We start from the raw sequence: 57,671 nt of genomic DNA, 5'->3' as shown, positions 1-57,671 counted from the left end.
CTGCCCCCTCCAGTTTGTTGGACAAAGCAAAACGCATCGCATCAAGACCACTCGACAGGATTGAGTCACGTTGAAGAATACCACTTTTTGCCATATTTTCCAACTTCTCAGCCGTTTTTTCGGGAAGTTCCTGCTTCTCTTCGTCCAGAAGCGGCTCGTATCCTTTGTATTTTTTCTCGGAGATCTTGTTGTTTATCTTTTCAATGACCTCATTGTACTTGTCGACAAAACTTTTGATTATATTAAATACAGCATCTTCATCTGTACGAACATCAATGATGATAGGATCAGTCGTTACCTGCTTGAGGTTGATTTCCATACCGTCATACGTAAAGGTATTGCTTGTAATACTATGTGTCACTCCGTTAATTTCCACACTTCCCGGAGTTCCGGGCTGACCGGCTGATGAATTTGTCGTGGTTCCATTTGTACCCATTCCAAGTACGGTGCCGTCTCCGGATGAAACTGTAATATCGAATGTACTTCCGTCACTCGAAGTAAATACCAGTTTATTGTTCAAAAAGGATGCCTTAACCCCTGTTCCAGTCTGATTCACTTTGGCAATTATACTGTCGATGGTATCCGTGGACGAAACCGTAATCGATGCGGAAGAACCTTTGCTGGTATTGATGGAGAAAGAAAAGTCGCTTCCAATTTGTGTTTTGGAATCGGTAATGGACGAGTCTACAGACAATGCTGCGCTTGGCGGAATAGCAGGCTGTGCCAACTGAGTAACTTTAATGGTGTAACTGCTCAGAGAAGGGGTTCCCTTCGTTGTGACAGATACTGCTGCATCATTGTTCGAAACAGCCTTCTTTTTATTGAGATTGCTTGCAAAGCGAAGACTGTCCAGCGACTTCTGAAAGTCGAAGAGAAGTGCATTCATTTCTCGATAACTGTCGCGTTTCCATTCTTCAAGCTGCTTTTTACGTTTCAGTCTGTTGACCGGCTCCCGCTCAGCTTTCATCAGGTCTTTGATGATCTTATCTGTATCAAGTCCTGATGCAATCCCTCCAAGGCGAATAGGACTCACCATGAATAAAACCTCCTATCGTTTCTCATCAATTAACAGACCAATCATTTCGTGCATCTTTGCAACCATATCAAGAATTTTTTTCGACGGTACCTCACGAATGACTTCATTCGTTTGGTCATCAACGATTTGAACATAGTATTCGTTCAGTTTCTCATGGAAGGTAAATTTCAAGTGGGTACTAGTTGTTTGGATAAATTTGTTAAGGCTGTCGATTCCTTTTAAAATCTGTTCCTTGGATACAGCATTCGGCTGTTCGGCTGCAGATGGAGTTCCCACATTCACAGAAATAGGAAAATCTGCACTCCTTTGAATAGGTTTACTGATCTGAGCCTTGGAACTGATCTCCATCACTATTCCCCCTAAACATCCCTATACTGTATGTATCGGCACCTTACCAGTAAAGATTGAGATTCATTTAGGGTACTCTCCTGAATTACATCAGTAATTTCAGGCGGGTCATGGCTGGCTGATAATTGAGTTTTGCTGCCTCTTGATAGTAATGTTTGGCCTTATCCGTCATCCCGAAAATGTCATAAACGACAGCCAAATTATAGGCAGCCAAATAACTTCCCACTCCCACAACACTGTCACTGCGCTCAGATTCTCCCAGTTCAAGACAGGCCAGAAAAGCCTGTTCTACCCAATCGAGCATCTCAAGCCTTCCCTTGATGTCTTTTTGAACATATTCCAAGAAAAACAAGCCTGCCACAAAGTGAAAGTCAGGGAATTTTTCAAGGTGTTCTCTTTCTCTCATGATAATATCCATGCCATCTTCCAGATTCCCATTCGCGATCGTGTTGTACAAGTAATCAACAACCAGCGTGGGATAAAACCCTTCCTCTCGGGTCAACTTCTGATAGGCCTGCGAAAAATACCGATCTGCAGCTTGGTAATTTTTTTTATTTTTGTAGTTAATGGCGATGTGGTACAAAAGATACGGATCAAAGGGCCTCTCTTCCAACTCTTTCAATAAGAGGGGCAGGTTTCGATCCGTTTTGTCTGTTTGATAATATCCGTCATGATGTACCTCAATCCCCGTTCGTACGTGGGGTAACTCTGATACAATCTGTTCATGGATTCTTCCCTGATAAAATACACCTCTTGGGAACAGGCGAGATGCCCACTGCCGCAAATAACGGACTTCAGAGTCATGCACGTATTTACTCACAATCATAATTCGTCCGATTGCCTTTTGCGTGTTGATAAAGTTGTGTATCATCATACGGGAGGTGTTCACCATGTATTCGTCCGCATCCAGGACTAGAATCCAATCACCGCTAGCTTGCCGCAGGGCGTAGTTACGCGCATCTGCGAAACTATCCGTCCAGGCGTAATCAAATACTTTGGCTCCGCATTGCAGCGCAATCTCCTTTGTCTGGTCGGTTGACCCCGTATCGACCACGATCATTTCATCGACCAAGTCTTTCACGCTGTCCAAACATCGTTTTATGTACTTCTCTTCATTCTTAACAATCATCGTGAGACTAAGGGTACCCATCGATCATCAACCTCCGACGCAAATTTGGTACAGTTAGTGATTGATCACGTTAACGGATATAGATCGAAGGTAAGACGATTCGGGGAAATAATTCATCGCTTTGGGGATGACGTTCATCAGCCCGTCCTGATCCTGCATTTTCACATAGAGTTGAATTTGCCGTTCATAAACGCAATACTCGCGGGGATTTGCAGATTCGGCCTCTTGCAAAAGCTGGAGCGCCAGTTCCCAATTCTGTTGGCGCATGGCACAATCGGCCATTTTGATCAGAATGGCGCATAGCGTCTGGGCATCGACTTCCCCATGTTGTTCCAGATAGTATTGATACAATTCAAAAGCGAATCCAAATGCCCCCTGTCGATAACAAATATCAGCCGTTTCCAACAAAACGCTCTGTTCTACAATAAGGTCAGCATATCCAAGTAACTCCTCCCATTTATTCAGCCTGATGAATATGTCCACCAATAAAACCAGGTCGTCTTTTTGGATGGATGCAGACTCTTTCAGCAGGAGAGCCTGTAACGTTTGCGGCAAGGAAGGAAAAAGGTCACGCAATGCCCCTTCACTCCCTGCAGCCAGTGCTGCCGCAATAGCATGAACCGCATCGTGGGTCGCGCCTTCTTTCTTGTACCGTTCACGGTAGAGAGCCAACGCATCCGAATAATGACCTAGTAAAAGGTGCAGCTTGGCAATGTGGGAGGATAGTTGTTCTCTCTGTTCACCCTTGACCAAATTCATGTAATAATCGGCGAGAGCCCCATTGTTGGCTTCAAGGGAGACATTTACAAGCAGCAGCACATCTTTTACATTGCCGTAATCATATATCCTCGACAGGAAAGAAGAAATATTCTCCGGACTTTCATGCATAGAAAAAACGCGCACCAATTCAAGCAGCGCCCGATAGTTGTATTTGTCCAGGCGAAGAGCTTGGACAAGACATTCAACGCATCCCGGCAAATCGTTAACGGCATAAAGAAGTTGACCCATCACCGTCAATACCTTGGTGCTGGTAAAGTAGGCACTGGATTGTGATGTGACCGTGTCCGTCAATCGCTGCATACCGGATGCAAACGCTTCTACAGCATCATGGAATCGGTTCTGCCTCCGATAGACATCTCCCAGGAAAAAATAAAAGTCAGGAAAATTCGGATAGGCATGAATCGCTTCCTGAATGAGTTTCAATCGTTCTTCGATCGGATAATCCAATGCGATCATGCAGTTGATCATATTGACGTAATTTCTTTCATAAAGGCCAAATAACGTTGCATTTTTAAACTGCAGCACTTTATGGGCAAATTGCAATGCTTCCTCATATTTTTGATCAATCAAGTACGACTCCGCTATATAAAAGGCCACATCGCTGCTTCCCGGATTTTGATTCCATTCTTTATACAGCAGGGCAAGATTTCGCTTGCTTTTTTCTTTTTCCGCTACAGTAGAACGAGAATACCCGCTATGATAAACGACAACACGGTCAGTCGCAAACAATACGTTCAAAGGGGCTTTATCACTTACCACTCGCTCATGGATAGCACCTACATAGTGGATATCCGGATCATTGCGAAAAAGGCGTACTTGAGGAGAGGCACTGATAGGCTGGTTGTTGGACAAATCGTAATTGGTTAACATAACGGCAATCAAGTCGTATTGTTCACGTTGTGCTTGTTTTATGACCTGATGGAGTTGGGGGGCACTCTCCGCTGCAAGCTGTTCGTCTGCGTCCAGAAAGATGATCCAATCGCCAGTTGCCTTGGAAAGTGCAAAATTCCGGGCAGCAGAAAAATCATCAATCCATTCAAAATGATAGACAGACGCACCACATTGTCGGGCAATGTCAACCGTCCGGTCTGTCGAGCCGGTATCGACGACGATTATTTCAGATGCAATGTTTTTTACACTCTCGAGGCATGTGGAAAGGCATTTTTCTTCGTTTTTCGCAATGACACAAGCTGACAGCTTCATATTCCCGTTCCTTTCGTCAATTAGGAAAAAAGAGAGCAAGAATTCTTGCTCTCTTTTTTTGATTCTATTAACGCAGCAGTTGCAGAACGCCTTGCGGCAGTTGGTTGGCTTGCGCAAGCATAGCTTGAGCTGCTTGAGTAAGAATGTTGTTCTTCGTGAACGCCATTTGTTCTTTTGCCATATCCAGGTCGCGGATACGGGATTCAGCAGCTTGCAGGTTTTCCGCAGTGATGTTCAGGTTGTTAATGGTGTTTTCCAGACGGTTTTGGTTAGCACCCAGATAAGAACGAGCCGCGCTCACTTTGTTAATCTGATCTTCAATATCTTGAAGTTTGCCGTTTGCTTGAGTTTGGTCAGCAAAGTTGTATCCTTGGATAGCTGTTACAACGGAAGAAATGTTAAAATTCGCTGCAGTCAGGGTCAGTGATTGAGCAGATTCGATACCGATTTGCAGGGTGATGTCTTTGGAACCATCGAGAAGCGTGATTCCGTTGAACTTGGTGTTGGTCTTGATGTTATCCACTTCTTTTGCCAGTTCAGCGATTTCCTCGTTGATACGAGCCAAATCGTTTGTTTGGTCGTAGGTACCATTGGAAGCTTGAACAGTCAGCTCTTTAATGCGCACCAGCATGTTGTTTACAGTTTGCAGCGCGCCTTCCGCAGTTTGAACCAGGGAGATACCGTCTTGCGCGTTGCGCGCAGCTTGCTCCATACCGCGGATTTGGGAGCGCATGCGCTCGGAGATGGAAAGACCGGCAGCGTCGTCAGCGGCGCGGTTGATGCGGTAGCCGGAAGACAGCTTTTCAACGTTCTTCGCCAGATTGCCAGTGTTGATGCCCAGTTGACGATGGGTGTTCATTGCAGACAGGTTGTGGTTGATAATCATCTGCTATTCCTCCTTGATTGTGACAGTCACATCCATGTGACTCTAAATAGACGGGATTTGAAGCAATCGCGCGCTTGCTCATTTCCCCTACACTAGTGTTATCGGCCAGCTTAGCCAAAAGATTTAGAGGTTTTTTCAAAAAATGTTTTACCTCATTCTTCATACATTTTGAACTTAGCGGTTTGTTGATTTTAGCCGATAAAGTACATATGGATGAAGAAGGAGGCCTGCACCATGAAGGATCACAAAAAAGTAACCCTTGTCCCCCAATACTTGCAAAAGTTTTCATGCATCGGCTCCGAGTGTGAGGACACCTGCTGTGTTGGGTGGCGAGTGGATATCGACAAGCGAACCTATCTGAAATACAAGCAGGTAAAAAACGCCTCTTTGAAAAAATTACTGAATGAAAACATCAAAAGAACACGAAAAAATGCTACCGAAAAAAACTATGCCCACATTAAACTCGACAACAACCACTCCTGCCCAATGTTAACCAAAGACAACCTTTGTCACATTCAATTAGAGCTTGGGGAAGAATACTTATCAAACGTTTGTAGTTCCTATCCTCGTGTTGCCAATATTGTAAACGGCACGATTGAAAAGTCCGCGACCTTGTCGTGTCCCGAAGCGGCGCGGCTGGCCCTGTTGAACCCCAATAAAATGGAGTTCGACGAAATAGTGGAGGAAGCAGACAAGAAAATGGCCTTACATGGAGTTCTACAAGTCGGAAATGAGGCTTATAACCTTTCCACCTATTTCTGGAATTTGCGTATCTTTTCGATCAGCCTCATCCAGCAGCGAAGCTACTGTTTGGCTGACCGCCTTATTTTATTGGGCATTTTCTTGACGGATGTCGACCGCCTTGTCGAAAAACAGCAGCACACTGCCATTCCAACTCTGGTCTCCAATTATCATACATTGATCGAACAAGGGAGTCTCCTCGATAGCCTTAACCAAATTCCGATTGAACCCGCCCTTCAGATCAAATTGCTGAAAAAAATCATTGATATACGATTGCTTTTAGGCTTAGACCACAAAAGGTACTTGCAATGTCATTCCGACTTTCTTTCCGGCATTGGTTTTTCTGATGATGCCACGTTGGAGGAAATTGCCAATCGTTATCAATCTGCTTATCACAATTATTACAAGCCTTTCATGGACCAACACGAATACATTCTTGAAAACTATCTTGTCAATTATATCTTTAAAAATCTGTTCCCGCTTGGTTCCAATGAAAGGTGCATGGAGGATTACGTGAAACTCATTCTTCATTACGGTATTATTAAAATGCATTTAATTGGAATGGCCGGTCACTATCGAGATTCCTTCAATGAATCTCACGTCATCACCTGCATCCAATCGATTGCCAGGGTCGTAGAGCATAATAACGGATATCTAAACTATTGTTTGGAACTTCTGAAGACGTTAGACGTGAAATCCCTGGCCGGAATGGCGATTTTCATAAAAAATTGAACGAAAAAAGGAGAGGCTTTCCCCATGTGAAAAGCCTCTCCTTCTTTATTTATCCGTTTTCTCAAGCAATCTTACCATTGCTGACAAATCATGTTTTATGTGTGAGGCTTCCTTGTTCTCCTCCTGAATAGCGGTATAGATTTCCTTCCTGTGAACGTCTATGTCCCGCGGCGCTTTTATTCCAATTCTGACGACATCACCGTCAACTGACACGACCGTAACCTCAATACTGTCACCAATCATAATGGATTCATTCTTCCTCCGTGATAGTACCAACATGAGTTATCTACCTCCCGGAGGATTTTCTTTCCTGGATAGAGGAGCTCGCACCTCATAGTCCTCATCCAGAATAATTTGCTTGGCCATTCGATTATCCAGATTAACGACAATCGGAGCCTTGAGATTGACGGTAATTCCGTTATCACGAGGAGTAACAATGGTAAAGATGGTTACGGAAGATTGGTCTGTAATATGCAGCGCTTGTTTGATCGGATCTTTTAATACAAATTCATAGTTGTCGAAAAACAGAAAGGGATCAATGATCCAAAATCCAACCTTTTCATCTTCCATAGACAAGAGTTGAAGAAAAGGAATTTCGGAGTCTTCCTGGACGATGTGAAAAAATTGCAGGTGCGGAAAACCCGGCACCCCTTCTTCAAAGTATACTTTTCCAATCTCCATCTTCCGGCCTGTTGTCATATGCCTTTCTCCTTTTCACATCAACCGATCAACCTGCAGGCCGACGACTTCAATCTGCAGCCGATTGTACTGCTGCATGTACACCTGCGCTTTTCCCGGCGTGTATTTTAACACGGGTGGTCGAATTTGGGTATGGTTCTCAAAACCTTGTTTTTGGATGCGTATCTCCACAACTCCGTGACGAAACCCAATGTCGACTCCTTCGTCGGGATAGAGCGGTGCCGGCAAGGGGGTGGGGGTAATTCCGATCTTGTCAGCCGCCTGCTCGGGGATGGGATCCTGCGGGTATTCGATCGCCCGCAGTTGGTCCCCCTCCTGACTGATGCGGGCGATCGCCTCCAGCCACTGTTGCTTGCCGAAAGCGGCGTTGTCGTCGCTGAACTGCATCGGCGTTCGCAGCCCGAGGCTGTATCGGGCGCGGCTGGAATCGATCGTGATTTCGCCGGGGTCCTGTCTGATCTGCAGGATGGCCGGCCTTTGTCGAAGCTGGAGATCAGCATGCGGCTGTTGAATCTCCTGCACGGGTTTTTGAACGGAGATACCGATCCGCGCCATCGTGCTCTCCATTCGCAAGGATGCAATGGGCATATGCGTCTACCCCTCAGCCTTATCGCAGGAAGTCAACCAACGACGGCTGGATGATCCTCGCCCCGGCAGAAAGCGCGGCCCGGTGAACATTCTCCTGTGTCTTCAGCTGCGTGATCACTTCGGCTATGTCCGCATCCTCGTTTTTGGACATCAACCCGGTAATGGAGACCTCGCTTTTGGACAGCCTGTCTTCCACCAGTTCCAAACGGTTGACCCGTGCCCCCAGCGCGGCCCGTTCGGTCAATACGAAATCGGCCTGCTGTTTCAATTGGTCACTGTATGCCGTTGCGGCGTTCCCGTTGTTCAACTCATTGACAATGTTGTCCAGCAGGGTAAAAATATTGTTCCCGGCCGGATTGTTAAACACGTTTTGCGCGTTGATGTTGATCGGCACATACGTATTCTCGCTGATTTCCAGTTTGATCAGCGAGCTGTTTTTGTTGGTAAACTGGCCCGATGCGGTATCGTAAGGCGGTTTGGTGGAATCGGTCCCCGCAAAAATGTACCGCCCGTTCACCGTCTGGTTGGCCACATTGCCCAGATGGTTTTTCAGTTCGGTGATTTCCATGGCCATCATTTTCAGGTCGTCTTTGGACAAGGTACCGTTGCCGGAGGCCACTATCAATTCCTGAACGCGCTTGTACACGTTCCCCACTTCATCCAGTGCCTGGTCCGTGGCATCCAGCCAATTGAGCGCTTCCGTAGTATTTTTGGTAAACTGGTCGTTTTCAATCAGCGAAGAGCGGTAAAACATTCCCCTCGTCACGATCACCGGGTCATCGGAAGGCTTGGAGACCTTTTTCCCCGACGACAATTGTTCCTGCAGTTTATCCATGTTGCCCATCGAATTGTACAGATTGCGCAGCATGTTGCGGTTAAGCATGTTTTGCGTTACGCGAACGGCCATGTGTTACCCTCCCAAACGACTTTACAGACCGACTCGGCCCATGCCGTTAATAATCCTGTCCAAGATTTCGTCAACGGCTGTGATGGAACGCGCTGCGGCATTGTAGGCGTGTTGGTACTTGACCAGATTGGCCATCTCTTCGTCAATGGAGACGCCTGACACCGATTCGCGTTGTGCCGCCACCATGTTGACAATGGTTTCCGAATTTTTCTGATTGCGGATGGCTTCCTGCCCTTTTACGCCCAGTTCGCCAATGGTGTACCGGTAATAATCGTCCAGTGTTGTCGCTTCTTTGAAATCAGTGGGACCGGTTCCTGCGGGGATTATCTTGAATTTGATCTGAGCGATGGCAAGCGCGTTTTCGTTATTTCCAGCAACTACGCTGCCGTCCGGCTCCGGTCTGGCTGCGGCGATGGCATCCAGACTGGCCAAAATGGCCGGGTTGATCGCGATGTTGGCAGCTCCGGTCGGGTCCGCAGTGCCGCCCTTTATCTTGTCAACAAAGAACGGGATTTGGGACGAACCTCCACCGCCGTTAATGTCGCTGATGCTGTACCCCAGCTTGTGCACATTGTTGATTTCCTTGGTCAGATTGATGGCAAGGAGGTCAAGACGCTCCATCGTGCCGGGAATCAGCACATCCCGCGCTTCCATAATGGCGGTGATTCCGCCTGCCGTCGGTTTGATGCTGGCCCCTCCAATGGTAAAATCATTCAGACCCGTCTGCGCATTTTTCACCGCTGCCACCGGAACCGAGGTAAACCCGTTTACCAAGTCCCGACCGTCCACCTGAATGTCCACCATGCCGTTTTGCACATAGCTTACTTTCACCGGCACCAGCTTGGACAGCTTGTCAATCAACACATCCCGTTGGTCATACAAGTCGTTTGGCACATACCCGTGCGGCACGACGTCGTTGATCATCTTGTTTACGGCCGCGATTTGCTGTGCCAGCGAATTGACCTCAAGCGCTTTGACGCCAACGACGTGATCCATGTCCTGCTGGACTTCCTGAAGCTGTTTGTACAGATTGGCAAATGTTTCGGCAACCGCAATGGAACGCTCCCGCACGACAGCACGGGTAGACGGATTGATCGGGTCTTTGGACAGTTCCTGCCACGCCTGCCACATTTGGTCCATGACCTTTTGCAGGCCCGTCTCGGAGGGTTCCTGCAAAATCGCCTCAATTTTGGTAAGGGCATCGACTTTCTCGTCCCAATAGCCCAGGTTCTTGTTTTCGTTTCGATACTGGAGATCCAGAAAATCTTCGCGCAGGCGCTGGATATCCGTCACCATTACCCCTGTCCCCAACAAGCCGGCTTCTCTGCTCATATTCAGGCCGACATACGGAATTCCAGGAGTCGCGACCATATTGACGCGCTGCCGGGTGTACCCTTCCGTATTGGCATTGGCAATGTTATGGCTAGTGGTGTTCAATGCGGATTGCTGGGCAAACAGGCCACGTTTTCCCACTTCCAACCCGTGAAATGTCGAACGCATGATAGCACCTCTTTTACGCTTTGGTATTGAAAAAACTGCGATGGCTTCCGCGGAACGCCTCCGCCGCCGGATTTCCGTAGATATAGTCATCCTCAGGCGCATCCGTGATCAGGTTGAGCGTCATGTTGACAAAAGAAAGGGACTGTTCCAACAACTGCTGATTGAGCTCGTTGGCATCCCGCAGTTCAGAGACAATCCGCATCAGTTCGTCGCGGTACGTGGTCAGACGCATCTTCTCTTCCGCGCTGGTCGTCAGCTTGATCAGGTCGGAAATCGTGCCGTTGTCCCGGGTGAAACCCAGGGAAGCGAACAAGTGGGCCACCACGGCCTGGCGGGCCTCCTCGGCGCTGCCGACGGCCTTGATCAGTTTCTGTTCCTGCTTGGTGATGGCCACCAGTTCGTCCACGTTCCCCTTGATCAGCACGTCCTTTTTTTGTACGGCGAGCGTATACAGCGCCTTGTGCAGTTGGATCAAGTTGTCGAGCAGCTCGTAGAGTTCATGCCACTTCGTCATGAGGCCACCTCAGCTTTCCTCTCGAGGTTGTCGCGCTGCATCCCTTACAGCTTGCGCCAGAAGGACAGGATCTTGTCGGCGATCTTGTCGCTGGGAACGCGGTACGTCCCTTCCTCCACCTGCTTTTTCAAGCGCTGTATCTTTTCCCGGCGCGCGGGAGAGTCGGGGTCCTCCACCTGCTTCAGCATCTCCAGGGCTTCCGCCGAAATGTTCACTTCGTCCTTGCCCATGGACACCTTTCGCTCTTTGCCGACTGGCGTCTGACCCGTTTTGCTGTAGGCGTTTATCATTCCCGTGCGGTTCGGTTCCTGTATGCGCATCTGAAAAACCATCCTCTCAATCCAAACAGACATAAAAGACTGGGGAGCAGGATCGCTCCATATCCTCATCTGAACAACAAAACCGATGATACTTCTTAGTAGTATCATCGGCAAAATGTCGGCGATCGATTAGTTTTTTCCGCGAAAACTATTCGTCACGATTCGGCTTTCTTCGATAGGTAGCCTCCGCCAAGCGGATCCTCTTTTCTTCTTCCAGGCGCCGCTCAACGTCAAGATCCTGCACGATGTCCCGCTGCAGATGCTTGGTGCAGTCGTCACAATACTGTCCGCTGCGAATCAAGGACCCGCATCTCTCGCACGGATATCCCATGTTGGGGTTGTTGGCGATGGAGATTCGTCTCTCTCTGATGAATCGGGTAATCTGTTTAACGGAAACCCCGGTTGCTTCACTGAGCTGATAGATCGTCGCCCCCCGGTTTTCCCGCTTCCGCAGATAGGAGGCGCACCGTTCATACTCTTTTTCGATCGTCTGATGACATGTGGGGCAAATATCGCGAACGACCTGCACAAACAGGGCACCACAGCGCGAGCAGTTAGACAGTTTGCCCAGCGACATAAGCACAACTCCTTTTATCTCCCCGTTCTTGCTCTTGATGTTCTTCCCGCTGTACTTCCATCATAGCGTATTTTTTCCAAGATGGCTATCAAGAGAATCTGACAGAGTTGTGAGACGGCCGACCGTTCTACCGAAAGACCGTCAGCGAATAGACGCGGCAGCCATGCCCCACCTGCCCCCTGATTGTCTCCGCGCACGCACGCAGCGTGGAACCGGTGGTGTAGATATCGTCCACGAGCAGGATGGCGTCGGGAGCCATGAGCCGACGCCCAAGAAATGCCGAGCCGATTCTCCGCCACCAGAGCAGCGTGCCCCCACGTTCACGGACATCTGATCCGCCGCCATCCCCAACGATATCCGGCTCGCGTTTACGACAGGATACAGGGCCCACCCACTCAAACGCTCCCCGCATGCTCTCCTGCCGCGCCGTACGCCCTCCCTGCCTGCTCAGTTTCGGGGTATGTCTCGTCCGCGCCAGCAGGGGGACAACCTCCACGCCGATGCGTTTGCCCAGGCCGCTCACCATCAGCTCCACCTGGTTGAAGCCGCGCTCCCGCAAACGGTTGTCATGGAGCGGAACAGCCGCTGCACACCGGAACCGGATTGATCCGTAGTAGCGGTAAAAGGCCAGCGCCAGCAAAGCGGCAAACAAGCCGGCCATGCGTTCGTCTCCCCTGTATTTGAAACGGCTGAGCATGTCTTTTCCCCACTCGTTGTAGACAAGCAGCCCCCGGTTGCCTGCCAACGGTTCATCCCTGACAGACGCGCAGTCCCCGCACTTCTGTCGATCCGACAGCAGGGAAGGCGTCCGGCCGCCCATATCCCGTCCGCACTGGATGCAAATCCGCTCTCCCAAGATCGGCAGGAGCCGAAGACAATCGGCACACAGCCCCAGTCCGTCCAGCAGTCGGTAGACCGCCGGGTAGCGGGCGGAACGCGCTATGGTCAGAGACAAGCGCCGGACCGCCGCCTCCCGCTCCCGCGAGGCCACCCGGCCGCCGCAGCTTACACACGGCTCCCGCAGCATGATGGCGCCTCCTTTTTCCGCAGCCGCTCCGCCAGCCGGTTCATCCTGCGAATCTGCCTGATGGCAGCGTAGGGTGCGGTGGAACGATGAGACTGGATAAACAGTACCGTTCCCTCTGGTGCGTCGGCGGAGCGGCCCACGCGTCCGGCAATCTGGACGAGGGAGGCCTCGTCAAAAACGGGGGCATCCGCCCCGACCACAATTACGTCGCTGTGCGGAATGGTAACGCCCCGCTCCAGAATGGTGGTGGTCACCATCACCGCATGACGCTTGTCCCGAAAGAGGCGCACCTTCTGCTCCCGCTCCGGATCGGCGGCATGGACGCCCGCCATCGCGTTTGCGTGATTCGGCAGGCGGGCCTGCAAATACTGCAGGACCCGGGGAACGTCCTCCACCCGCGGGACAAAGACGAACACCTGACGCCCGGCCGCGAGGGAAGCCTTGACGCCATCGAGAAGCGGCGGCACGGGACGCCCCTGCCGCATCCGCTTGTCCAGGGCAGCCACCGTGCACACCCTGGGCACCGGCAGAGGAAACCCGTGATACCGCCCCGGCAGCAGGACGTGGGTAGCGGAGTGGGCGGGGAACCGGAATGCGGATGGGACCAGCCGCTTCCGCAAATAGCGGGGCGGCGTGGCGCTCAGATACAGGGTTTTCCCACCGGGCTGAACGGCTCGGGAAACCGCCCGGTACAAGACAGGGTTGTTGTGGTACGGAAAAGCGTCAGCCTCATCCAGCACGACTAGGGGAAAGCGCTGATAGTACCGCATCACCTGGTGGGTGGTGGCGACGGTAATGTCGGCGTCCTCCCATTTCTCCCGGCTGGACCCGTGAACGGCGATCACGCGCGCCGCCGGGAAAACGCGCTGCAAACGGGGTGCCAACTCCAGCACCACGTCCTTGCGCGGCGTGGCGATCAACACCGGTCCGCCGTCCGCCAGCGTCTCCCGGATGGCTGGGAACAAGAGCTCGGTTTTCCCCGCTCCGCAGACCGCCCACATCAAAAACGCCGAAGGCCCCGGTTTGCTGGCCGCCACGAAGCGCCTGGCCCGTTCCGCCGCTGCCGCCTGCATCGGTGAATACCGCCCCTCCCACTGGAGAACGGCCGCCGCGCTGTCCTTGCGAAAGCGGGTGCGTTTGCCGGGAACGCAGAGATACGGCGTGCAGCATTTGCTTCTGCCCATGTCCAAACATGTCGTGCAGTATGCGCAGCCCTGCCCGCAGGTGTGGCAGAGCGTGAGCGCGATCCCCCGCTCGCTGCCGCAGCGGCCGCACCGCATCGCCAAACGGCGGCGCCACCAGTCCCATCTCACAAACAGCTCAATGCCCGGCCGCCACTCCGCTTTCCCGTCGAGAACCAGCCACTGCAGACATTCCCTGCGCAGACTTCCCGTCCAGCCGCGCCTGTGCAGAAAGCCGTCCAGCTCTTCCAGCAGCAAAGCGCGTCCCTGCAGCAGCAGATGCAGCCGCTCGCTGTCTGCGCGAAGATCGGGAAGGGCACCAGCGGGGAAAGGGGATCCCGGACCGAACGGTGCCTCCCTCCCGGCATCGGCATCTTCCCCCTCATCAGCCTGTCGGCCATCCGCATCCCCCGCGTCTTCCCCGGCCCTCTCGAACAAAAACCACTCTCCCCTGAGCGGCTGCATGTCCCGCGCTTCCCGGCCGTACAAGGCGTTGGCTTCCCTGACGTGCTCCAGCGCCCATTCCCGCATGGCGGCAATATCCTCTTCCCCGACGTCCCGTCCCTGCAGCCGCGCGTTCAGCACTCCTCTCAGGTAAAAGGCCAGCGCCAGCGACGGGCTTTTGCCGATGACGTGGAGCCTGCAGCCGTCCCGCTCCCGCCAATACGTCTGATCCACCGCAAAACACGGCGTCACATACACGTGCGCCGCCTCGTCCCCCACTTTTACATAGAGCAGGTACTCTCGCACACTACCGCCTCCGTCCCCCTTGTCTCACACGACCAGTGTGCAAAAAGACAGCGGCTGCCCGCAAATATTTCGGGACAACCATCGTCCCGTGAAGCAGGACCACGGCAAAAGAAAAAAGCGCGCTACATCGCGCGCTCCCACTCGCCCGTACGGCGAAGGTCTATGGTCACGGCCGGGACGGCGGCCGCCTCTTCCCCGTCGTCGGCGCAGAGGTGGCCGGCCCGTTTCAAAACAGCCATGATGCCACATGTATCATCAGTCGATCCGTAATCGACATACGATATGCGTATGGGCGTGCCGCTCCAATACGAACGGACCTGCAGCCGCCGGACCGCGTATTCCACCACCTGCTCCGAGTTGCCGAGCAGCAGTCGGTAATGCACGCATGATTGGTCCGCGCGTTCCGCCATCCGGCTGATCCAGCGGTTTGCAAGCGTCACCATCAGAGAGGAGCAGCCATATGCCGCCAACAGCCACACCACCAACTCTTCCATCACGGTCATACCTCCTCCTGCAATCAAGGTATGCGGAATGGCTTGTTCATGGTGCAGCCGCCTTCTTTTTTTACAGTTTTACCCAGCCGTTTTTAATGGAAATGACCACGGCCTGCGTCCGGTCCTGAACGCTCAGTTTTTGCAAAATGCTGCTGACGTGGTTTTTGACCGTCTTCTCACTGATAAACAAAAACTCCCCGATGGCCCGGTTGCTCTTCCCTTCCGCCATCAACTGCAGCACCTCGCGCTCGCGGCGGGTCAGCGACTCGATCACCTTGGGATCGACCGGCTCCGAATCCTCTACCGCAAACGTCCGTTCCGCCGCTCCTTCCTGTTCGCTCAGGCGGCGAAACTCTTCAATCAGCTTGCCTGTTACTTTCGGATGGATATACGCGCCGCCTCCGGCCACCACGCGAACGGCTTCCACCAGATCGTTCGTCCCCATCTCTTTCAGCAGATAGCCGGACGCTCCGGAACGCAGCGTGCGGTACACGTAGCCTTCGTCGTCATGAATGGACAGGATGATCACACGGGTATCCGGGCTTACGGAAATGACGTGTTCCGCGGCGGAGACACCGTTGACATTGGGCATGTTAATGTCCATCAGGACCACATCCGGCTTGTGCTCCTCGGCGAGGCGATACGCCTCTTCCCCGTCGGAACCTTCGCCGATTACCCGAAAATCGCTTTCCATTTCCAAAATCCGCTTTACGCCCTCACGGAACAGTTGATGATCGTCCACTATGACAATCCGGATTTCTTGCTGCCTTTTCTCCATGTTCATCCTCCCTATGCACGATTTCGCACTCAAAATTTAACCGGTATTTGAAACATCACTTTCGTTCCTTCTCCAGGCGACGACTGCAGCTCCATCGTACCTTCGAGCAGCTGCGCCCGCTCCTTCATGCCCAACAGCCCAAAGGACCCTCCTTTGGCTGTGCGCTTGTCTACGTCAAAGCCGACCCCGTCATCTTTGACAACGAGAACCAGCGAATCCTCCAAAAACTCGAGTTTCACCTGGACCGTGCTGGCCCCCGCATGCTTTTCCACGTTGTTCAGGCACTCCTGTACCAGACGGAAGATGGCGGCTTTGACGGAGCTCTTGAGCGGCTGCTCCACGCCAAACACGACCAGGTCGACGGAGACGTGCGTTCGCTCCTCGTAGGTTTGAATGTATTTCTGCAGCGTGGGCACCAGCCCCAAATCGTCCAGCGCCATCGGCCGCAGGTCAAAAATGATCCGCCTAACATCGGCCAAGCTCATGCGGACCATCTCTTTCAATTCGTGCAGTTCCATCTGCGCTTCCAGGATGCGGTCGTTTTTCAGCATCTTCTCCACGATTTCCGAGCGCAGCACCACGTTGGCCATCGATTGGGCCGGACCGTCGTGAATTTCGCGCGCGACGCGCTTCCGTTCTTCCTCCTGGGCCTGAATGATCTTCAACCCCATCATCTGATGCTGCTTGGCCGTCTCCAGCGCTTCGTCGACCTTGCTCAAGTCGCCGGTCAGGTACCCGAGCACAACCCCCATCTGCGTGACCAGCTTTTCCGCCCGCTCGATCGTCTCCTCCAGATTGCGAAGCTGCCGCTCCAGATCATTGCGCCTGCGCTTCAGGTTGTTTTCCCGTTCCCGGAAAATGGACAGCTCCACCTGGATGCGGCTCGCTTCCTCGTACGCGATGCGGATGTCTTCTTCCGTATAGGTGTGGAAGTTGCGGCTCACCAGCACCAGTCGGTTGCGCGACTTGCGGTAGGCGAGCTCCAGCGCGTCCACCTTTTGTATCACTTTGGAAATTTCCTGTCGCAATTCATGCAATTCCAGCTTTAACGCATTGCCCTGCTGGCGTGCATGTTCCGAAATCTCAAAGATTTGCGCCTTGCTTGCCTCCACCGTTTCAATCGTTCGTTTAATCACTCCATCCAACATGCTGATGCTGATTGCCTGATTCATTCCTGCTCTCCTTCAAATCCGTTTTTCGCTTTCGTAAATAGCTGGTGGAGTTGGGCAGTATCCATCTCGCGCAAACCGACGTCAAAGCGCGGGATGGCCAGCGGATTGACGCCGGGTGTCACCACTCCCGGATTGGAGTTGAACACGTAACGGTAGCCGGCTTGTTGGGCTGTCTGCAGAACGATGTCATTGAAAAAGCCGAACGGCAAGGATATGGTATCCACCGGTCGGCCCACCAGATCGCTCAGGCCGACGCGGGACATGGTAAAGTCAACGTACAATCGGTTCCGGTATTCCTGCTCGTTTTCCAGGCGCTGCACATCCTCCATGTATACGGGAGCGGTCTTTGGCCCCCATTCTCCCCATTCGCTGCTGGCGGCCTGTTCATGCAGACTGTAAGTGTGTGAGCCGATATCCACCAGCCCGGAAACGAGCATTTCTTTTATCTGTTGGCGAGTCAACGGTGTCGTCATATTTTCTCGCTTGCGCTCCACGGTGTCCCGCAGCCGACCTGCTATGGCAAAATTGACGGATGGAAACTGGTACCGGCGCAGCACGGGAAACGCATGCGTGTAGTAACTCTCGTATCCATCGTCAAACGTAATCAGCACGGCGTTGTCGGTGGACAGCACGCCGGTGTCGACAAAACGCAAAAACTCCGACAGCGAAATCGGATGCAGGTCATTCTCGCGCAAAAACGCCATATGCCGGGCAAATTGGTCCGGGTCAATCACATAGCGTTGGTTCAATTGGTTCGACACATGGTGGTAGGTCAGCACCACCACCCGATTTCGATACCACTGCCTGGGTACGACGGCTTCGTCCTTTTCGGCCGTTCGTTCCCGCGCTGCAGCGGCTTCCTCCCCGCTTGTGCTTATAGACGTAGGAACCGGGGGAAAATGTTGCACTTTTGGCATGTTCTTATTTGGAAGATACACACCCCCGAGCAGTCCGGCAGTCACGACCAGACCGAACGACACCAGAATGACAAGGAAGAAGGGCCACCTTTTCGGCAACAAAATCCCTCCTTACAGCCTACATAGTGATTCGACACCGGTGAACGGATTCCTTTATGACTGGATTACCATTCCTATCCAAGAAAAAAAGCCTAGTGCGTGCACTAGGCTCTCCCTACTCGGTTGTTATTTCAACAGATTGGCAGCGTCCTGTTTCAGCGCTTCCGCCTTGTCTGTCTTCTCCCACGGCACATTCAGGTCGTTACGCCCAAAGTGACCGTATGCCGCGGTTTGCTTGTAGATCGGACGACGCAGGTCAAGCTGCTTGATGATCCCTGCCGGGCGCAGGTCGAAGTGCTTGCGGACGAGCTTCACCAGCTCCTCCTCGGCGATCTTGCCGGTGCCGAACGTATCCACGCTGATGGACACAGGCTGTGCCACACCGATGGCGTACGCTACCTGCACTTCGCACTTGTCCGCCAGGCCGGCCGCGACGATGTTCTTCGCCACGTAGCGCGCTGCGTATGCGCCGGAGCGGTCCACCTTTGTCGGGTCTTTGCCGGAGAACGCGCCGCCGCCGTGACGAGCGTAGCCGCCGTAAGTGTCCACGATGATTTTGCGTCCGGTCAAACCGGCGTCGCCCTGCGGACCGCCGATCACGAAACGGCCGGTCGGGTTGATGAAGTACTTGGTCTCGTCATCCAGCAGTTCAGCGGGAACGACCGGCTTGATGACGTGTTCCATCAGGTCTTTCTTGATTTGTTCCAGCGTCGCTTCCGGCGCGTGTTGGGTGGAGATGACAATGGTGTCGATGCGCACCGGCTTGTCGCCTTCGTATTCCACGGTCACCTGCGTTTTGCCGTCCGGACGCAGATAGCTGAGCGTGCCGTTTTTGCGCACTTCGGTCAGGCGGCGGGCCAGCTTGTGCGCCATGCTGATCGGCAGCGGCATCAGTTCAGGCGTTTCGTTGCAGGCAAACCCGAACATCAACCCTTGGTCGCCGGCGCCGATCGCTTCGATTTCCTCGTCGGTCATCTTGCCTTCGCGCGCTTCCAGGGCCTGGTCCACACCCAGGGCGATGTCGGCAGACTGCTCGCCGATCGCGGTGATGACGCCGCACGTGTCTGCGTCAAAGCCGAATTTGGCGCGGTCATAGCCGATTTCGCGGATCGTGTCGCGCACCAGCTTTTGAATGTCCACATAGGTGTTGGTGGTGATTTCACCCGCCACGAGCACGAGACCGGTGGTTACGGACGTTTCGCAAGCCACGCGGGCGTTCGGATCCTTTGCCAGGATCGCATCCAGAATGGCGTCGGAAATTTGGTCACAAATCTTATCCGGATGACCTTCGGTGACAGATTCAGAAGTGAACAGACGACGACCTTTTTGCAATGCCATGTGTACGACCTCCTTTGGACTCATACAAATAGTGTGGTAGCCGAAACAGGTTCTTATCAGACGAAGGCACATGCAAAAAAAAACCTTTTCCGTTTGAGGAAAAGGTGCTTGTTTTGATGCGTTCCTTACCTCTTATCGGCCAGAACAGATATCCGTTCTGCTGGTTAGCACCGCTCAAGTCGGTTGCCGGGCTTCATAGGGCCAGTCCCTCCGCCTGCTCTGGATAAGAGTATCCATTACGGATAATAGGATACTGGTTTTTCTCTTCGGTGTCAATATGCACTTAGCGGATTTCGTATTTGCCGCGCACCATGATGTAGGCCACGCCGCCGTAGTTCGGGTCCAGCCGCAATCCGCGGTTGTCGGAGCGGGCGATCAGGAGCAGGTGGTTGTGGGAAACCGGTGCACCGGCACGGAGATCCGCCCCCTCCGTAATGTCGGTCAGACCATCTCCCTTGTCGCCGGCGACAGCCTGCACCTGTCCGGTGCGGACGATGAATTCCGTCCCTTCAAAGCCGTACAGCGTCTGGCCCGGATACAGCTCCACCACGGTCAATCCGCTGGTCCCGCTGCCGCCTCCACTGCCCAGCGCTCGTTGGATCTGCTGATCGACGTAGCTCTTCGTCACGACCGGGTCGTCTGCGGAACCCGGCACGCCGGCGCTTCCGCCGTCAGCCATCGCCTGGGAAGCAAAAATGGCCGTGCCGACTACCGCGGCTGCAAGCAATCCTTTTGTCGCTTTGTTCATCTCGATGTCCTCTCCTTTTCTGAAGATCACAATTGATAGACCCTGGCCAACAGGACGACCACCTCGGCCCGGGTCGCGCGTCCCTGCGGCTTGAAGAGATTCCCGTATCCCTTCAGCCAGCCTCTGGAGGTGAGCGCCTCAATGGCCGGAGACGCCCAGTGGCTGGTCGGTACGTCACGGTACGAAGACCTGCTGTGCTTGTACAAGAGCAGGTTCTGGGCGCGGGCTGCCATCTGGGCCATCTCCGCCCGGGAGATGGGCTGGTTCGGCTTGATCGTCCGGTTGGGGTACCCCTGCAAAATACCCAGTTGATAAGCCTTCAAGAGCGACTGGTACGCCCAATGGGAGCTGGACAGGTCGCCGAACGGATTGCGGCCCGTGTACGACCCCACCGGCAGCCCTTTGGCCCGCATGGCCTGGATCAGCATGGTGGCAAACTGTGCCCGCGTCACCTGCTGGTTGGGCTGGAACGTGGCGTTTTCAAAGCCCTTGACGACCCCTTTTCGGGTCAGCCGGGCGATGTCGGAGCGGGCCCAGTGACCGGCGATGTCGCGGTAGCCGTCCACCAGCTTTTCCTTGTGCAGCGTGAGGCGGTAGGCGTCGTATTTGAACGAAACCGCGCTGCTCAATCGGATGTAGTACCTGCCGGGCTTGAGCTTCAATCCGATGACTTCCTTGCCCTGATCGGACAACTGGGCCACCTGGTCGGTAGCGGCCAGCGCATAATTGAACGTTTGGGACCCGTAGATCTCGATGCGCATCCCCCTGGACACAGGGACAAACGGCGCGCGAACGCTGACGTAGGATTCCGAATCGACGGTAAATTGGAACCAGTCCGAGTCGGTATGGGTCGGCAAGGTGCCCGTCATCAGCGTGCCGTTGGCCAGATGAGACGCCTGGCGATACGTATCGTTGGGTTCGTTGATGTCCTTGCGAACCGGCGTGTAGGTCAAATCCAGCCGGTATTCCCCGTTTACCTGATTGCGCCAGTACTCGCTGATCCGGATGTAGTACTTGCCCGGCGACACCTCTTTTTGTGCCCGCTCGGTCGGGTCGTCCCGGTCCCCGGTGTCGTACTCTTCCCATCCCTGCCCCTGTTTGCCGATGCGCATGTTCAGATCCATCCGCTTGGTGTCAGGGGTAACGGTAATGTTCAGCCGGCCATACTCGCGCACGTAGTAGGAAAACCAGTCCTGGTCGCCTTCTTCGTGAAAATTGCCGGTCACGCTGATCTGATTCCCGACCAGCGGACGCGCCGTATCCATGTTGTTGTTTCGTTCGTAGCGGTCCGGGTTGATCGCAAACGAACTGGTCAGCACGTAGGTAAACGCGTTGACCCCGCCGCTTCGCTCCAGTTTGATCAGCATCCGTCCGGCCTTGGCCGGAACCGTCAGGGTATCGCCGTTGCCGATGTAATACGTGACCGGCGTGCGATTCTCCGAATAAAACGTGGCGGCCATGGGGGACGATATCGATGTGGTGACAGAACCCCTCAACGTCACTTTTCCGTCGTAGGGAATATCCATCTTGTACCAGTCAATCGTGTCGGACGGGTTGAGCCGGCCGCGAATCTGCGACTCGATGGGAAACGGACTGGCTTGTCCCATGCTGTTGTTCGGCTCGTGAAAATCCGTCGAGGGATTGGTTCGGACGGCCCGGTAGACATTGAGCAGGCCGTAGCCCGTTCGCCGGTCCCAGCCGCGCTCGCCGAGATCGGTGGCGGTCTGGTACAGGAGCTGCCGCACATCGAACGGCGACATGCCGGGATGGCGTGCCAGCACAAGCGCAGCGGCCCCGGCCACCTGGGGAGCGGCGGCCGATGTGCCGCTCAACGTGCCGTATTTGCCTCCGGGCTTGGTGGTGTACACGTTCATGCCGGGTGCCACCAGATTCAACTCCGGCCCCGAATTGGACTCGTACAGCGGTTCGTTGTTGCTTTTGACCGCCCCGACGGCGATGACGGTCGGATAAGCAGCCGGATAGGCGACCCGGTCGCTCTCGTTGCCGCTGGCCGCCACCAGCACCGCTCCGCTCGCTTCCGCCCGTTGGACCGCCTCCGTCAAGGCTTTGGAGTACGACATGCTGCTGACCGACATGAGGATCACCTTGGCCCCCCGATCCAGCGCCATGTGTATCCCCTTGGCGACCACGTCAATACTGTCCTGCTGGCCGTATTTGTCCAGCACCTTGATCGGCAGGATGCGGGCGTTCCACAGCACCCCGGACACCCCGATGCCGTTGTTTCCCCTGGCCGCGATGATGCCTGCCACCGCCGTGCCGTGTCCGTTTGCGCTGTCGTCATAGGGAGACTTGCCCGGATTCACCAGGTTGATCCCCGGCAGCACATTCCCTTTCAAATCGGGATGGTTGGCATCCACCCCTGTATCCAAGACGGCGATGATGATGGAATTGTTGCTGTTCACCGTTTTCCACGCCTGGTCCGCCTTGATCTGCTTCAGGTGGGTCTGGTTGTTTATGTACCGGTCCGATGTAATTCCGGCCGCTGCAGCGGCTCTGACGTTCGCGAAAGCGGCTGTCAGTCCGATGGCGACCACAAGCCCCAATATGATAACTCTCCTCATGAAAATGACAGTCCTTCCTCCCCTGTTTCCGCATGCCGGCGAAACACAAGGAATGCAGGTAGTGGCGGGTCACATGCCCTTCTCTCTTCATTCTATCTATCTAGCATAGCGGAATAAATGGACGAAACGCAACCCTGTCAATCCAATTCTTGGAACGCTGACGACATTCCCGGCAAACGGCAGAACCCCCTTCCGCCGCGGCAAAAGGGGGTCTCCCTGAAACGTTCCGTTATTGCAAAAAGCCCTTCGGCTGCGAGGTTTCGGAAGCAGCCTGCTCTTTTTTCTGCTGTTTGGCCTTGGGGATGAAAGCGGTACAATCGGCGGCTTTCACGCCTTCTTTCTTGATCGACGTCGCCGGGATTTCAAACGCCCAGATCCGACTGCCCTTGGCTTCCACTTTCAAGTTTTCCAGCGTGTAGTGAACGCGGGCTACCGCATCTCCTGCCTTGTCGTGCACGATAATCGGCACTTCCGTAAACTCCAGGCGCTTGTTCAGCCCGTTGCGGAACAGCACGACCACCTTCAGGCCGTTGTTGGTTCCCTCCGTAATGTCCAGCACCTGCAGGTCCACCAGGCCTTCTTCAACCGGCAGAGCGGCCGCCTTTTCCCGATACTGCTGCTGCTCCTCTTCGGTCAGCTCTCCGCCCAGCATTTCCGGATGCTCGGCTGTTTTCTCAGGTTTCTTGTACTCCAGCGTGAGCGGCACTTCCTTATCCGGCAGGTCGTCAAACTCGCTCCACGGGAACAGGAACTCGCACGGGCGGCTCGACTTGTCGCCGATCGGCCCAAACTCCAGCAGATGAAACGTTTTGCGGGCGACGACTTTTCCATCCGGCGTCACCAGTCTCAAAGGCAGCCGCTGAAACAGCATGCTGCGGCTGGTGGCATTGCGGATAAAGGTAAGCACGAGATACCCTTCCTGCGTCACCTGGGTAAAAAACGGGAAGATCCCCACTTCATCCCGCACCACAGGCGGCAGCTCGTCGTGGATGTACTGCAGCAACTCCGTTTCCTGCTCCTCCAGCTTATCGCCCCATGGGCCGTGCAGGCTCAGGATCATTTCCTTGGACGGGATGCGATTGGACGACTGCTCCGGATTGTCGATCCCGGACACGCCCAGGTAAAACTCCTTTTGCAGGTGCTTGTGCACCTCTTCGCGCACTTGCTCCAGGCTCTCTTTGGAGCCAAACCAGTTTTCCAGCAACCAACTCATGACAAAACCTCCTCATTTCCCGACCGGCGGATCACACATAGCAGATGCAGGGGCGGTCAGGTAACCTCCAACACCCATCGTTTCAGGCTGGCGTTCGGCTTTTTCACTGCATTTGCCGGGAAGACAAACAGCCACGGACGGCTGGTCCCCGGACGGACCCGAATGCTGCTGCCGTCTATCACCCCGGTTGCGACCAAGTCGCCCTCCGTGTCGGAAACGGTAATCTTCAATTGATCCGGGCGATAGTCTACCGGCAAGCCATTACGGAACAGCACGGCCACCACCAGTTCTCCCTTTTTCGTCCAGCCGATGTCAAATCCGGTAGCCTCTACGGATTCGGCCTCAATCGGCGGCAGCGAATGGATCAAGAGCTCCAGGCGGTCTTTTTGCCGTTCAGTCATGCGTGCTTCCATCTGCGGGTCGAGGTCGAGATGATTGGGCCAGACGTAAGGGTTGGCCTGCGCCTTCATCATCACTTTCCAGCGTGTGAAGCTGAAATTCTCATGCAGGTACGTGCCCTCCGGAAAGAAGACCTCCCACGGACGGCTGCTGCGCGGCGGAATCGATCCCATTCCGCTCAGATCAACCCGCTGACGAGCAAACGGCTTGTCGTCCAGATAGATCGCCAGGGTAATGTCTTTAAACCGCACGGGGCGGTCCAGACCATTGCGGACAAACATCGCCACAGTAAGTCCCTCCGGATTCGGAATCAGACTGAATCCGGTCACGCTGATGCTTCCGGCGGGCACATCCGGCAGTTGTGCCTGCAGAAAACGGAGGGTGTACTTTTTCTCGTTGTCCAACTGCTGCTCCCAGGCCGGGTGAAGGGACAGGTCCGTCCGCACTTTCTGGTTCCGGGCCTCCGCAGCCGGTACGTCCTCTCCAGCTTCAACCTCCGCCTCCTGTTCGCTCAGTTCGGCAAAATCGACAGCCGCATCTTCCTGAATGTCTTTTTTCAACTCTTCCACGGAGCGCGTTTTTCCCTGCTCCTTGTTCAGCCAATTCTTAAAAAAGGAAAACATCTGCATCCTCCTCTCCTGACCGCAGCACAAATGAAGCTTCTCTCTATGATAAGACTTTTCTGCAGGCGGGGTCAAATGGCCGCGGACGATTGAACGCCCGCCTTACCCCTGCGGCACGCCCACCTTCCACCGAGAGAAGTCCGCGCCATCCTTCAACACGCTTTCTTTGGGGTAGATAAACATCCACGGCTTGCTGGTATTGGCGTTGACGGTCAATCCGCCCAGTTCAAACAGCCCTTCCGCCACCTTGTCTCCCGCCGCGTCGTAAAGGGCGAGCGGCAGCTTCTCGATGGACAGTGACTGCGTCGACCCATTGCGGATCAAGAGCATCGCGTGCAGCGCACCGTCCTCCGCCCGGCGAAGCTGAACGCTCTGGATATTGACTTCCCCTTCCTTTAGCGGCGGCAGCCGTTTGGCCAGTTCGATCAGGGACTGTTTCTGCTCGTCCGTCAGTGCCTTGATCCACGACTCTTCCAGTTCCAACTGCTGAGGCAGCACCATCTTTTTCTGCGCCAGCTCAAACGCGATCTTCCAGTTGGTGAGCAGGACGTTCACCTGCAGGAAGTGCTCCCGCTTAAACACAAACGTCCACGGCCTGGCCGCGTACGGCGGAATTTCGCCCAGCTCTCCCAGGTCAAACGTCTGTCGGGTAAACAACTGCTGATCCCCAAACAAAACGACCAGCGGCATCTCTCCCAGGCGCAGGGGCCGGTTGGTGCCGTTGCGCAGGAAAGCCGTCACCTGAACGCCGTCGTCGTGCGGGACAAGCGAAATGCCGGCCAGGGAAATGTTCCCCTCCTCCAGCGGCGGCAGTTCCTGTGCCATAAACGACAACGCGTATTTCTCCTGCATGTTCAGCCGCTTTTCCCACGACTCATGCAGCGACAGGGATGTGGTCACGCCAGCCGCCTTGGACTCCGTCTCTTTCCGCTCCGGTGCCTTCTCGGACACGCCGGTATCGGCTGCCGGCAATACCGACTCCTCCTGCACCTGCTGTTTCACATCTTCCGGCGTCGGCGTCTTCCCCAACATGTTTTTCAAAAAGGATAACATAACGTCTCTCCCAACTTTTCTCTACATCTATATGTAAAGGAATATAGAGATGCTGTTCGTACTCCACTATAGCACAGTGAGCCCTTAATGCAACATCGAAAACTTGGTATCCGTTCAAGGCTTTTGACGGTTTCGCCGAATGGCTTCAGGCGCCGTCCTGGCGGTCACGGAGATCGCGTGCCGATCTTCATCGCGGATCGGCAATCCCTGTTAGAATACCTGTGCGGTTTCGTCCCGTCAAGAAATGGAGCGCGTTGGATGCGGGCATGGTGCCTTCTAAAACAAATAGAGAGGGCAAAACCTGCGTATGGTTCGCCCTCTCGTTTCGACTCAGGTTGTTGTCTTTACGGCGTCGTCACCGTCTGTGTGCCGGAGCCGGCCGATTCGGAAGCCTCGCTGGTTGGTGCCGTTTCCGAGGCAGCGGATTCCGATGTGTTTGACGCTTCGCTCGCGTCTGCTGCCGGTGTGGGCGCTGCTTCTTCCCCTTCTCCGCTTGTTGCCGGTGTCTCCGGTGTGGTGTCGATATCGTCGGTTCCCGTCAGGCTGCCATCCTCGATGATGATCAGATCCCCTTTCTGCTGATAACCGACTTTTGCCTTCAGCGTTTCCCCAATAAAACGGAGCGGCAAAAAGAGGCGGCCCTTTTTGATCACCGGCGGGGTCTCCAGCTTGATCTTCTCCCCATTCACTTCCGCTTCGCCGGAATCGAGATACAGCGTGATCTTGTTGTCGCCGCGCACCACTTCGACGGTGCGGGTCTCCCCGTTCCACTTCACCTCGGCCTTCAGCGCAGCGCCGATGGCACGCACAGGCACCAGAGCGCGTCCCTTTTCCACGAACGGGGCGGTGTCCATCACGACTTCTTTTCCATTGACAAACGTCTTCAGCGACGTGTCGCCCGTTTTCTCGTACAGTTCGCCCAACTTGTCGAACAGTTTCTGATCGCCCGGTTTATAGAAGCGGTTGAGCAGTTCTTTTTGAACGTCCAGCGCCTGCTTCAGTTCGGACTGCTGCTCCAGCATCTTGGTCAGCTCTTCGTATTTCGCTTTCAGTTCTTCCGTTGCCTCTTTGACGTGCTTCAACTGCTGACGCAGTTCGATCAGTTCCTTCTTGGTCTTGACAGCTTGCTGGATGGCTTCATTTTTGGAAGACGGGGCCGTTCCATCCGCGCGTGACTCCGTGGAAGGCGTTTGGGAAGCAGGTGATTCCGTTTGAGAAGGGGCTTCCCGCCCCGGTTTTGCTTGTGGGGAACCGCCTTCCGCGGTCGAACCGGTAGGCTTGTCCTTGTCCGGTTTCTCCTTTTCTTTCCCGTTCTTTTTGTCCTTATCCGGTTTTCCCTTGTCTTTGCCCTTTCCCTTGTCGTCTTTGTCCCCTTGACCGCCACCGTTCCCTTTTTGGGCTTCTTTTACCGGTTTTTCCGCATGGACGGCGGCCAGAGGCGTACAGGCCAGCAGGGTGAGCACCAAACTTGCAGACAGCCATTTTTTCATCGTATGTCCCTCCCGCTTGCACCAGAAGTAATACGTGCTCTGTTTACCATATCGGCAAATCGGTGGGAACTTGATAGGGGAAAAGAGGATCCGGCTATAAAAACAGCAAGCCCCACGGAAATGGAGCTTGCTGAGTGAGGCTGCCGCTATGCAGGTGTGACATGTCCCTTTTTTGTCCAAGTGCCGACCGGCTTCTTCTGGGCGGAAACGCCCGTTTCACACACCCGTTCCGCAGCGGCGCCGGGTAATGGCATCATGCCTGTTCCAGAATCTCGTCGATTGTGGCCAGCGTCTCGTCCGGAATCGTCACCCCGGAGGCTTTCACGTTGTGTTCCACCTGCTCGGGCACGCTCGCTCCGATGATCGCGCTGGAGACGTTCGGTTGGCGCAGCGTCCAGGCCAACGCAAGCTGAGCCAAGGAAAGCCCCAGTTCTTCGGCAATGGGACGCAGACGCTCCACCTTGCGCAGGTTCTCTTCTTTCAACCACGATTTCACTGTCTGATTGCCGTGTTTGTCGGCCGCCCGGCTGACAGCAGGCGCATCATTCACCGTTCGGTACTTGCCGGCAAGCACGCCCTGCGCCAGCGGCGAATAGACGACCTGTCCGATGCCGTTTCGCTCGCACAGCGGAATGATTTCCTTCTCAATCTCTCTTGCAAACATGTTGTACAGCGGTTGATTCGCCACGATCCGGTGCAGCAGGTATTTGTCCATGATCGATACCGCTTCGGCGATTTGCGCCGCTGTCCAGTTGCTGATACCGACATACAGCACCTTGCCCTGCCGGACGAGATCGTCCATCGCCCGCAGCGTCTCTTCCATGGGGGTGTCGTTGTCGAAGGCGTGGCAGTAGTACACGTCGATGTAATCGAGACCGAGCCGCTTCAGGCTCGCTTCGCACTGTTCCATGATGTGCTTGCGGGACAATCCCCGGTCGTTGGGTCGATCGCCCATCGGTCCCCAGACTTTGGTCGCCAACACGTACGACTCGCGGGGATACTTCCGCAGGGCCTCACCGACCACCTTCTCCGCTTCCCCGTTCATGTAAATGTTGGCTGTGTCGAAGAAGTTGATTCCCAGTTCATAGGCCTTGTCGATGGTGGAGATCGCCTCCTCCCTGCCGACATAGCCTCCGTACGTCAGCCAGCTTCCCAGGCTGATTTCGCTCACTTTCAATCCCGAGTTTCCGAGACGACGGTAATTCATCTTCGTTCCCTCCCGAGAAAGTATTCGAAAAGCGGGTAGCTGCCGCGACTCCTTCTCTATTTTATCACGAAGCTGTCCGAGCGCTTCAAGATGTCAAGAGGCAAACTCAACAGAAAGACCTCACCCATAGCGATGAGGTCCTTTTCCAACACGTTTCCCTACACCCGAAAACGCGAAATGAGTTTCTGCAGGTCTTCAGACATTTGAGAGAGAGCCAGGGCCGAAGACGAGATTTCTTCCATGGAGGCCAACTGTTCTTCCGCAGCGGCAGACACATTCTGCGTTCCTGCGGCTGTTTCATTTGCCACTTCCCGGATCAAGGTGATGGATTGCACGATTTCTTCCACAGACGCCGACATCTGCTGCGTGCTGGCGGATACCTCCTGAATCTGAACGGCAACGTCATCCACGGAACGCTGAATGTGCGCGAATGACGTTCCCGCCTGGGTCACGACGTCCATTCCTTCGCTCACTTCGTCCTTTACCTGATCCATGGAAGCGACCGCTTTCTCCATCTGCCCGCGGATCATCGAAATGACGTCGTTGATTTGATTCGCAGACGCCGCCGACTGCTCCGCAAGTTTCCGCACTTCATCGGCAACGACTGCGAATCCCCGGCCGTGCTCACCCGCTCTTGCCGCTTCAATGGCTGCGTTCAGCGCCAACAGATTCGTTTGGGAGGCAATGTCGGTAATCACTTGCACAATGTGACCAATTTCCATGGAACGTTCGCCCAATTCCTTGATGACCGCTGCCAGGTCGTTCACCTTGTCGTGAATCGACCCCATCTGATCGCTGGCGGTTTGGATCGCCCGATTTCCTTCCTCCGCCACCTGGGCTGCCTGTACGGAAGAGGCGGATACCTTCTGGGCGTTGGCCGCAATTTGTTGGATTCCCTGCGCCATCTCCTGAACAATCTGGGCACTTTGGCCTACGCTGGAGGCCTGCTGCTCGGAGCCTGAGGCGACTGCCTGCACGGTGGCAGCGATTTGCTCCGTGGCTTTACTTGTTTGCTCAGCACTGGCTGTCAGCTCTTCAGCGGAGGCTGCCACCTGTTCAGCGTTGATGCGCACTTGCTGAATCAAGCCGCGCAAATTGTTTTTCATGACCGTAAAGGAATGAGCCAGTTCCCCGATCTCATCTCTGTTTGTTACATGAAGATCGTCCTCTGTCAGGTCGCCTGACGCAATTTTTTCGGCCGAGGACGCGAGCTGCACAACGGGTCGCGCAATCAGTCTGGAAACCACATAGCCAATGCAAATCGCCAGGATGACTGCCATCACGCTGATCATCGACACGGTTGTCACCACTCCGTTTACCATCGCGGCGTTTTCCTGGGTGGCCTGGGTCATGAGCTGCTGCTGTCGTTCACTGATCTGGTCCGCGATCGTTCGAATATCCCGTGAAATCGGAAACAAAGAGGTCGTGGCAAAGTTCAGAGCCTGCTCTTTCGCTGCCGAAGCTATCAGATCTTTCGATTTTAGAAACTGCTTGTTCAGTTGTTCGATCTTGCTCAGGGAAACCTTGGTTTCCTGCGTATCGGCCAGTCCCATGGAGGTGGAGACCAATGCCGACAACTGCTTGCTTGCATCCTCCACTTTTTTCATCGCTTCTGCATTTTGGGTCAACAAATAGTCTCGCAAACTGCTGTTCAATTGGGTCGCGTGCACTTGAATGTTCTTCGCGTTCAAGAGGATGATGGCTCTTCGGTTCATGAGATCAGAATACGAGCTGTCCACTTTCTTGAGAAAGTAAAAAGACAGGCCGCTCACCATTACCAAAAGAAAAGCGACTGATAAAAATCCGGCGGTTACTTTTCTGCCAATCGTCCATTTCATGTCTGTACTCCTCCGATTGATAGGGACTTGCGTCTCAGACTGTTCGTTCACGACCTTGTTCGATAGGAAAAAATGCCAAGGATTAGATAGTATCAAACTACCACGAGAACGCATGATGGTCAATGCCCTCCGGCATGCGAGCCGTTTCCTCCTCCATCCGGGTTCCCAGGCAAAGGGCTGTTTCTGCTGCACATTTTTGGTTCCCATGTACGAATGTATAAGAACGTTGGAAACGGTCTCCATAGCATGAAGTAGCACAAGGAAAGGAGGAAGGGTTATGGATCACACTGCGTACCATCGAAGCAGATGGCGGCATCACTTGCGGATGGCGGAACACTTTCGGGCGTTAAAAATGACTCATCAGCACAATCGCATCCTGCATCACCGGTTCGCGGAACGAGAACATTTTCACCGTATGCGGGCACATCACCATCGGAAGATGATGCATCGGCGTTAACCGTCACATGGCTCCCCCTGGGGGGGCTTTATCTTTGTCTCAATCAGTTCCCTCCATTTGTAAAGCGCGAGGGCAAGGAGCCCATCGCGCTTTTTCAGACATCCCGGCTTCGTGTAGCGTGTAACGTCATTGACAACGACAGCATCGGCAAACCTTGCACGTGCACTTGCGACATCTGCAGCAGCCGCAGCGGCGTTTTCTCTTCATGGTGATCACCTCTATCCGCAATCTCTGATACAAGGTATTCAGCTTCTTCCGAAATCGTGTGGACAATCGTGCACAACGGGATGGGGCGTGTTTCCATGCGAGGAGAACGTCCAATTTGTTGGTCGATCCGTATCAGTCCAGTCGGGGGTGATTTTTTGGACATACAGTAATACAGGCCCCATGTTGCCAGCCGCAGGGAGGGAACATATGATAACGGTTCATTTGTTGTTCGTTTTGCTTACGACACTGTATTGCGTCTTCCATGCGTACCGACGTCGGAACAAGATTCGCTGCATGACCGGAATGATGATGGCGATGACGTTGGCCATGGTATCCAGTCTTTCCATTGGGTTGCTGTTGGGGATTTGGCTTTATCCGGATCTGAACCTGCCGACTTTTATCGGCGCTGCCGTTGGAATCGCGGTAGGGTTTTTGACGGGCAAACCGGTAAGCCTGATGGCGGCCATGGACGGAATGCTCGCCGGATTGATGGGGGGCATGATGGGAGCGATGTTTGGCAACATGCTTACGGTCCCCGCACCGATGATCTGGTTTGTGGACATCATCTTTGGTCTCATGGTCCTGCTGTTCTTTTTTCTGATACAGGAAGAAGAAGAGCATTTTGAACAGACGAAGAATGAGGATTCTTCCCATGAACAATAAGGGATTGGCATGGATGTTTGTATCGCTGCTGGTTGTCGTTTCACTGTCCGTGTTCTTCTTCCCGTGGAATCCAAACGGGTCCTCGCCCCATGACGGACAGCAATCGGACACACATGCACACCATCACGGCGATCACAAGATGGAGGTGGCATTCGACACCCGGACGCTCGCGGACGGGGACGTCATCTTGACCGCTCACATTCCTGCAGCCGGAAGCAGCACGAACGTGCGGTTCGAACTCTGGAAAAAAGGAGATGCCACACCCCAACAGGTAGAGGTGACAAACCGCGGCAGCGGTCGTTTTGAGGCGAGAACCACGCTGCAGCCGGGTCATTGGGTGTGCGCGGTTCACGTGGAAGAACATTCTACTTCCTCCCATGTTCATCAGGAATTCGAATTTGTCGTGCCGGCGCATTGATGCACATCGTATCGACGGGAAGACACAAGGAGTACCCACCCGTTTCTCTTTGGGGATCTGCTGTCATGCGTTCGCCCGGATCACAGTTGTCCCGGTTGAAAACAAAAACGCCCTTCGTCGGTGACAGACAAAGGGCGAATGTACGAAGACACGATTTCCTTGTGACGACCGGCGAGGTCTGCCGCTAAAACCGGACGGTCTTGTCCCACACCGGTTCCACGTTCATGCGCCGACGCTTGTACTCCAGGACAGCGGCGCGCACCAGCAGGAACATCCACAACTGCGAATAGGTAAAGTACATGACAAAGGAGACGGCCAGATTGACGGGACTTGCCATGCCGTCCGCCACTTCCGCGCTCAACAGTTGGATCACGTAGATCAGCCACGTCTCGAACCACAGCAGGAGCAGGGGGACCGTGTACGACGTGTGGACAATCCCCAGCACGCCCAACAGGAACCACACATCGGAAATGAACAGGACCGCCGCAAACACGATGTAGATGGACAAAATGTGAGCCGCGTGCAAAACAACGTGCCGCTCGCGCCATGCCGGCTTTTCGAACATTTTTCCGATCAACTGCAGATTTCCCTGCATCCATCTCGTTCGCTGCCTCAGCCACACCGCGAATGTTTGGGGCTCCTGCTCCCATGAGCGCGACTGCGGCACAATCGGCAGCCTCCCTCCCAGGGCCGCGAGCGAGATCGACAGGTCGGCATCCTCAGCCAGGGCGGACGAATCCCAGCCGCCAGCGGCGACAAGCGCCTCGCGCTCCACCACCAGATTGGTTCCGGTCAGCGTTCCCAATCCGAACAAATGCCAGCGCCCACATTGCATCAGCAGTTGGAAGACGGCAAACTCCAGGGCGATCATTCGCGTCAGCCAGTTTTTCTCCGCGTTCAGGGTCTTCACGTAGCCGACGGCCCCTACCGCCCCCGGCGTCTGCACGGCCGCCTCGATCAGCAGGCGCAGGGCGTCCGGTTCCGGCTGGTTGTCGGCGTCATACACGGCGATGTAGTTCTCCCGCGCCAGCGTCAGACCGTAGTTCAGCACCCGCCCCTTTCCCTTCGGCGTTCCCGGGGGGACTTTGACATGCCGGATGTGGGAAAACATCGACGCGTAATAGTCGGCGATGTCCCCGGTGGCGTCGGAGGAATTGTCGTTCAGCACATACACCGTCAGCGGACCGTCATACTTCAGTCTCGCCATGGCATCCAGCGTCTGGGCCAAGACCTTTTCCTCGTTGTAGGCCGCGATCAGGATGGCGACGCTGGGGTATTCGTCAAGCGAAGGGGACGGAGCCGCTTTCGATCGGAACGCGAGACCGGCGACACACAGCACCGAATAATAGAGAAGCAGCAGCCAAAACATGGCCGCAATGACGAGCAGGACAACCGACACGGGTCAGCCTCCTCTCCGCCGCACGGATACGGCGTCATCCGCACCGAATTCTTCCAGCAGGGCCTCCACCGCAGGCCAGCCCTGGAACACGGACAAGTCTTCGACGCACACCCACGACATGACCACGTCCGCGCGAAGCCTTCGCTGCCGGAGCAGCAGCCAGTGAAACCGCCGCAGCGCGCGGTGGGCCCCTTCCCGGTCGCAGCGCTGCAGCACGATCGCGATGGTCGAGGGCGAAATGCGTCCCACGATGTCAAACTGGTCGCGCACGGACGCCAGCGCCGTCTCTCCGACCACCTGCAGCACAGCTTCCGGCGTGTAGCGCCGGCCTCCAAACCCGACAACGTATGAAGGAATGGACACAAAAATGATCACGCCCGGTTCGTTTCGCCGGCGCAGAGAGACCACGATCGCTTTCAAGCGGTCTTTGAATTCATTTGCACTCAGCACAGACACCGCCTCGTCCATTTTGCGGAGAGCGGCAATCTGCCGCTGCGCTTCCTCGTATTGACGCGCCCACCTGCGCAGCTCGGCCGCCTGCGCCCATGACGCAGCCGCAAGCCCCAACACCACAAGCTGAAGAACGATGGACTGAAATTGCGTACCGACGTCCCACCCGAATTTCCATCCCTGTGCCACGGCTGAAAAGGCGTGGAGCAGGATGACGGCGACCAGCAAGGTGAAGGATCGGAGTGGGGACAAGAACAGGAAAAGCCCGTACAGCAGGGCAGCGGCGGCCAAAACAAGCCATGCGACGCCCACAGGCACCAACATGGCAAGCCAAACCGCCAGCATGAGTTGAATCAGCGTTAATACGGCAACACTGACACTTCGTTTCATGATGTGATCTTCCCGATGTTATGACTTCGAACCCATTCTGTTCGTATTATGGCACCACGTCAATTATATTGGCTATCAACAATTTATGCCACCGAGATTCCGGATATGTTTCCGGTCAGGAACACCACAAAAAACATACAGGGACGCTTAAACAGGCATGTCCCGTTAGGCGTTCCTTTCTACCTCTTTGTCAACTAAATGATTGCGCATAAAATAAAAGTATTCACACATTTACCAACAGAGTTATGCACAAAATGTGGATAAGTGATCAGGAACACGAGGATGTTGCGATGACGAAAAAGAAAAAGCCACCCGGTTCCCCGAGTGACTGCTGTCACGTTCGATTCCGCTATTCCCGAACAAATGCCAACAACCGTTTTTCGGCCAATGCGGCGTCCCCTCTGATTTCAAAAAGCAGCTTCAGATGGCTTGCATGCGAGATGGCCAGTCTTGCCGCGTGATACAGCTCGGGCTTCTTCTGTGAAACGAAAATCATCACTTCCGACACCGGCGAAACGACTACCTTTATTCGCAGCAGTTCGTTCAGAATGGAAATGAACTGTTTCACGGTCAATCTATCGGCTGAATTTTTCATCGCCAGGACTTCCTCGATCAAATCCTTGGCGCGTTCCTTCTGCAGCGTTTTGGGATTGGGTATGTGCAGTTCCATGATCTCACCTCTCTCCTGCACATACCCTTATCTCCCGGAGGTTAAACCTGACGAGTGTCCGTTCACCTGCAGGCGGCTTTCCTCTTCACGCCCGGAAGCGAACTAGAAGGGATAGGTCCGGTCCTGGATTTGGACGGAAACCCATTTGACCGTGGTGAATTCGTCAAGCGCCCACTCGCCTCCGTACCTGCCCAGCCCGGAAGATTTTTCGCCGCCGAAGGCAATAATGGGTTCATCGTTGACGCTTTGGTCGTTGACGTGAATCATGCCGGTTTCAATACGTTTGGCCACTTCAACGGCATGTTCAAGACGTCCCCCGTATACCGCGCCGCTTAACCCATAAGGGCTGTCGTTGGCAATGCGGATCGCATCTTCTTCGTCCTTCGCGGCGATCACGGACGCCACCGGCCCGAAGATTTCCTCCTGGGCGATCGTCATCTCGTTGGTAACGTCCCGAAGAACGAACGGGCTCATGACGTTTCCGTTGACGCTCCCTTCCAGCGCCACCTTGGCTCCCTCGCTCTTGCTCTTTTCGATCAGGGCGAGGATTCGGCTCACCTGTTTCGCGTTGATCAAAGGACCGATAATCGTTTCAGGATTTGACTGATCGCCGCACGGGATCGCTTTCGCTTTTCGGACAAACGCCTCCAGGAACGGCTCGTATATCGTTTGATCAACAATCACCCGATTGATGGCCATGCAAATCTGTCCGGCATGCATAAACTTGCCGAATGCCGCCGCTCCCGCCGCCTTTTCCACATCGGCATCCGCCAGGACAATCATGGCGTTGTTGCCGCCCAGTTCAAGCGCGACCCGTTTTAAATTCCGTCCGCACAGCTCTCCGATATGTCTTCCCACCTGCGTAGAACCGGTAAATGAGATAATGCGCGGAATCGGATGTTCCACAAACGCATCCCCGATTTCACCGGTATTGAAGACCACGACGTTTAACAGTCCCTTGGGAATGCCCGCATCTTCAAACAGTTTGCCGATATAGAGACCGCCGGCAATCATCGTTTGGGAATCCGGTTTGAGCACCACGCCGTTCCCTGTCGCCAGGGCAGGGGCGACGGAACGCATGGACAGGTAAAACGGAAAGTTGAACGGGCTGATCACCCCTACCACCCCCGCCGGGTTTCGATAGATTCGATTCTCTTTTCCCGGAATCAGGGACGGCAGGATATGTCCTCTCATCCGTATGGGGAATGTGGCCGCCTCTTTGATGATGGCCATGGCAAAATCAATTTCCACATTGGCTTTCACCACGGAGCTTCCTGTTTCCGTCGTGATGATGTCAATCAATTCCTGACGCCGTTGGGAGAGCAGTTCCGCCGCTCTTTCCATGATGCGGGACCGCTCGTAAGGGTTTACCTGTGCCCACTCTTTTTGGACCCGTTTGGCTGACTCGTAGGCGTCGTTGATGTCGTCGAGATTTGCCAAGCGAATGTGTACCAGCGTTTCGTCATTGTAAGGGTTTTTGTCTTCGTAGGAATCTTTGCTTCTGCCTTCCCGCCATTCTCCTGCAATAAACTGTTTGTTCCAGACGCTGAAAGTTGCCATCCTCGATCCTCCTGTACCACTGGTAATGTTAGTATTTAGCAGGTGGGTACAGAAGTATTCCGGACGTTCGCAGCATCACGCAAAAATCTTGACTGACCCCGACATTGGTTTTTCACCTAAGCTGATCTGTCCTTCAACCCTCGTATCTAGTATTTGGATAACAGGAAAAGGATGATCCCAACGACGATGATCACCACTGTTGGCCAACAGCCCAGTTTGCTGAGAGAGTGTAAGTCTCCCATCTGCGTTCGATCAATGGAGTCCTTGAGATTTGTGAACGGATGTTTCCGGTATTCGTCTTTTTCCTGCTGATCGCGGTCTACCATTTTCATCTCCTCCGCACAGCGAATCGGGGTGGCCCCGGCACCCAGCTCCAACCGTTCAGTTCCTTGTTCCGCTGCCAACCCCCCCAACAGCATGGTCGCCTTCTATTTCCTTCTTGTGTCCCGATCCATACGCAAATAGGTAGTTGGCAGTGATGGTTCGTCCAAGCATCTTTCGCTGTCGTTCATAAAATAAACTAGCAAACCATGAGGAGGTGAAATCATGTCCAAAAAACGCCGCACCATCGTCATTACGTTACGGGAAGGTCAGCGCGTCTTAGTCCGCTGCCGTCGTCGTCGTAAGCACTAACCGATCACGGCAACCAAAAAGCGAAATGCGTACCGGAAGTATTTCTATTCAGCTTCCTGGTACGTTTTTCGCTTTTTTGGTGCTGTCCAGCAGAAGAAAAATCGGCGTTCCGATCACACACATGATGTACATGCATGAGGAACACGTTTCACGACATGAACGTTTGCCTTTCAGGAAAAGGAATGGTCATCAGAACGGATCATATACCGAAAGGAAAAACGAGCCCATAACAAAAAAGATGACAGCGGCCAGCAACCCGATCCCCATATGCATCAGGAAGGTCTGCCACCTCGTCCCGGGCTCGGCCTCTTTGATTACGTAAACATAAATTCTGTTAGATGCTTCCCCTTTCTTCCAAGGAGGTTTTGCCACACATACATACCAACAGGGTTAGGGATAATTTACCAGATCATACTATAGGTTGCTAGTCCATGTTTCATGCAATCCGCGTTATCTGATCCCATCGCCTATTCGATGCTTCCGTCCACGCAGAAGCCCCTTTTAGATGAACATCCTCTCTTTGCGGCCTTGGAACCTTACCGCCTCGTCAAGCAATTGTACGTATACGGATAAGTCTCGCTCCAACACTTCAGGGGATGCCCTGTCAACAAGTTTGGGCCCTGGGACAGGAGCCTGGTGAAAAATAACCGACGTTCATGATACTTGCGGGCAGACTCATGCAACGAGGAGCCCTTCTGGTACGGATCTTGACATAACGCTTAGAAGTAACTAAAATGGTTACAACGGTGGTGGTTCACTTGAAACAAATCAGCACACGATTTTCCATTGCTGTGCATACCCTGTCCCTGATTGCTGTCAGTCCGAATGATTGCACCGGGGACTTCATCGCGGGAAGCGTAAATACCAATCCCGTGGTCATCCGGAGAATCATGGGTATGTTAAAGAAGGCAGGGTTGGTCGACGTACGTCCGGGGGTAGGAGGTGCTTCACTGCTCAAGGATCCCAGCCAGATTACACTCCTCGATATCTATCGGGCTGTGAACGTGACAGAGGAGAACCAACTCTTTCGCATACACGAAAACCCCAATATTCGCTGCCCGGTTGGGCGGAATATCGAGCAAGTTCTCCAAGCTGAATTGAGAGACGCTCAATCCGCCATGGAACAACGGCTGGCCCAAACGACGTTGGCCGACCTGATTGGCAGGTTCACATAAATGAAAGCTCCTTGTCGAGCTTTTGTTTATACGCTTGTTGTAACTTTTTATGTTATAACAAGTTATATTACAACAAACACATGGAGGTATCGGCAATGAAATTGTTGGTTACTGGCGCCACAGGGAAACTGGGGACGAAAGTGGTCGAGACGCTGTTGAAATCGGTACCGGCGAGTCAAATCGCCGTAAGTGTCCGCAATCCGGAGAAAGCGGAAGGCCTTCGCGCCCGGGGAGTCGATGTCCGTCATGGAGACTTTGACCGTCCGGAGACCTTGGATGCGGCCTTTTCAGGGATTGACCGGCTGTTGATCATTTCGACGGACGGGGACAATGAAACGAGAATTCGTCAACATACGAATGCGGTAGAAGCAGCCGCACGCGCGAACGTCAAGTTCATTGCGTATACCAGCTTGGCAAATGCACGGGAAAGCCGATTGTTCCTTGCTCCCGTACACCGTGCCACGGAAGAAGCCATCCTGAAAACCGGAATCCCTTACTCCTTTTTGCGAAACAACTGGTACTTGGAGAATGAGACTGCTTCCATTCAAGCTGTGTTGGCGGGAGCGCCTTGGGTAACGTCTGCGGGGACCGGCAAGGTGGGATGGGCCCTGCAACAGGACTATGCAGAAGCGGCGGCCGCGGTGCTGGCAGGGAACGGACACGAGAATACCATCTACGAGCTTTCCGGCAAGCCGATGACCCAAGAAGAACTGGCCTCGATTCTCGGCACGGTAATAGGCAAGGAAGTCCCTGTGCAGCAGGTCGATGACGCCACGTATGCCGACATCATGAAAGGGGCGGGCGTGCCAGACTTCCTCATTCCTCTTCTCGTAGCCATCCAGGGCGGCATTCGGGAAGGGCATTTGGACATCGAGAGCAACGATTTTGAAAAGCTGCTCGGCCGGCCAACAACGCCAATCGACAAGGCCCTGCGTCACATTGTTCATGAAATCTCCCAAACACAGAACTGATCTCACATGGAAAACCGATCTTTCGAAAGGAAAGGTCGGTTTTTTCATGGAGTCTGCGAGCGGGTTCGTTCGCTCAATAACAGCAGCGGCAGCCCCAAAGCGGAAGAATCTCGCTTCTGTCGGGTATTGTGAATTCGCGCTTCCTTTTGATACAATATGGAAAATTGTACAAATTTTTAGGAGAGAAGAGGCAACATGAAAAAGAAGGCATTGGTTCTACCAGCAGTGGTTGGCTTGGGAATCGTTGGCTATCTGGCATCTCCCCTATCGGGGCCACACGAACTCACAAGCAACCCTTCCGAACCCCAACAATGTGTGACCGATCCGTACAATCTGTATCTCCCCACAAGGAGTTCACCATTTTCTTTGACAAAGGGATGAATGACAGTCTGCTCCACGAAAACGGCATCTACGTATTGGATGATAGAAATCACGCCATCCCTGTCACCATACAAAAACAGGATCCATACACGATAACGGTTCTCCCTCCCAAAAATGGATATGAATTCGGGCACACCTATCACTTGTATATCCATAGGGATTTGGACTTAGAAAACGTCAACAACACGAATTTGCCAAACGAATATCACGTTCCTTTTCACGTCAATGAGCAAATGTAGATAAACCAAGCCGGATTACAATGGGTAGTCCGGCTTTTTCTGTTCCTCCAGCGAACCCCGACGTATCGCTTTTGACCCCCTCTGGTATGGTCATGCAAGGCAACATAGATGCAAGAGCCGGTAACCGAAATGCTTCACCAGCCACTTTCCCACCGAAGACGGGGATGTTCTTGTTTGCATCCGCAGCAGATTGAACCTTGATATCGATAATTGCTTGCTGCTGAACCTTTTTTCACGTGAGAGCCAATATAGGATGAAACAACAGGCAGGAGGGCCCTCAATGACAGATCTGGAGTTTCATGCATGGGTGCGGCGGCTGATGGACGGAGATCAGGCCGCTTTTGAAGCAGTGTATGAGCATACGGTTGATGATGTTTTTCGCACAGTCACCTTTTTAATGGGCAATACACATGACGTTCACGATCTTGTAAACGAGGTGTACATCGAAATGTGGAAGTCTTTGCCCAGCTATGATCCCAACCGTTCGTTCCGGTTTTGGCTACACGGTCTCATCGTGCGCCAAGTGAGCAACTGGAGACGAAAGATATGGAGACGATTTCGTCTGCTTGATCGCAGTCGATTGCTGGAAGAAGCAGAACCGGCGAAAGCCGACGAAGCAATTTTGCAGGAGGAGTCGCAGCAAGAACTGATGGCGATCATCAACAAGCTGTCGTACAAACTGCGTGTTGTGATCATCCTCCGCTACTACCACGACTACTCGCTGGAAGAGATAGCGACCCTGCTCAACATTCCTGTCGGGACGGTCAAGTCAAGACATCACCTCGCACTCAAGGAATTGCGCAAACGCTATATGACTTTCGCTGACGGAAAGGTGGAGGCACCACATGTCTATGGAAGATAAACTTCGCCTGGAACTTCACAGGCAGTCCCACTCGATGAAGGTTCCCGTTGAACTGAAGGAGCGTGTACGTCAGTCGTACGAATTGTATCTTCGACAAAAGGAGGCAGGAAGGAAGCGTACAAACTGGCTCCCCGCCGCGGTCATCGCCGCCGTGCTTTTGCTGCCGACAGGCGTATTGGCGCATAACTACGCGGACAGCATTTTCGGCTCGTTTGAGAAGATGAAGAAAAAAGTCAGCGTCATGACCATGAACATGTATCAGGCCATCGGCTTGAAGCTTTCCGGTGCGCACCAGGAGCTCGGCGATGCGGAATACGCGACGTTTGAAGCATTGCTGAAAAAGTATACCGCCGTGACGTATGAGTATGTCGACCCGTATGGTCACATCAACTTTGACCAGATGCCGGCTGACATACGCGCCGAAGCCAAACAGCTCATGGCGGAGGTAACGCCGTACTTTGACAGGCTCAACCATCAGAAATCCAGCCGGGCCGTCTTAACCCCGGAGGAATTTGACCAGTACATCGAAGCGCAAATGACCTTAAACACCGTGAAAGCGATAGCCGGGATCAAGGACCGCCCGGATTTGAAACCCGAAGATTTTCCTGAGGATTTGCGAGAACGATACGTGGAAGCAAACAAGATTGTAGCCGAAGTGTACAAGAAAATCGAGGAGCGAAACCCATAGGAAAGAGACCGTCGAATCGTTCGACGGTCTCATCACGTACCGGAACGTGGATGCAGGACTAGGTCGTGTGTGGTTCCCCCGCTGACGCCTTCAGCAAGGATTCTATGTCCTGACGGGGGATTGGCTTACTGAACAGATACCCTTGTCCTTCGCTGCAGCCTTCTTCATGCAGGAAAGCCAACTGCTCTTCCCTTTCCACGCCCTCGGCAATCACATTCAGGTGCAGGGTTTGGGCAATGGTCAAGATCGCCCTGACAATCGCCTGACTTTCCTTGTTCGTGTGCACATCCCGAATAAAGGAAGCGTCAATTTTCAACGTGTCGACAGGGAGATGTTTGACGTAGCTGAACGAGCTGTAGCCCGTTCCAAAGTCATCGATCGAAATATGGACGCCCAGATCGCGAATGTTTTGCAGGATCGGGACCGCATTGTCCATGTCCGCAAAGATACTTTCCGTAATCTCAAGCTCCAGCCATTGCGGATCCAGTCCGGTATCCTCCAGAATCTCCCTGATTTTCTCCACCAGATCGGGTTGATAGAACTGCCGTACAGACAGATTGACCGATACGCGAAAAGGAGGATACCCTTGTGCCTGCCAGGCTCGATTTTGTTCGCAAGCACGGCGCAGAATCCATTCCCCGATCGGGACGATCAACCCCGTCTCTTCTGCGATCGGTATAAACTTGTTGGGCGGAATCCTTCCCAATTCTGGATGATTCCATCGGACAAGCGCCTCCGCTCCAACCAGCTTTCCTGTCGGCAACGCATATTTGGGTTGATAATCAATGTGGAAATGCTCGTGCTCCATCGCTTTTCTCAGCTCATTCTCCAACAGGATTCGTTCCAACGATTTCTCTTCAATGGACGGATGGAAAAATTCGAATCCATTCCTTCCGCGCTCTTTCACAAAATACAGAGCCATATCCGCTCGTTTCAGCAGCTCATCTGCCTCTCGTCCATCTGACGGAAAGACAGCAATGCCCATGCTGCAGGAAAGAGTGTGCTGTCGCCCATTGACTTCCAGCGGTTCTTCCAGCCGATCGCGAATTTTTTGGGCTACTTGATCCACTTCGTGTCTACCTGATATGTGGGGCAGCAGTATGGTGAACTCGTCTCCTCCCAAACGAGCGACCACATCGTTCGACCCAAGACACTGCTTGATTCTTTTCGCAATCTCTGCGAGAATGACATCGCCCACTTCATGTCCCCACGAATCGTTGATTTGCTTAAACCGGTCCACGTCGAGAAACATGACCGCCAACTGGGATTGAAATCGCTTGGCCTGATAGACTTCTTTACGCAAGCGATCGATAAAGAGCCTGCGGTTGGGCAGATCTGTCAACGTATCATGGTAGGCTAAATGGAAAATGGTTTGTTCCCATTGTTTTCTCTCCGTTACGTCCCGCATTACGAGCACCAGGTTCTGTACATCGCCGCACGGGTCCAGGATCGGATTCCCTTTTGTTTCCAAATAGAGGGACCGTCCACTTTTGGTGTGGACACGAAATTCCAGCAGAGAAGACGCGTTTCGTGCTGCACAGATTTGCTTGAGATAATTCGCCACCAGCTCGCGATCTTCTTCGTGGACCCATTGAAGCAAATGACCAGACTCCATCTCGATTCCATCGTCTCCGAACAGGGTCTGATGCGATGGAGAGAGGTACAGGAACGTGCCTTCGCGATCAATGACGGCAATCAAATCGGAGCAGTTTTCAGCAATCACGCGGTACTTTTCTTCACTTTGTCTCGCCTCTTCTTCGGCTTTCTTTCGAAGACTGATATCATTTCGGATCGAGACGTACTGATACGGTTTCCCCTGTTCGTTTACAAACGGCACAATGGTTGTATCCACCCAGTAAAAGGAACCGTCCTTGGCTCGATTTCGTATTTCTCCGCGCCAGACTCGCCCTGCTCCAATGGTAGCCCACATCTCCTTGAAAAAATCCTTCGAATGGTACCCCGAATTCAACATGCGATGATCCTGGCCGATCAGTTCTTCCCGTTTATATTGCGAGATGGTACAAAACTGATCATTCGCGTAAATAATGATCCCTCGATGATCGGTAATGGCCACAATGGACGATTGATCCAACGCATATTTGATATCTGCCAGCTCTTTTACAACACGTTTTAGCTTCTCGTCTGTTTCAGACAGAAGGTCCTCCAGTTGATGATCAGCCAATGTTTTCATGTTCTCTCACCCAAGTCTCGATGTTGAGAAACTCCCAAAATCGGAAATTTGCCACTATTATTTTACATGATATTCCACCTGCAATGAGTACCTCCCAACCTGTCATCCTTGTCTTTTCTTTGAACGCGTGGTCCTGATCGACGGAGCCGACTGCGTGAGGGGCGAAAAAGTCCTGCTGCCCCTCCTGACACCCTCATTACCGAATTGACAGAAAAAACCCTGCATCGGCAGGGATCATCCAGGCTATGTTTCGTCTCCAGTTGTTTTGTTCCAGATCAACCTGGATTTCACCTCTCGGCGCCCCTATGAAAAACGCACATCCATGACAGATGTGCCCATGTTATCATCTTCCATGTACAATCGAATCGGCTCCTCAAGGGTGGTCGACTCATCCCCTGCAGAAAGGGGGTGAGATCGTGACAGTGTACGAAGCACTTTCGTTGATGCTTGCTTTCAGTCTGCTTATCGTGTGTGGGCTGTCATTCCACCAAAAGAAGCAGACCGCCCTTGAGCTTGTGGGAAGCCTGGCGGTCTACTCACTAATCCTATGAGCCGCCCCCCTTGTGGGGAACGTCTATTGTGCAACGGAGACCCATGGCGTTGGCCGACGCCTGTGGTCTCTTTTTTAGTTTACGCAATCGCGTATATCATGCATTCCGCTTTTCGTAAAAAATGATATACACCTTTACATCCATTATTACCATAAACAGTTTCGTTGTAAACGTGTATATGCGTATCTATTGCGTTACTATTTCGCAGTTTTTCGTTAGAGCTATGCTGCCACTTAACATCACCAGTCATGCTAGCCAGCAGTGACAGCTTCTTGAGTTTGGCGATCTCCCAAACACGCTGCACATTTGCGTCCAAGCAATGCGACATTCCGTCCTGAGCACTGAACGAGAAGATCGATTTCAAAATGATGCCATTACGGGCGGGGGTGTGCCTAAAAATACGAAAAGAAACCCCAGACGAGTAGTTGATTACTCGTTTGGGGTTAGTAAACTTAAACTAATTTTGTAGTAACGATTTATTTATCTCAATCCATAGCTCAATTATTTTTTTTAACTCTTCAGTTTCAATTATACACTCCTCTAACATATCTTCCGAAACGAAGTGATTTGTAACTTTTGCAACATCCCGTCCTATTTCTAGGCTACATATATTCCCGCCTGTTGATTCGAAATCACTTTCCCCTTGTAATACCCTCTCAATAGATTCCAAAAAGATTGGAGACCTAAACGCTTCCATATCATGCAAAAGGTATTCAACAGTTGAAATCTCCTCAGGAAGCTTTAGTCTTTTGAAATCCCCCTCGGCGTTATTAATAATTTTGTGTGAATATTTCATATAATCCCCCTTCTCTAGATACTAATATAGCGGGAAGGACGTTTCTATTTGATTATTTTCATTAATCCACATCTTAATTTCCATGCCTTGACTTGTTTTTCCTTGATACCACCCCTTACCGTTAATTTTAACACCAGAGTATACCTCTTTTATTGCATTAATAACTTCCGTTCTATTCCAGCTGTCTGGGAAGAAGGTTGAGAACTCAGATTTCCCATTAATAGTAACTGTATCCTTATAAACCCCGTATTGGTTTGGAGTATTAATATTAGAGAGTGTTGCTTGTGACATCATACTTTGATGATGATACCCAGAAACCCCCTTTTTACTTATGTTTCCATGGAAGATATGTTCCATTGCATTTGGGCCAAAAATACTATCTGCTTGATTAGCAGCTGTTTTACCAGCAATCTTGATAGAACTGGCTCCCGCAACAGCACCTGCACCAGCAGCTCCCAACCCAAGTCCAGGCATATCTCCTGCTTGACGGTTTGCCTTCACAGCACCATTCAGATAAACAACCTCATGAACTTCAGCTCTTAAATCTGCTGGTACAATTGCATCGACCGCATCACCAAAATCCATCCTGTTAGCATCAGCATAAGTAACTGCTTTATCCGCCCAGTGTAAGACAAGATCTTCATGTGAGCCACCGAAAAATGAACCTGCTCCTTCTACTGCAACTTGTCCTGTAGGATCAACAAACCTCAACGGATTGTTATGCCCATACGTATACCGATTCAAACTCAGCGGATTATCCACTTGCCCTTTATACGTATCCTCTGAAATAAACCGTCCGATTTTCGGATCGTAGTAGCGGGCACGCAGGTAGTAGTAACCCGTTTTCTCGTCGAAGATCTCACCGCTGTACTTGAACGGGTTGGACATGGTTTCCGTTTGCGCAACAAGGTTCCCCCACGAATCGTAGTCGTACCGGTTTAGCTCCGCACCGCTGCTGTCCGTGATGGATACGACATCGCCGTGGCCGTTGTACAGATAGTACCCTTGTTTGTTTGTGCCCACATCTTTGCGGAACAGCAGTTAATTCCCGTAGTAGGTGTAGCTTCCCGCATCGCCTGTCCGTTCGTTGGCATAGCTGCGCAGGCGGTTCCTCTCGTCAAAGGTGAATGTGTTCTAATCAACTTTATTAAACCGAGAGATTTTGAAATGGCCCTTCTAATTTTTAAAGACTCCGTTTCTACACAATTATACAGACTCAATTTCTTTACTAGCCCCTACGCGAGAGAAGTCCCAAACACGAAAAGAAACCTCAAACGAGTGTTGATAACTCGTTAGGGGGATAAACCAATCTTTTCTATATAATCTACAATGAAATATCTAATGGCTAATTAGTATTCATGGAAATACAAAAATCGCTTTGTTTTTTAGTACTCATTTTATTTTTACTGCTGTTTTCTCCAGTATATTAATTTCATGTCACCGCCGGGATATAATTGACCCAGGTTCGCCGGAATGAAAATGACTCCCCCTGATCTACATATTTTTAATACGCTGGAGAGTATCCCTAGAGTGATGTTGACCAATCAGATCCTTTAGTAAATCATACGGCATAAACGGTTCCCTGCAGCACCGTAACACACCATTTTAACGGCGGGGATAGGCGGTATTCATATCTCACAAAGCCGCTTTTGGCAGTTGTTTTACATCAAGAGACTGCTTCTTGGATTAGGTTTATCTCTTCATCTGCCAGATTTCGTATTACAAAACCGGAAAATACTTTTTCACGGTCAAAAAGGCAACTTAAATCTTCATTTATTTCTACCTCAATAGCACTTTCAGTATTGTCAAATAGGCAATACATAGATTTGTCAGCGAGATGGAGGCGAAACGTTCCCTTTTCCTCATGAACAAATTGCTCATGAATTTCTTGGTTATCCATACTTAATACCGGAAGCCCTTTTATCACCTCATGGATATTAACCCCATCAGTTTGTTGAGTAGTCTCACTAATGAAGAAACTAATTTCATTCAATACCCCACCACTTGGAGAAATATCATCCCTAAAGTTTAACATTACTATCAACGGTACTGATTCACCATACAGCCTCCATTGAAAACCTCCCCTATAAAAGTAAGATTTTTTCGGTGCAGGAATATCTACTGTGATAGTTACAAGCACAAATTTTTCTCCCATAGATTCGATTTCGTGCGAAACATAAACATCGGTAGATGACGTGCTAATTAATTTCAAAGATCACACCCCCAATTATTTTTAGCCATGCATTAGGTATCCTGGTTAATGAACAGATATTTGCCTAGCCACCATTTTTTCATCCTTCCTGCGCTTGCAGTTAGTCGTGTAAGATTATCTTTGCAATTTGATTTTGAGGGTCATCTATCAGAATTTCTTTAGCCAAGCGTACAGCCTCTTCCTTGCTAACTAACTTGTCAGGGATATCATGGAAAAATTACACAATAATACAGACTCATTCGACACTGGGAGCTATTTCAATTGCCACTCAGTGACAACAAGAGAAAAAAGAAACCCCAAACAATTATCAGCATCTCGTTTGGGGTAATAGTAGGGGTTATTCCTTGATATTTAAGGCTTGAACAATATGGTTTATCTTGTCCTCAATATCTCTTTCACTGTAGTAAACATTTGGGTACAATTTTAGGTCTTCTTCTAGAGGCGAAAATCTAGCCGCCATTTCAGCTAATTCACTAAACTCCTTATTTTCCAATACTGAAAATTCACTGGGGTCAGCATCATGGTCAAAAGTTATATGAAACTCATTGCAAAACCTATCTGGTTCAATTTGCTTTTTGAGATAAAGGTTAATTAACCAATATAACCGTTCTCTAGGAGTACGCTCCTTCAATTTCCCCACCTCATTTTACAAGGATTACTTTGTAGCAGGCAAGACAAAATTACCGTTCCTTATTTCTCTGTCAGTATACTTGAAGTGGAATACAGTATTCGTTTCCGCATCATACTGTCACCGCCGGGATATAATTGACCCAGGTTCGCTGATCTGACCCCCATTTTGTGGACTGATTGATTTTGACCCATCAGGCACTTTGGAGGAAAAGGTTTCGGAATTCGCTTGGCGACATGCCGTTCAATCGCATTTGTGGCCTTTCGTGGTTATAAAATTCAATATACTTCTTGATTGCTGTTCCCACATCGACGGCTTCATCAAACAAATGCGGGCGCAGTTCTGCTTTCAAGTGGCCGAAAAAGGATTCGATGCAGGCATTATCCAGACAATTCCCTTTTCGAGACATACTCTGAATAATCCCATGCTTTCGCAGCAAGCGGTAATATGCTTTTGTTGTGTAATGCATTCCTTGATCACTGTGAATCAGCAGTTGATGCGTCGAACGGTTTTGGACGGCCTCTTGTACCGTCTCTAGCACAAACTGGACGTCAAGACTGTCACTTAAGCGGTATGAGACCACTTCATTGTTGAAAAGGTCCAAGATGACGGAAAGAAAATATCGTTTTTTTCCAGCTTGCAAATACGTGATGTCAGTAACCCACTTTTGATTGGGATGAGCTGCTTGAAAATGCCGATCCAGAAGATTGGGCGCCAGGGTATGTCTTTTGTATTGAATCCGTGGATAACGTCTACGCCGTATGATCGCCTGCATGTTCATTTGCTTCATCAGCCGATACACACGCTTACGATTGAGATGCAAACCGTATTTTGTGAGCAGTATAGCCTTCATACGACGATAACCATAAATGCCGCCCAGTCTTCGATGCTCAAAGGATATGATTTCACAAACAGCAGCATCTTTTTGCTTTATCCCAGTTTTAAGCCATTTATAATAGCTGCTCCTGGCAATTCCTGCGGCAGCGCACAGCAAAGATACGGGGAATTGGCTGCTTAGTGCTTGAATAACGGCGTATTTTCCGTGTCTGGAGCATCTCTCCTTTCGGTTTTCAATAACTTTTTTAAAAATGCATTTTGAGCTCGTAGCCACTTGTTTTCCTGTTCCAAAGTGAGATTAGAAGGGATTTTTGACAAAGCCTTTTTAAGCCCCTGTCCTCTCCGGTCTTTCAATCCTTCTACTCCATGGATTTTGTATGCATGTACCCAATTTTTCACGTTAGAGTGAGTTTTAAAGCCAAACCGTTTGGCTGCCTCTCGATAGGACAAACCTTCTTCCAATATAGATTTTACAACTTCCAGCTTACATTCAATCGTATGATTTTCATAAGTCATTATCGCTCACTCCCCTTTAAGTCGAAATTCGACCAAATGGGTCAATTTCCTCTGTCTACCATTTGGGGAGCAGTTCACGCCGGAATGAAAATGACCCACCCTTAGCGAATATATCCCCTTCGAAAATAGTCCGCCAAGACAACTTCGGAGGGAGACACATGCTAAGGAGTGGGATAGTGATATCGTTACATACCATGAGGGCAGAAGGCAAGAGTATTCGTGAAATTGCCCGTCAAACGGGGCATTCTCGAAATACAGTTCGCCGATATCTCCGGGGTCAATTCACCCCTGAAAAGGGAACCCGTAAATCTCGTGGTTCCAAGCTTGATCCGTTTAAACCGTTCCTGCAGGAACGGCTTCAAGAAGGTATCTATAACTGCGAGGTTTTATTCGAGCTTCTACAAGAAAAGGGATACACCGGTGGACGCACCATCCTGAAAGACTATGTGAAGGCCTTTCGTCCTCCCAAACAAGTTCCCGCTGTTCTTCGTTACGAGACGACCCCTGGTGAATACGCCCAGGTTGACTGGGGACTGTGCGAATACGTAGATCAGGACGGTAACGTCCGGAAAGTGCCGGTATTTGTCATGGTATTGGGGTACTCTCGTGCTACGTATATCGAGTTTACAAAACGTTGTGACATCTACAGCTTTCTTCGTTGCTTGATTCATGCTTTTGAATATTTTGGGGGCATCCCAAAGGTAATGCTGACTGATCAGATGAAAACAGTCGTACTTGGTATGGGAGACGATCGAAAACCCCGCTGGCATTCCCTTTTTGCCGACTTTGCTGCGGCAATTGGGCTTGTTCCAAAAGTATGTAAAGTCCGCCGCCCCGAAACAAAGGGGAAAGTGGAACGAGGCGTTCAATACGTAAAATACAACTTTCTTCCTGGCAAACGCTTCGTTGATTTACAGGATCTCAATCAACAAGCCCTTTTCTGGTGCGAAAAGATTAACCGTCGCATTCATGGAACAACCGGCGAACGTCCCACTGACAGACTCCGTGAGGAAAATCTGACGCCCATCCCTTCAGCTGATCGGTGGGAAAAATACCTGCATGAACCGAGACAGGTCAGCCGAGACGGATTTGTTAGTTACGATGGTGTGCGATATGGGGTTCCATGGAGGTACAGTGGACGTGAGGTAACCGTGCGAGAAGTGAATGGGTGGGTGGAAATCTGGGCCGACGGCACATGTATTGCCCGACACCAAAAGGCCTATCGATCCCGCGCAACTGTTTTTTGCGAAAACCAGTATGCAGGTCTTACGACCGCTCAAGGATATGCCTATCCACGTCCACAAGCCCGACAGATTTCATCGCAGCAAGTGGAAGTGCGTTCGCTGGATGTCTATGAGCAGCTGACAGGGGTGGGAGCATGATCGAACTGGAACAGGCACGGCTACGTCTCGAGGAACTTGGGCTTCAGCAAGCGGCTCTACTCTTGGATGCCCATTTGGAAGCGGCAAGTCATGGACAGCCCACCTATCTGTCCTTTCTCAACATGCTCCTTGATGCAGAGATAGCGGAACGCCAGAAACGGAATATGGAGGTACGTACCAAACTCGCACACTTGCCTTACCGAAAAACACTGGAGGAGTTCGATTTTGCTTTCCAACCCAGCATTGACGAACGGATGATTCGAGAATTGGCCACGATGACTTTCGTAACCCGACACGAGAATGTCTTGTTCTTAGGGCCTCCTGGAGTAGGAAAAAGTCATCTGGCGGTGGCGTTGGCGGTAGAAGCCATCTCGCAAGGGATATCCGTTTACTTTGTCAGTCTCTCGCAACTCATCGAGGATCTGCGAAAAGCTTACACGGAAAACAGGCTAGATAAACGCCTCCGCATCTACATTCGACCGAAGCTCCTGATTATTGACGAAATTGGTTACTTACCGTTAGACAGTTTGGCAGCCAACCTCTTTTTCCAAGTTGTAAGTGCAAGATACGAGAGAGGGAGTATTCTGTTGACCAGCAACAAGAGTTTCGGTGAATGGGGGGAACTCATGGGCGATCCGATACTTGCTACCGCCATCCTGGATCGGCTTTTACACCATTCCCACATCGTCAACATTAGGGGAAATAGTTACCGACTTCGTGAGAAGATGAGGACTGGAACCTACGGCTCCCCCTCTACCACCTAACCAACAAAAAATCGCCGGGTGGGTCAATTCTAAACCGGCGATGGTGGGTCAAAATTAAGTCGGCGTTGACACATACAGTACCTCAACATTGTACTTCTTCCCGTTTTTATACATTACATCATAATACATTGTAGCATTTGTACCTCTAGGGTCAGGAAATCCTTTTCCGTATTTAATAACTGACTGTTGGATTTGAACAGGTATAAACCTACCTGCTTCATTCATGTGTTTTGCAGCTGTACCAGTAAAGTTTAATCCTTCCTCTAACTTACTAAAGCCTTTCCCCTTATTAAATAGACTACCGACAAAGAACGCACCTTTTACTGCAGCTGCTTCTCCTGGGTAATCCCATAATGCTTTATTAAAATCTGCAATTAACGTAAGCCCTGGAGCAGATTCTCGTGCCATTTTCATTACTTCCGAATCTGGAATCATAGCATCTGTGGATTGCATTATATCTGACTGGGAATATCCTGCTTTGATCATTTTTGCTCTTATGTCATTAGCGTAATTTTGCCAATACCTTTTTTCTCCTTCGGTTTGTGCTAATGTCCATTTATTTTTGGCTTCATTGATAACCCAGTTAGCCCCAATCGCTTGATTCCAATGCCCACTCGGATCAACAAACCTCAACGGATTATTATGCACATACGTATACCGATTGAGGCTCAGCGGATTATCCACTTGCCCCTTATACGTATCCTCCGAGATAAACCGTCCGATTTTCGGATCATAGTAGCGGGCACGCAGGTAGTACAAGTTCGTTTCAGCGTCGTACATCTCGCCTGTGTACGTAAACGGGTTGTCCATCGATTCCGTTTGGGCGACGATATTTCCCCAAATATCGTAGTCATAGGTATTCAGCGTCTGACCGTCTTCATCGACAATCCGTACCACACATCACCGTGACCGTTTACGAAGTAGTACCCGCTCTGGTCGCTGCCTTCGTATACTTTGCGGAAAAGATATGGGACTAGGAATATCAAATGCGACATCACGACGAATAAACCATATCGAACCTGCGTTCTGGTAAAGCGTATCCAACAGGTGTTTGAACTCTGGCAGATAGTCTGGATGTGTTTCGATACGCAAAGTATGTTTGTAAGATTTCGGTTCATGGAATGGCTGATAGGAGATATGGAAATAGACTTCATCAGACAATTTGATGTGTAGATGATACTTATACCCCCAATCTACCTTTCCAATTGACTCGGTGATCCCGTAGTAATCGCAGATGTTACGCTTAAATGGATTAAAGAATTCCCAATGCACATCCTTGAATTCAATGACGATCAGATAAAACGGTTCATTCGGCACTGGGTAGCTCCCTCATGAACAAAAAAGAACCTCGGGTCTGTCAATGATTTTGTGTAAACTCCAATAGCCGTTAGGCTCAGCGGAGATATGGTTGAACTCGCTCCGGAAACTGAACGGACAGTTGTAACAGAATTTGGCCCCAGTTCTGAACTCTCCCCGTCCACTTTCGTAACACATCCATGGTTGCCAGGTAGAGCATTTTGAGCAGGGCTTCGTCTGTAGGGAAAATGGCTTTTCCTTTGGTGACCTTTCTGAGTTGGCGATGGTAGCTCTCAATGACATTGGTTGTGTAGATCAGTTTGCGAATTTCGGGTGAGTACTTGAAGAAGGTGGAGATTTCCGCCCAGTTCGTACGCCAGGAACGGACAATAAGGGGGTACTTTTGTCCCCACGTCTGCTCGAATTGATTCAGTTCTTCCAAGGCGGCCTCTTCCGTGGCCGCTTTATAAATCGGCTGCAGGGCCGACGTGATCTTCTTGATGTCTTTGTAGGAAACGTATTTGATCGAGTTGCGAATCTGGTGGATGATGCACTTCTGGATTTCCGTGATGGGATAGCAAGCGGAAATGGCCTCGGAGAAGCCGCGAAGATTGTCCACACAGGTAATGAGGATGTCTTGCACGCCCCGGTTTTTCAACTCGTTTACGACATGAAGCCAGAACTTTGCCGATTCATTTTCCCCGATCCAGATGCCAAGTACATCTTTGTGGCCTTCCAAGTCAATGCCAATGGCCATGTAGGCGGCTTTGTTGACGATGGCACCGTCTTGTTTCACCTTGAAGTGAATGGCATCCAGGAACACGACCGCATATACCGCCTGCAAGGGACGGTTTTGCCATTCTTTGATCAGGGGGACGATCTTGTTGGTCACGTTGGAGATGAGGGTAGGAGAAACCTCGATGCCGTAGAGCTGCTGCAGGTGATCCTGAATGTCGCGGGTAGAAACACCCTTGGCATACATGGCAATGATTTGGTCTTCGATACCCGTCACGTTCGTTTGGTTCTTTTTGACGATGGTCGGCTCAAACTCACCGGCCCGGTCACGCGGAATCTGAATGTCCACATCGCCGTACTCGGAACGCACCTTTTTCTTGCTGTAGCCGTTCCGGCTGTTGGTGGTTTTCTTATTTTTCGTGTCGTGCTTGGCGTAGCCAAGTGACGTCTCCAGTTCGGCTTCCAGCATTTCCTGAAGGGTCTCGGCAAACAACTCCTTCAAGGCCGACTGGACGTCTTCCACCGATTGCATGTTCTTTTCCTTGATCCACTGCTTCAGTTGCTCTTTGGACATCAGGCTCATGGGCTCTCCCAACCTTTCTTTGAATTCATTGTACCCTATTTTGAAGGTTAGGAGTTTACACAAAATAGTTTATAGACTCAGAACCTCAGACGATGATTAAGAATCGTCTGAGGCCTTGAGAAAAACTACCTAGTTTTTCTGATACCAGTCATATCCTAGGTCTACTATATTAGCATCTCTATAAGTACAACCGTTTTTCTCCAAAAAAGTTGATAAATCTTCAAAGCTATTCTTGTTAATTGGAGTATCTTCTTGCCATGATGCTTCACATTCATCACAAATATACAAGATTTTGTTAAGATCAGACACCTTAGCTTTGTATACTAATCCGTTTCCGTCACATCTAGGACATACTATTCTACCATTAAAAAATTGTAGCTGATTTGTTTCTGACATTATCTTGTTCTCCTTTACTACGGCTTGACTGGATAAGCAGTAATAATCTCTGACGTTCCTGGTTTAACAACAACTCTAATTGCTGTTTCACCATTAGTCCCTACCACACGCCCCATATTAACAATATATGCTCCTGGGTCACCAGGCACAGGTGCTTTTCTTAACGCCCACGCTTCATCAATTAGGGATAAAACTTCTGTTTTATCAACACTAAAGACGGTGTGATTGGGTTTGTTAAGATTTGATTTGGTATGTTCCAATATATGTTGGACACGATTACCAAACTTTTTATCAAAGCCATAAATTAAACCTTGCGAAGATTTCCATGTCTTATTTCCTAAATAAGTAAGTTTACCGACCTCACCTATTTTGTCCAGTACCTTGAGTCTACCCATGAAGAAGCTAAAGCTAGCCATACCTGCGGCTTTTGCATCTTCAAAAGTTATCTGACCGTCAGTTAAGGTATCAAAGTTTTCAGGTCCAACGAGTTCTCTGGTCAGTGGTATATAACTATTCGGATTAGTGAGGTCATTTACTGCTTTTTCATAGTTTTTAGGATTAAAGAACTCACTAACACCTTTTTTAAAGTAATTCCATCCCTCTTCAAAAGACATATGCCCAGTCGGGTCAACAAACCTCAACGGATTATTATGCACATACGTATACCGGTTGAGGCTCAGCGGATTATCCACTTGCCCCTTATACGTATCCTCCGAGATAAACCGTCCGATTTTCGGATCATAGTAGCGGGCACGCAGGTAGTAGTAACCCGTTTTCTCGTCGAAGATCTCACCGCTGTACTTGAACGGGTTGGACATGGTTTCCGTTTGCGCAACAAGGTTGCCCCACGAATCGTAGTCGTACCGGTTTAGCTCTGTACCGCTGCTGTCCGTGATGGATACAACATCGCCGTGGCCGTTGTATAGATAGTACCCTTGTTTGTTTGCCCCCACATCTTTGCGGAACAGCAGTTCGTTCCCCCAGATGTTGCGGGCCTTCACGTTTCCGGCGTTGTCCAGCTCTTCGATGACGTTTCCGTTCAGGTAGACGTACTTCGTCTGGTTCCCGTTCTCTGCCTTTGTCGCACGCAGTCCGTTCCCGTAGTAGGTGTAGCTTCCCGCATCGCCTGTCCGTTCATTGGCATAGCTGCGCAGGCGGTTCTGCTCGTCAAAGGTGTACGTCACCGTGTCTGTGTCGATCGGCAAGACGCCCTCAAAGGATTTCCTGTTCCCACGGGTGTCATACGCATAACGATTCGTGCCACTCGGCAGTGTTTCTTTCGTCAGACGGTCAATCTTGTCATACTCATAGGCAAACGTCGTTCCATTGCGGGTGATGGAGACCACGTTCCCAAACGAATACTGATTAGTCTCTGTCCAGATCGGCGTATTACGCTTCCTGTGCGTCAGCTCCTTCACCTGACCAAAAGAATCCAGCTTCCGCTCCATCTCCAAGCCGTTCGGGTACGTGAGCGTGTACGTTTCTCCCGTGTTTGTCGTGTGATACGCATAGCGGATTGTCCCCGTCACATTGCTGGTTACTTCCACCAGGCGCTCCGCATTGTCGTAGCGATACGATACCACCGTGTTATCCGGATACACCAGTTGGTCCATCAAATCGTCATGGTCTGTATAGCGAATCTGATAGACACGGTCAAATACCGTCTGGCGATTCAACCGATGGAACGGATCGTAGCTGTACTGGACCTCCCGATAATTGCTGCTGGTCGGACGGGTGTCGGGACCATTGCTGTTGGTCTCTTTCTTCACGAGTGAAGTATTCGGGTAATACTCCCAGGTTTCCTTGTTTTTCACAACACCCGCTGCATCTTTTGTCGTGATGCTGGACACCTCGTAAAACGGCGTATACGCATACTCATGGCGGTTTCCTGCCTTATCGGTAAAGATGCGCGTCTTTCCGTTCGGATAGTAGTAAAACGATTCTGTCGCTCCGGACGGTACATCTTTTTCGCTGATCTTCCAGGACAGCGGATTGTAGTGATACTCTGTCGTCAGCGTATTATTCTCCTGTACGGATACCAGATTGCCGTAGGCATCATAGCTGTATCCGTAGACATTTTGTTCCGGATCAACGAGACGTACCAGGTTGCCGTTTATGTTGTAATGATAGCTCCAGGAGCGTGTCTTGCCCGTCTGGTCACGTTCCGTTTTTCGCGTCATTTGATCAAAGGGATTGTACTCGTAACGTATCGCAAGACGCTGTGCAGCATCACCAGTCTCGCGAATTTCCTCTTGCAGCTGGCCGTGCCGGTTGGCAAAGTGTGTGACGGTGAGGCCATTGGACTCAACGCTCCGAACAGTCTCGACCGGCAAATAGCTGTCTCTGTCGCGATAGGCATTGGCGCGGTAGTACATGGTGTATCCTTTGGGATCTTGCTTGCCCAGCAGACTGCCGTCTTCATTGTAGAAGTAACTTGTTGCCCGGCTGTCGTCGGCATACGGAGCACTGGATTCCAACCGGCCGTCCGAGGTGTACGTGTTGTACAGAAGCGGCCTTACTTCTCCATTGGTCCCCCGCTGTCCCTTGTATTCCACCTCGCCAAATGGCGTGAAATGAGTAAATTCCTCCGTGCCGTCCGGCAGCGTCATCGTCACTTTGCGCTGTGTGTCATCATAGTCGTAGAATATCGTCCGGAACTGGCCCTCATTCACAAAAAGTTCAATGGTAAGCCGTCCAAGCATATCGTATTGATACATAGCCTGGCTTTGATCGGGGTAAATTCGTTTTACCA

The 57,671-nt window shown here is 51.7% G+C and carries 53 protein-coding genes, 1 pseudogene and 1 riboswitch (2 of these 55 only partly in view); of the genes and pseudogenes, 10 read left to right on the top strand and 44 right to left on the bottom strand.

The window, feature by feature from the left end:
- The 5 genes from A6764_RS03220 to A6764_RS03200 form a co-directional block, all read right to left on the bottom strand.
- On the bottom strand, positions 1 to 1,036 hold the 5' portion of the coding sequence (locus A6764_RS03220) for a flagellar hook-associated protein 2 (RefSeq protein ID WP_083989835.1). 449 nt of this gene lie to the left of the window's left edge; the window shows 1,036 of its 1,485 coding nt (coding positions 1–1,036); its start codon is at positions 1,034 to 1,036; its stop codon lies off the left edge, out of view.
- A 12-nt stretch (positions 1,037 to 1,048) separates the two neighbouring features.
- Entirely contained in the window at positions 1,049 to 1,384 is a 336-nt protein-coding gene (gene flaG, locus A6764_RS03215; RefSeq protein ID WP_065067375.1) for a flagellar protein FlaG, read from the bottom strand.
- An 85-nt stretch (positions 1,385 to 1,469) separates the two neighbouring features.
- Entirely contained in the window at positions 1,470 to 2,534 is a 1,065-nt protein-coding gene (locus tag A6764_RS03210) for a glycosyltransferase family 2 protein (RefSeq protein WP_176703305.1), read from the bottom strand.
- A gap of 33 nt (positions 2,535 to 2,567) precedes the next feature.
- The gene (locus A6764_RS03205; protein ID WP_141669703.1) at positions 2,568 to 4,496 is read right to left on the bottom strand and encodes a glycosyltransferase family 2 protein; all 1,929 of its coding nucleotides are present in this window, start codon (positions 4,494 to 4,496) and stop codon (positions 2,568 to 2,570) included.
- Between the two features lie 67 nt (positions 4,497 to 4,563).
- Positions 4,564 to 5,382 (bottom strand): flagellin N-terminal helical domain-containing protein, encoded by an 819-nt coding sequence (locus A6764_RS03200; protein ID WP_065067377.1) that lies wholly within the window; start codon positions 5,380 to 5,382, stop codon positions 4,564 to 4,566.
- 234 nt (positions 5,383 to 5,616) lie between these two features.
- Between A6764_RS03200 and fliB the strand changes: the two genes are divergently transcribed.
- Positions 5,617 to 6,855, top strand: a complete 1,239-nt coding sequence (fliB, locus tag A6764_RS03195) for a flagellin lysine-N-methylase (RefSeq protein ID WP_065067378.1) — start codon at positions 5,617 to 5,619, stop codon at positions 6,853 to 6,855.
- A 45-nt stretch (positions 6,856 to 6,900) separates the two neighbouring features.
- Here the strand turns inward: fliB and csrA are convergent, their stop codons facing one another.
- The 23 genes from csrA to A6764_RS03080 all read right to left on the bottom strand — a co-directional run bounded on the left by csrA (position 6,901) and on the right by A6764_RS03080 (position 30,983).
- On the bottom strand, positions 6,901 to 7,134 hold the full coding sequence (gene csrA, locus A6764_RS03190) for a carbon storage regulator CsrA (protein WP_065067379.1): 234 nt from the start codon (positions 7,132 to 7,134) through the stop codon (positions 6,901 to 6,903).
- A 3-nt stretch (positions 7,135 to 7,137) separates the two neighbouring features.
- Positions 7,138 to 7,554 (bottom strand): flagellar assembly protein FliW, encoded by a 417-nt coding sequence (locus tag A6764_RS03185; protein ID WP_065067380.1) that lies wholly within the window; start codon positions 7,552 to 7,554, stop codon positions 7,138 to 7,140.
- A 15-nt stretch (positions 7,555 to 7,569) separates the two neighbouring features.
- Positions 7,570 to 8,142 carry a DUF6470 family protein gene (locus A6764_RS03180; protein ID WP_044898882.1) on the bottom strand — a complete coding sequence of 191 codons (573 nt, stop codon included), beginning with the start codon at positions 8,140 to 8,142 and terminating at the stop codon, positions 7,570 to 7,572.
- A gap of 19 nt (positions 8,143 to 8,161) precedes the next feature.
- Complete coding sequence (gene flgL / locus A6764_RS03175; protein WP_065067381.1) at positions 8,162 to 9,049, bottom strand: flagellar hook-associated protein FlgL; 888 nt, start codon at positions 9,047 to 9,049, stop codon at positions 8,162 to 8,164.
- A gap of 21 nt (positions 9,050 to 9,070) precedes the next feature.
- On the bottom strand, positions 9,071 to 10,549 hold the full coding sequence (gene flgK, locus A6764_RS03170) for a flagellar hook-associated protein FlgK (protein ID WP_065067382.1): 1,479 nt from the start codon (positions 10,547 to 10,549) through the stop codon (positions 9,071 to 9,073).
- A gap of 13 nt (positions 10,550 to 10,562) precedes the next feature.
- A complete protein-coding gene (locus tag A6764_RS03165; protein ID WP_044898885.1) occupies positions 10,563 to 11,063 on the bottom strand; it encodes a flagellar protein FlgN in 501 nt (166 codons plus the stop codon).
- Positions 11,064 to 11,107: 44 nt separating this feature from the next.
- Entirely contained in the window at positions 11,108 to 11,383 is a 276-nt protein-coding gene (gene flgM / locus A6764_RS03160; RefSeq protein WP_035295905.1) for a flagellar biosynthesis anti-sigma factor FlgM, read from the bottom strand.
- A gap of 148 nt (positions 11,384 to 11,531) precedes the next feature.
- A complete protein-coding gene (locus A6764_RS03155; RefSeq protein WP_029100301.1) occupies positions 11,532 to 11,960 on the bottom strand; it encodes a TIGR03826 family flagellar region protein in 429 nt (142 codons plus the stop codon).
- Positions 11,961 to 12,087: 127 nt separating this feature from the next.
- Positions 12,088 to 12,987, bottom strand: a complete 900-nt coding sequence (locus A6764_RS03150) for a ComF family protein (RefSeq protein WP_029100302.1) — start codon at positions 12,985 to 12,987, stop codon at positions 12,088 to 12,090.
- Entirely contained in the window at positions 12,966 to 14,918 is a 1,953-nt protein-coding gene (locus A6764_RS03145; protein ID WP_065067383.1) for an ATP-dependent helicase ComFA, read from the bottom strand. The genes A6764_RS03150 and A6764_RS03145 overlap by 22 nt, the downstream gene beginning before the upstream one ends.
- 122 nt (positions 14,919 to 15,040) lie before the next feature.
- Positions 15,041 to 15,412, bottom strand: a complete 372-nt coding sequence (locus A6764_RS03140; RefSeq protein WP_029100304.1) for a hypothetical protein — start codon at positions 15,410 to 15,412, stop codon at positions 15,041 to 15,043.
- Positions 15,413 to 15,482: 70 nt separating this feature from the next.
- Entirely contained in the window at positions 15,483 to 16,190 is a 708-nt protein-coding gene (locus tag A6764_RS03135; RefSeq protein WP_029100305.1) for a response regulator, read from the bottom strand.
- Between the two features lie 29 nt (positions 16,191 to 16,219).
- Entirely contained in the window at positions 16,220 to 17,362 is a 1,143-nt protein-coding gene (locus A6764_RS03130; protein WP_029100306.1) for a sensor histidine kinase, read from the bottom strand.
- Complete coding sequence (locus A6764_RS03125) at positions 17,359 to 18,378, bottom strand: polysaccharide deacetylase family protein (RefSeq protein WP_035290172.1); 1,020 nt, start codon at positions 18,376 to 18,378, stop codon at positions 17,359 to 17,361. Before A6764_RS03125 ends, A6764_RS03130 begins: the two co-directional genes overlap by 4 nt.
- 126 nt (positions 18,379 to 18,504) lie before the next feature.
- Positions 18,505 to 19,716: a methionine adenosyltransferase gene (gene metK, locus A6764_RS03120; RefSeq protein WP_029100308.1), complete on the bottom strand. Its 1,212-nt coding sequence runs from the start codon at positions 19,714 to 19,716 to the stop codon at positions 18,505 to 18,507.
- 129 nt (positions 19,717 to 19,845) lie between these two features.
- A riboswitch (SAM riboswitch) is annotated at positions 19,846 to 19,946 on the bottom strand.
- 53 nt (positions 19,947 to 19,999) lie between these two features.
- The gene (locus A6764_RS03115; RefSeq protein ID WP_029100309.1) at positions 20,000 to 20,464 is read right to left on the bottom strand and encodes a hypothetical protein; all 465 of its coding nucleotides are present in this window, start codon (positions 20,462 to 20,464) and stop codon (positions 20,000 to 20,002) included.
- A 26-nt stretch (positions 20,465 to 20,490) separates the two neighbouring features.
- Entirely contained in the window at positions 20,491 to 23,046 is a 2,556-nt protein-coding gene (locus A6764_RS03110; RefSeq protein WP_065067384.1) for a S8 family peptidase, read from the bottom strand.
- A 229-nt stretch (positions 23,047 to 23,275) separates the two neighbouring features.
- Positions 23,276 to 24,259 carry an SLAP domain-containing protein gene (locus A6764_RS03105; protein ID WP_029100311.1) on the bottom strand — a complete coding sequence of 328 codons (984 nt, stop codon included), beginning with the start codon at positions 24,257 to 24,259 and terminating at the stop codon, positions 23,276 to 23,278.
- A 56-nt stretch (positions 24,260 to 24,315) separates the two neighbouring features.
- On the bottom strand, positions 24,316 to 25,281 hold the full coding sequence (locus A6764_RS03100) for an SLAP domain-containing protein (protein WP_065067385.1): 966 nt from the start codon (positions 25,279 to 25,281) through the stop codon (positions 24,316 to 24,318).
- A gap of 102 nt (positions 25,282 to 25,383) precedes the next feature.
- Positions 25,384 to 26,334: an accessory Sec system S-layer assembly protein gene (locus tag A6764_RS03095; RefSeq protein ID WP_065067386.1), complete on the bottom strand. Its 951-nt coding sequence runs from the start codon at positions 26,332 to 26,334 to the stop codon at positions 25,384 to 25,386.
- Positions 26,335 to 26,678: 344 nt separating this feature from the next.
- A complete protein-coding gene (locus tag A6764_RS03090; RefSeq protein WP_065067387.1) occupies positions 26,679 to 27,824 on the bottom strand; it encodes a copper amine oxidase N-terminal domain-containing protein in 1,146 nt (381 codons plus the stop codon).
- Positions 27,825 to 28,077: 253 nt separating this feature from the next.
- The gene (locus A6764_RS03085) at positions 28,078 to 29,031 is read right to left on the bottom strand and encodes an aldo/keto reductase family protein (RefSeq protein WP_065067388.1); all 954 of its coding nucleotides are present in this window, start codon (positions 29,029 to 29,031) and stop codon (positions 28,078 to 28,080) included.
- Positions 29,032 to 29,189: 158 nt separating this feature from the next.
- Positions 29,190 to 30,983 (bottom strand): methyl-accepting chemotaxis protein, encoded by a 1,794-nt coding sequence (locus A6764_RS03080; RefSeq protein WP_176703306.1) that lies wholly within the window; start codon positions 30,981 to 30,983, stop codon positions 29,190 to 29,192.
- Positions 30,984 to 31,827: 844 nt separating this feature from the next.
- Here A6764_RS03080 and A6764_RS03075 point away from each other — a divergent pair.
- Both A6764_RS03075 and A6764_RS03070 read left to right on the top strand, forming a co-directional pair.
- Positions 31,828 to 32,196: a hypothetical protein gene (locus A6764_RS03075; protein WP_141669704.1), complete on the top strand. Its 369-nt coding sequence runs from the start codon at positions 31,828 to 31,830 to the stop codon at positions 32,194 to 32,196.
- Entirely contained in the window at positions 32,186 to 32,614 is a 429-nt protein-coding gene (locus A6764_RS03070; RefSeq protein WP_065067391.1) for a hypothetical protein, read from the top strand. The genes A6764_RS03075 and A6764_RS03070 overlap by 11 nt, the downstream gene beginning before the upstream one ends.
- 184 nt (positions 32,615 to 32,798) lie before the next feature.
- Here the strand turns inward: A6764_RS03070 and A6764_RS03065 are convergent, their stop codons facing one another.
- The 5 genes from A6764_RS03065 to A6764_RS03045 form a co-directional block, all read right to left on the bottom strand.
- Positions 32,799 to 34,013 carry a glycosyltransferase family 2 protein gene (locus A6764_RS03065; protein WP_065067392.1) on the bottom strand — a complete coding sequence of 405 codons (1,215 nt, stop codon included), beginning with the start codon at positions 34,011 to 34,013 and terminating at the stop codon, positions 32,799 to 32,801.
- Positions 34,014 to 34,016: 3 nt separating this feature from the next.
- Positions 34,017 to 34,853 (bottom strand): GGDEF domain-containing protein, encoded by an 837-nt coding sequence (locus tag A6764_RS03060; RefSeq protein ID WP_065067393.1) that lies wholly within the window; start codon positions 34,851 to 34,853, stop codon positions 34,017 to 34,019.
- Positions 34,854 to 35,202: 349 nt separating this feature from the next.
- Entirely contained in the window at positions 35,203 to 35,523 is a 321-nt protein-coding gene (locus A6764_RS03055) for a hypothetical protein (protein ID WP_029100320.1), read from the bottom strand.
- A gap of 102 nt (positions 35,524 to 35,625) precedes the next feature.
- Positions 35,626 to 37,083: an aldehyde dehydrogenase family protein gene (locus A6764_RS03050; RefSeq protein ID WP_035295940.1), complete on the bottom strand. Its 1,458-nt coding sequence runs from the start codon at positions 37,081 to 37,083 to the stop codon at positions 35,626 to 35,628.
- Between the two features lie 146 nt (positions 37,084 to 37,229).
- The gene (locus tag A6764_RS03045; protein ID WP_083989837.1) at positions 37,230 to 37,502 is read right to left on the bottom strand and encodes a hypothetical protein; all 273 of its coding nucleotides are present in this window, start codon (positions 37,500 to 37,502) and stop codon (positions 37,230 to 37,232) included.
- Positions 37,503 to 38,474: 972 nt separating this feature from the next.
- Between A6764_RS03045 and A6764_RS03040 the strand changes: the two genes are divergently transcribed.
- From A6764_RS03040 to A6764_RS03025, 4 genes are all read left to right on the top strand, one after another.
- Positions 38,475 to 38,891: an Rrf2 family transcriptional regulator gene (locus A6764_RS03040; protein ID WP_029100322.1), complete on the top strand. Its 417-nt coding sequence runs from the start codon at positions 38,475 to 38,477 to the stop codon at positions 38,889 to 38,891.
- Between the two features lie 95 nt (positions 38,892 to 38,986).
- Positions 38,987 to 39,862 (top strand): SDR family oxidoreductase, encoded by an 876-nt coding sequence (locus tag A6764_RS03035; protein WP_065067394.1) that lies wholly within the window; start codon positions 38,987 to 38,989, stop codon positions 39,860 to 39,862.
- 900 nt (positions 39,863 to 40,762) lie between these two features.
- Entirely contained in the window at positions 40,763 to 41,344 is a 582-nt protein-coding gene (locus A6764_RS03030) for a sigma-70 family RNA polymerase sigma factor (RefSeq protein ID WP_065067396.1), read from the top strand.
- A complete protein-coding gene (locus A6764_RS03025; protein WP_083989838.1) occupies positions 41,328 to 42,032 on the top strand; it encodes a DUF3600 domain-containing protein in 705 nt (234 codons plus the stop codon). Before A6764_RS03030 ends, A6764_RS03025 begins: the two co-directional genes overlap by 17 nt.
- Before the next feature lie 58 nt (positions 42,033 to 42,090).
- On the opposite strand, the gene A6764_RS03020 is transcribed toward A6764_RS03025, so the two are convergent.
- Positions 42,091 to 44,223: a bifunctional diguanylate cyclase/phosphodiesterase gene (locus A6764_RS03020; protein ID WP_065067397.1), complete on the bottom strand. Its 2,133-nt coding sequence runs from the start codon at positions 44,221 to 44,223 to the stop codon at positions 42,091 to 42,093.
- Positions 44,224 to 44,552: 329 nt separating this feature from the next.
- Between A6764_RS03020 and A6764_RS22340 the strand changes: the two genes are divergently transcribed.
- Positions 44,553 to 44,774 (top strand): putative holin-like toxin, encoded by a 222-nt coding sequence (locus tag A6764_RS22340; protein WP_413541966.1) that lies wholly within the window; start codon positions 44,553 to 44,555, stop codon positions 44,772 to 44,774.
- Positions 44,775 to 45,231: 457 nt separating this feature from the next.
- Here the strand turns inward: A6764_RS22340 and A6764_RS03015 are convergent, their stop codons facing one another.
- From A6764_RS03015 to A6764_RS02990, 6 genes are all read right to left on the bottom strand, one after another.
- Positions 45,232 to 45,570, bottom strand: coding sequence for a hypothetical protein (locus tag A6764_RS03015; protein ID WP_065067398.1), 339 nt, complete (start codon positions 45,568 to 45,570; stop codon positions 45,232 to 45,234).
- Between the two features lie 21 nt (positions 45,571 to 45,591).
- Complete coding sequence (locus A6764_RS03010; RefSeq protein ID WP_065067399.1) at positions 45,592 to 46,593, bottom strand: RHS repeat-associated core domain-containing protein; 1,002 nt, start codon at positions 46,591 to 46,593, stop codon at positions 45,592 to 45,594.
- 643 nt (positions 46,594 to 47,236) lie between these two features.
- The gene (locus tag A6764_RS03005) at positions 47,237 to 47,782 is read right to left on the bottom strand and encodes a hypothetical protein (RefSeq protein WP_255309708.1); all 546 of its coding nucleotides are present in this window, start codon (positions 47,780 to 47,782) and stop codon (positions 47,237 to 47,239) included.
- 337 nt (positions 47,783 to 48,119) lie between these two features.
- On the bottom strand, positions 48,120 to 48,413 hold the full coding sequence (locus A6764_RS03000; RefSeq protein WP_065067400.1) for a magnesium and cobalt transport protein CorA: 294 nt from the start codon (positions 48,411 to 48,413) through the stop codon (positions 48,120 to 48,122).
- Positions 48,414 to 48,603: 190 nt separating this feature from the next.
- Complete coding sequence (locus tag A6764_RS02995; RefSeq protein WP_141669828.1) at positions 48,604 to 49,521, bottom strand: IS3 family transposase; 918 nt, start codon at positions 49,519 to 49,521, stop codon at positions 48,604 to 48,606.
- Complete coding sequence (locus A6764_RS02990) at positions 49,425 to 49,763, bottom strand: helix-turn-helix domain-containing protein (protein ID WP_065068431.1); 339 nt, start codon at positions 49,761 to 49,763, stop codon at positions 49,425 to 49,427. Before A6764_RS02990 ends, A6764_RS02995 begins: the two co-directional genes overlap by 97 nt.
- A 158-nt stretch (positions 49,764 to 49,921) precedes the next feature.
- On the opposite strand from A6764_RS02990, the gene istA reads away from it, so the two are divergent.
- Positions 49,922 to 51,145: an IS21 family transposase gene (gene istA / locus A6764_RS02985; protein ID WP_065067406.1), complete on the top strand. Its 1,224-nt coding sequence runs from the start codon at positions 49,922 to 49,924 to the stop codon at positions 51,143 to 51,145.
- Positions 51,142 to 51,909 carry an IS21-like element helper ATPase IstB gene (istB, locus tag A6764_RS02980; protein ID WP_065067407.1) on the top strand — a complete coding sequence of 256 codons (768 nt, stop codon included), beginning with the start codon at positions 51,142 to 51,144 and terminating at the stop codon, positions 51,907 to 51,909. Before istA ends, istB begins: the two co-directional genes overlap by 4 nt.
- A gap of 54 nt (positions 51,910 to 51,963) precedes the next feature.
- On the opposite strand, the pseudogene A6764_RS02975 reads toward istB, so the two are convergent.
- The 4 genes and pseudogenes from A6764_RS02975 to A6764_RS02960 form a co-directional block, all read right to left on the bottom strand.
- A pseudogene (locus A6764_RS02975) lies at positions 51,964 to 52,850 on the bottom strand (RHS repeat-associated core domain-containing protein); the annotation flags it as partial.
- 452 nt (positions 52,851 to 53,302) lie between these two features.
- Positions 53,303 to 54,523 carry an IS256 family transposase gene (locus A6764_RS02970; RefSeq protein ID WP_065068429.1) on the bottom strand — a complete coding sequence of 407 codons (1,221 nt, stop codon included), beginning with the start codon at positions 54,521 to 54,523 and terminating at the stop codon, positions 53,303 to 53,305.
- 129 nt (positions 54,524 to 54,652) lie between these two features.
- Entirely contained in the window at positions 54,653 to 54,919 is a 267-nt protein-coding gene (locus A6764_RS02965; RefSeq protein ID WP_083989840.1) for a 3'-5' exonuclease, read from the bottom strand.
- A gap of 17 nt (positions 54,920 to 54,936) precedes the next feature.
- On the bottom strand, positions 54,937 to 57,671 hold the 3' portion of the coding sequence (locus A6764_RS02960) for an RHS repeat domain-containing protein (protein WP_065067409.1). Its footprint extends 2,707 nt past the window's final position; only the last 2,735 of its 5,442 coding nucleotides appear in the window; the start codon falls outside the window, past its right edge; its stop codon occupies positions 54,937 to 54,939.

This window comes from Brevibacillus sp. WF146 (assembly GCF_001673705.2).
Taxonomy (GTDB): Bacteria; Bacillota; Bacilli; order Brevibacillales; family Brevibacillaceae; genus Brevibacillus; species Brevibacillus thermoruber.
Note: the sequence above shows the minus strand (reverse complement) of the source record. Positions and strands in the feature narration are given on the sequence as shown.

Bases quoted from the DNA above. Each gene is read 5' to 3' on its own strand.
- flaG (WP_065067375.1), bottom strand. From the start codon at position 1,384: ATGGAGATCAGTTCCAAGGCTCAGATCAGTAAACCTATTCAAAGGAGT.
- A6764_RS03210 (WP_176703305.1), bottom strand. From the start codon at position 2,534: ATGGGTACCCTTAGTCTCACGATGATTGTTAAGAATGAAGAGAAGTAC.
- A6764_RS03205 (WP_141669703.1), bottom strand. From the start codon at position 4,496: ATGAAGCTGTCAGCTTGTGTCATTGCGAAAAACGAAGAAAAATGCCTT.
- A6764_RS03200 (WP_065067377.1), bottom strand. From the start codon at position 5,382: ATGATTATCAACCACAACCTGTCTGCAATGAACACCCATCGTCAACTG.
- fliB (WP_065067378.1), top strand. From the start codon at position 5,617: ATGAAGGATCACAAAAAAGTAACCCTTGTCCCCCAATACTTGCAAAAG.
- csrA (WP_065067379.1), bottom strand. From the start codon at position 7,134: ATGTTGGTACTATCACGGAGGAAGAATGAATCCATTATGATTGGTGAC.
- A6764_RS03185 (WP_065067380.1), bottom strand. From the start codon at position 7,554: ATGACAACAGGCCGGAAGATGGAGATTGGAAAAGTATACTTTGAAGAA.
- A6764_RS03180 (WP_044898882.1), bottom strand. From the start codon at position 8,142: ATGCCCATTGCATCCTTGCGAATGGAGAGCACGATGGCGCGGATCGGT.
- flgL (WP_065067381.1), bottom strand. From the start codon at position 9,049: ATGGCCGTTCGCGTAACGCAAAACATGCTTAACCGCAACATGCTGCGC.
- flgK (WP_065067382.1), bottom strand. From the start codon at position 10,549: ATGCGTTCGACATTTCACGGGTTGGAAGTGGGAAAACGTGGCCTGTTT.
- A6764_RS03165 (WP_044898885.1), bottom strand. From the start codon at position 11,063: ATGACGAAGTGGCATGAACTCTACGAGCTGCTCGACAACTTGATCCAA.
- flgM (WP_035295905.1), bottom strand. From the start codon at position 11,383: ATGCGCATACAGGAACCGAACCGCACGGGAATGATAAACGCCTACAGC.
- A6764_RS03155 (WP_029100301.1), bottom strand. From the start codon at position 11,960: ATGTCGCTGGGCAAACTGTCTAACTGCTCGCGCTGTGGTGCCCTGTTT.
- A6764_RS03150 (WP_029100302.1), bottom strand. From the start codon at position 12,987: ATGCTGCGGGAGCCGTGTGTAAGCTGCGGCGGCCGGGTGGCCTCGCGG.
- A6764_RS03140 (WP_029100304.1), bottom strand. From the start codon at position 15,412: ATGGAAGAGTTGGTGGTGTGGCTGTTGGCGGCATATGGCTGCTCCTCT.
- A6764_RS03135 (WP_029100305.1), bottom strand. From the start codon at position 16,190: ATGGAGAAAAGGCAGCAAGAAATCCGGATTGTCATAGTGGACGATCAT.
- A6764_RS03130 (WP_029100306.1), bottom strand. From the start codon at position 17,362: ATGAATCAGGCAATCAGCATCAGCATGTTGGATGGAGTGATTAAACGA.
- metK (WP_029100308.1), bottom strand. From the start codon at position 19,716: ATGGCATTGCAAAAAGGTCGTCGTCTGTTCACTTCTGAATCTGTCACC.
- A6764_RS03115 (WP_029100309.1), bottom strand. From the start codon at position 20,464: ATGAACAAAGCGACAAAAGGATTGCTTGCAGCCGCGGTAGTCGGCACG.
- A6764_RS03110 (WP_065067384.1), bottom strand. From the start codon at position 23,046: ATGAGGAGAGTTATCATATTGGGGCTTGTGGTCGCCATCGGACTGACA.
- A6764_RS03105 (WP_029100311.1), bottom strand. From the start codon at position 24,259: ATGAGTTGGTTGCTGGAAAACTGGTTTGGCTCCAAAGAGAGCCTGGAG.
- A6764_RS03100 (WP_065067385.1), bottom strand. From the start codon at position 25,281: ATGTTTTCCTTTTTTAAGAATTGGCTGAACAAGGAGCAGGGAAAAACG.
- A6764_RS03095 (WP_065067386.1), bottom strand. From the start codon at position 26,334: ATGTTATCCTTTTTGAAAAACATGTTGGGGAAGACGCCGACGCCGGAA.
- A6764_RS03090 (WP_065067387.1), bottom strand. From the start codon at position 27,824: ATGAAAAAATGGCTGTCTGCAAGTTTGGTGCTCACCCTGCTGGCCTGT.
- A6764_RS03085 (WP_065067388.1), bottom strand. From the start codon at position 29,031: ATGAATTACCGTCGTCTCGGAAACTCGGGATTGAAAGTGAGCGAAATC.
- A6764_RS03080 (WP_176703306.1), bottom strand. From the start codon at position 30,983: ATGCGTTCTCGTGGTAGTTTGATACTATCTAATCCTTGGCATTTTTTC.
- A6764_RS03075 (WP_141669704.1), top strand. From the start codon at position 31,828: ATGACCGGAATGATGATGGCGATGACGTTGGCCATGGTATCCAGTCTT.
- A6764_RS03070 (WP_065067391.1), top strand. From the start codon at position 32,186: ATGAACAATAAGGGATTGGCATGGATGTTTGTATCGCTGCTGGTTGTC.
- A6764_RS03060 (WP_065067393.1), bottom strand. From the start codon at position 34,853: ATGAAACGAAGTGTCAGTGTTGCCGTATTAACGCTGATTCAACTCATG.
- A6764_RS03055 (WP_029100320.1), bottom strand. From the start codon at position 35,523: ATGGAACTGCACATACCCAATCCCAAAACGCTGCAGAAGGAACGCGCC.
- A6764_RS03050 (WP_035295940.1), bottom strand. From the start codon at position 37,083: ATGGCAACTTTCAGCGTCTGGAACAAACAGTTTATTGCAGGAGAATGG.
- A6764_RS03045 (WP_083989837.1), bottom strand. From the start codon at position 37,502: ATGCTGTTGGGGGGGTTGGCAGCGGAACAAGGAACTGAACGGTTGGAG.
- A6764_RS03035 (WP_065067394.1), top strand. From the start codon at position 38,987: ATGAAATTGTTGGTTACTGGCGCCACAGGGAAACTGGGGACGAAAGTG.
- A6764_RS03030 (WP_065067396.1), top strand. From the start codon at position 40,763: ATGACAGATCTGGAGTTTCATGCATGGGTGCGGCGGCTGATGGACGGA.
- A6764_RS03025 (WP_083989838.1), top strand. From the start codon at position 41,328: ATGTCTATGGAAGATAAACTTCGCCTGGAACTTCACAGGCAGTCCCAC.
- A6764_RS03020 (WP_065067397.1), bottom strand. From the start codon at position 44,223: ATGAAAACATTGGCTGATCATCAACTGGAGGACCTTCTGTCTGAAACA.
- A6764_RS22340 (WP_413541966.1), top strand. From the start codon at position 44,553: ATGTGCCCATGTTATCATCTTCCATGTACAATCGAATCGGCTCCTCAA.
- A6764_RS03015 (WP_065067398.1), bottom strand. From the start codon at position 45,570: ATGAAATATTCACACAAAATTATTAATAACGCCGAGGGGGATTTCAAA.
- A6764_RS02990 (WP_065068431.1), bottom strand. From the start codon at position 49,763: ATGACTTATGAAAATCATACGATTGAATGTAAGCTGGAAGTTGTAAAA.
- istA (WP_065067406.1), top strand. From the start codon at position 49,922: ATGCTAAGGAGTGGGATAGTGATATCGTTACATACCATGAGGGCAGAA.
- istB (WP_065067407.1), top strand. From the start codon at position 51,142: ATGATCGAACTGGAACAGGCACGGCTACGTCTCGAGGAACTTGGGCTT.
- A6764_RS02970 (WP_065068429.1), bottom strand. From the start codon at position 54,523: ATGAGCCTGATGTCCAAAGAGCAACTGAAGCAGTGGATCAAGGAAAAG.
- A6764_RS02965 (WP_083989840.1), bottom strand. From the start codon at position 54,919: ATGTCAGAAACAAATCAGCTACAATTTTTTAATGGTAGAATAGTATGT.